The organism is Pseudomonas sp. HY13-MNA-CIBAN-0226 (assembly GCF_040310305.1).
Taxonomy (GTDB): Bacteria; Pseudomonadota; Gammaproteobacteria; order Pseudomonadales; family Pseudomonadaceae; genus Aquipseudomonas; species Aquipseudomonas gregormendelii.
Map to the genome: position 1 here is coordinate 286,207 of NZ_JBEOPS010000002.1, position 55,988 is coordinate 342,194.

Genomic DNA, 55,988 nt, shown 5'->3' on the forward strand with positions numbered 1-55,988 from the left:
ATTGAGTTCTCCAGTTTTTCCCATGGTCGCACGCCCAGGCTAAAGTGCTTGATCGGAGCTCCACGGTAAATGCTACTGGTGTTTGAATTGAAATCAATAAATTGTTTTAACTTGTTTATATCGCCGCTCACACCTAGACTTATCGAATCGATGTTCATGAAATTCACCCGCCCGAATGATAATTATGCAGACTTTCCGATTAATTCACCTTTTCTACCACCAACACCAAGAGTAAAGGTTTCTAAAGCGACTCGTTTCGGCGAATTATTGGCTTTTGTTCCGTTCGAGATTTTTTTTAAGATATAGGTGTATGTTAGGAACTCTTCCCCTCTAAATATCGTCCGCCGCTCGCCCGTCAGCTGGCAGAGCCCCCACAGAATTTTGAATGGCATATGTCTTAGGTAAATATTGAGCAAGGATAGATGTGCAATTTCTCCCCTCGAGGTGCTTTGTGATATTTTCTCTATATTTATAATAATGGCGTTCTCTAGGGAGTTGAGTAGAGGTTTTGCAAAATGATCTATATAAGCATCGTAGATTTCCTTCACCTCTTGATTTTCTATAAGTTGTCTACTGTTTGGTAAGGCGATCAAATTGAACTTAATACCCATTTTCCTTTCGATATTATCTCTGACAGGTGTGCCTGGATATATCATCATGATATTGAAGTAATGATCAAAGGATTCATGTTCAGTCAAACCGGCGTGAAGCAAAAAGCTCAGATTTTCTATGATTTCTCTTTTTTGTTGATCATGATAAAACATGATAAAATCGAGGCCGATGTCGATGCCATTGATCTGTAGGGCTATGATTGCGTCTGTATTATTTTTTACTGTAACTCTTTTGTTCATATAATCGAGTTGAGTTTGCGAGCCAGACTCGATACCCATTTCGACAAGTCTTAATCCTTGTGTTACTAATTTTGGTAATTCTGTGCGCAGCTTAAGTAGGTACCCTACTGTAGAGGAACTGCTCCATGTAACCTCGCCGCCGAATAGCTTGTATAGTTTTTCAGAGAAATCCAATACTCTTTCTTTTCGTACAAAAAAATTAGCATCCATCATGTAAATATGTTCAAAAGAGTATTTTTTGTGAGCCTCTACAATCCAGTCAATCAGGGTGGTTGCGTCGACGGCACGCCACTTAGGACCATCTTTATCTGCCGCAACGATGGCGCAGAATGAGCACGCTAAAGGGCAACCACGGCTACTAGTGAGTGCTATTGCTTTTCTTTTTTTTCCATCTCTTCTGTCCGTGAAATAGAGGTTTTGTAAACGCTCTGAACAATATTCCAACAATGGATTTTCCCATTCGGTTGCGGGTAGTTGTATCTTCTGTTTATAGGTTTCGTGCGTTTCCCCGATTTCGGAAATCCAAACTGCATTTGGTATTTCTTGTATGTAGTTGTCTATAAGTATTTTTTTGGGTATAGGGTTGTTGTTGGTATTCTTTGTGGGCGGAGAGTCTGATGCTTCTTCACGTGATTTGTTGAATAGTTTTAGCAGTGTTGCTGTTGAGTGTTCTCCTTCACCATAAAGCGCCAGTTCAAAAATACCATTTGATACGCGTAGAAAATCTTTCGCTGCAAGGCTTATATGCGGGCCGCCGCAGAATAAAACTGTCTCAGGTAGAGCGCTTTTAATTAATTCACCCCAAGCGATCGCTGCTTGAACATGGCTGCTGAAAATAGATATTCCTACCAGTGCAGGTTGCCAGTCTATCAGGTCTTTTAATTCGTGAGAGTCTGAGGTGTATAAGTCAGAATAATCAAATATTTTGCATTTTACATGTGTTACATGTTTTTTTACGTAAGCTGATATGTTCTGGAGCCCCAAAGGCATTACTTTTTGCGGACCTTCGCCGTATGGCAGCGAAACTAACGCTAGTCGAGTAGGGTCGTAATTATCACTGTCCTTATTTAGTAAATTGCAGCACGCTTCGTTCATACGCACTCCTTGCTTCTTTGTCCTCAGACATATTGAAGAAAGCTGGATACCGCTCTGTTAGCGCCAAGGATTTTTCATGGGAATCCAGTGCTTCAATAAATTTTTTTTTCGGAATTTTCAGGAGGTGTGTGCCATTGTGAAAAAAACAATACCCGAGTTCTGTCAAGCATAAAACACCTTCATTGATTGCAGCTCTCATCTGTTGGCAGCCTTTGAGTTTAGAAGTGGGCATCGTTACACGATGCCCTGGTTGCTTCATCAAAACTCTGGCGCCGTTTTTCCAGCAACCATGTCGTACGTTCCATCTGGAACAGGAGTCATAACCTCAATATCAGAGGCTAAATCATCTAAGTAATTTTCATCATAAGAAGTTTCTTCATTCATACCTTTCTCCTTTTGAAAGGTGACAGTTAAGTCACAAGATTTTTCCTGTTTGACAACGTCGGAGTTAGAAAGCTGCGTATATGTAGCTGTGCACAGCTTAAAGTTTAATCTCCTGCCATTGATGATAGCCACCCTTGACGGTTTCATATAAGTATTGAATCTGATTGGAGTCAAATAAAAAATCAAACTTCCGAAATTTCCTACGGGAATTTTGATGTTGTAGGTCGCATCCTACTTCAATAAGGCAGTTATCCTACAAATTGTGGTTAATATAGATTCTTGGATTTGCCGATTTGGTGCGATGCGTAAATTAACCTTTCGGTTTTATGTCTGTAAATCAGTGCGTTAATTTTAAACTGAGGTTAGATTTTTTCATTGCTGTGCAGTGATTAATAGTCAGGACGCAGCACGCTGGATGGGCCTGGATAACCCGCGCTCAGCCATGGTCTTCGGCGGGTAGGCCGGCACGGTCAGCGGCGTAACGGCAGGGTTGGCTGCGACTGATCGGCGGCTGGTGCCTTATGGGGCGCTGACGGCGACTTTCCACACCGGGCTTGGGTGCCTGCTTGGGCCTTCGTTGCTGTACTTCATTGTTCGGGGGATTGTCGGTTAACCCGCTCTGACGCCATCGCGGGCAAGCCTTGCTCCCACAGAAGCAAAGTGCAATTCATGTGGGAGCAAAGCTTGCTCGCGATTGATTCACCCCGGTGTCAAGCATGCCGATTGGCATACATCCGACACTCCGCCAACAACGCCAGCAAATTCGGGTCGCGCTCCTTGGCCTTCAGGAACACCACCCCGATATGCTGCTGCAACCGATACCGCGCCTGCAACGGAATCAACTTCACCCGGTTCTCATACACCGCCGCAATCCTCCCCGGCAGCAACGCATAACCCACCCCCGAGCTGACCATGCTCAGCAGGGTGAAAATGTCGTTGACCTGCATGGCCACTTTCGGCTCGAATCCCGCTTGCTTAAATACTCGATTGCCGTCCTGATGGGTGGCGAAGCCCTGGGTGAGGGTGATGAACGTTTCATCGCGCACTTCCGCCAGGTCGACTTCTGCGCGCTGGGCGAATGTCGACTCGGCGGGCGTGGCCAGGAAGATATCGTCCGAGAACAGTGGGATTTGCTCGCAGTCCGGATCGTTGACACTGTCATCCAGCGACACCAGGATCGCGTCGACTTCCATGTTCTTGAGCTTGTACAAGAGGTCGAAATTGGAGCCCAGGATCAGGTCGATATTGAGTTCGCTGCGGCGAATCTTCAGGCCCATGATCAGCTGCGGTACGGTCTTCACAGTCAGTGAATACAGCGAGCCCAACTTGAAGCGTTCGGCGGAAAAGCCTGCCGCTTCACGGGTCAGGCGCACGCTCTCGACGACGTCCTGAATCAGCTTCTGCGCGCGCTCTTCCAGCACATAGGCGCTTTCCAGCGGCGTCAGGTTGCGGCCCTCATGCTTGAACAGCGGGCAGCGCAAGGCGCTTTCGAGCGAGTGAATGGCGCGGTGCACGCTGACGTTGCTGGTCTGTAACTCGGCGGCGGCCCGAGCCAGGTTGCCCGTGCGCATGAAAGCCAGGAACACCTCGAGTTTTTTCAGGGTTAGCTCTTCATCGATCAGCATGGGGGAGACTCTCGTTGGAAGAGATCGATTGTGCCGAATTTTCGGCAGGCCTGGATCAATAAATCCGGGCCTCATCGCGGGCAAGCCTTGCTCCCCAAGCTTATTATCGAATGGCCAGCCCTACCTGCCGGCCACTCCAGGTACGTCCATGTTGATCTTGCGCCATGCAGCTTCGGCAAAGCTGTAGACCGAGAATGCGATCAACCCCAGGGCCATCACCATCAACAGCACAGCGCCGGCCGGTAAGTTCTGCAAGGCATCGAGGGCGTCCTTCATCCCCGGTGGGTCCATGGCCTTGTAGTTGGAACCGCTGATCGCCAACAGAACAGCAATTTCGAGAAACACCACCCCCCGGGCGATCAAACCGAAGCGCGAGACGGGGCGGACGTAACGCATGACGTCTTCATCTGCTTCAAAGTACTTCTCGAACGTGGCCTTCCAGCCCTTGATCAGGTGAGCAATGCCCACGCCGAAAGGGATGAGGGCGATCAGGTAGATCAGCAGGTTCGAATGTTCCCAGGACAGAATTTGCGCCAACAGGTCCCTGGTTTGCGAACCGCCATCACCGCCAGAACTCTTGAGGCCACTGACCAGCAGGCCCAGGGCAAAAAAGGCCAACGCCCCGTTGACCAGGCCTCCTGCCAGCAAGCCGGCACGAATCACCAGCCCCTTCAAGTTGCTGCCGTGATGATCAACGTCGCGCACGGCTTGCAGCACCCGCCAGGCTGCAAAGGCAAGCAGTCCGGCCACCACCAGGCCGACCAATACATAACCGAATGGCTGACTCAGCAATGCCTCGAGGCTGCGGTGACTGTCCTTGGGTTTTGTCGAGTCCTGGGCGGCGAGCAGGGCGAAGATGCCGATGATCAAATAGATGACGCCTCGAGCGGCGTAACCGCCCCGTGCAAGGACGACGAGGCTCTGGTGAGCGGACATGGGTGTGATTCCAAAGGAGTGATAGAAGAGCAGACCTGTGGAGCGGGAAGGGGTTCGATCCAGCCCGCTGAAGCTGCCAGGCGGCAGCCCTATCGGGTTGTAACGCGGCAGGTACCTGGGGCAGCGGCCAGGGTATGAAGGAATGCTTCAATTTGCCCGGCACCACGCAAGTGCACGACTGGAATCTGCGGTGCTATGGCCAGGCGTACCGCCTCAATGCCGGGGCGATAGCCAAGATCGAAAGTCCACACGAACTTGAGGAAGGTCAGGAACTCCCGGTCGAGCTTTTCTGAACAGCCGGCGGGGATGTCGGCACGAGGACGGTTCATGACACTGCGCCGGATCACCCGGTTGAAACAGGTGAGGCGCGGCGTGTCGAGCCAGATGATCAGATCCGCCCGGGGCAAGCGCAGGTCAAAGGTACGCCGCGCATAGTTGCCTTCGCACACCCAGGCATCCGTTGCGATGGCCTCCCGTACCCGTTCGCGAAACTGCCCGGCATCTGGCTCGACCCAGCCGGGTTCCCAGAACAGCTTGTCCAGGTGCACAACGGGCAAGCTCAACTGTTGGCCTAAAGCGCGGGCCAGAGTGGATTTGCCGCTACCGGCATTGCCCAGAATCACAATCCTTTGCATGGGAGTTTCCTATCGAGAAAAAAAGCCGGTGATTGTGCAGGGTTTGGGCATTTAATTCTCAACTTCGGTCGTAACCCCTGCTGAAATGGATACCCCCAGCAAGTAGAGCATTCCCCCGGCTATCACGAACATCGCAAGCATGTAGAAAATGTAGTGCGCAGGTTGCATGGCCAGAACTATTCCGCAAAGGACCGGCCCGAGTGCTGCGCCGACGTTGCTCAGGTTCTGAGCTGCGTAGTACATGCCCCGCAGGTGATTCGGTGCGATGTTGTCGATGAACATGTATTCCGCCGGGAATACGATGATTTCACCGACGGTGAAAATGGCCATGGAAAGGACCCAGAGCAGCAAAGTGGTCGACAGTGCAAAACCTGCCAGCCCCAGGATGAACATGCCGAGTCCCCCTGCGAGCCACAGGTTCAGGTGTCGGTGGCTGATCCGTTTGCCGATGCTGTATTGCAGGCTGATCACCATCAAGGCGTTAGTCGCCACTACCGTACTGATAATCCGGTACGTCTCTTGGGGTGTGGTGGTGACCACGAGGTACTGCGAGAGATACGCGGTGAATTGGCCGAAAACCACGGCACTGAGCAACCCGCCCAAGGTGAAGCACACCAGCCGGTAGTCACGCAGCAACAACCTGCCGACTGCCAGGAATGGCGTCGGCTGCAGGCCCGGGCCGGCACTCGTCAGGCGCCTGTCACCCCACACGAAGTAGACCAAGGAAAACCCGACGCCCAGTCCCGCCGACAGCAAAAAGGGCAGGCTCATGTCCAGGGCCGCCACCCCGGCTCCCAGAAATGGCCCGACGGCGTAGCCGATATTGGTCAGTGTGTACTTGATGGAAAACGCTTCGCTGCGGCGGTCCATGGGGAGCAGGCTGCCAAATCCGGATTTCACTGCGATGTCGATAACGGCATACGCCAGGTTGATCAGCACCAGGCATAGGTAGAACAGCCACAGGACGGGTGCCAGATACGCACCGAGAAATCCGCCGCTGAACACGCCGCAGCCTATGAGGATGAGCTGGTAACTGGACATCCTGTCCACCAGGAAGCCGCCATACAGGCTCAGCAGCGAGCCGATGATCAGCGTGCTGCCGATCGCCAGGCCGATATCGGCGACGCTCAAGCCAAAGTGGCCCGACAAGTAAATGACCAGATAGGGCAAGGTGATCGCGCGGGCAAGGGTCAACACCAGTGACGCGCCCAGCAGCAGGTTAATGGAGGAGGGATAGCGTTTAAGCGTGGCCAGCATTCGAGAACCATCATCAATGTGTTGATTCCCAGTTTACTGTTGCCCTGGGTTCTGATTTAGGATGCTTTTTATCGAAGCACATGAACTGAATTCATGAATACAGGGTGCATATGTTTTCCTCCGAACGCTTGAAAGGTATCGATGTATTTGTGTGCGTCGCACAGTTCGGCAGTTTCACGGCGGCTGCGGAGAAAATGAACCTGACGGCCTCGGCCATCAGCAAAGGCATCGCCCGGCTGGAAAAACGCCTGGGGGTGCAACTGTTCCACCGTACAACGAGGAGGCTTTCGCTAACCGACGCCGGGGTCGCATTCCTGCGTACGTGCAAGGGCGTGCTTGCCGATCTCGAAGAGGCTGAGCTGTCACTCCAGAGCGAAAACAGAGAGCCTCGCGGCTGTGTGCGCCTTGACCTGCCGGGTGCATTTGGGCGCACCCGGGTGCTGCCGATCCTCTTGCAGTTTGCGAAGGATCATCCCTTGCTGACGCCGCACATATCCTTCAGCGATGGTTTTATCGATCCGCTGCAGGAAGGCGCAGACATTGTGCTGCGCATCGGGGGCGCGAACACCTGGCCGGAATCGGTAGGGCATCGCCTGCTGGGGCGCGAGTGGCATATTTTTTGTGCATCCCCCGACTATCTGGCCCGTCATGGCACTCCGCAATCCGAACACGACCTTGAGCAGCATCATTGCATTGCCTATGGCTGGGTGGATGGAAGCATCCATCCCTGGAGCTTTGCGGGCGAACAGGGCGCAACGCACAGGAGCCAGGTAAACCCGCCTCTGGTGGTGGGCAATGGCGAGGGCTTGAGGATGGCTGCGTTGGCTGGCTGCGGCGTCGCGCAGTTGCCACGGTGGCTGGTGGAGCAGCAGCTCAAAGACGGGACCTTGGTCGAGGTGCTTGCGCAATTGGCCTGCGACGGGATGGAGATCCACCTGACCTGGAGCAAAAGTCGCGAGGCGCTGCCCAAGGTTCGGGTGTTGGTTGATGCGCTGGTTGTTGGGCTGAGGGTGCTGGGTGAGGGGCTCTGTGACTGATCCTTGTATCGCGTTTTCCTGTCGGTAAATGCTCAGAAGTTTAAAATTATGCCCTTCAGCATGATCCAGTAGAGCGGAGAATCGCAACGTCCTTGTTGCCAAGAGGCCAATGACAAGCACATCGTAATTTCTTGATCGATAGTCAGATTTACTCGGAGAGTGGCAGGTATTTTAAGGATTCTGAAATGGCCAGCGATGACCTCTGCTCAGTTCCGTCCGGTACAAATGGCTGTTTAGCGCCTGTTGCGACTAAGCACAAGCCAAGTGGAGTGCGCGCAGCCAAAGGTTGCGCGCCGACCGCTCGTCGTCGACGTTTAAAATAGGCTTTGACAGCAATGGGGCTTTGCGTGACTATAACTACATCGCATGCGATCAAGTCGGCAGCGATTGAAAATAACCCAATCGCTGGAGACCCGGGCATGAACACCAAAAGTACCTGCTACAGCCCCATCTGCACTGACCCTGCTGTTCGTGGCCACAACGGCAATAACTGGATCATCGGATCCGCCGTTTAAGTTCTGTTATATGCATCGCATGCGATTAGATCGTACAAATACATAAAGTCCTGAGGATTCAATCATGAGCAAGATCGAAAAAGTACTGGTCACCGGCAAAACCCACACCACCTATAACGGTAACAAGGGCAACCTCGACATCGAATTGTCGTCCCCCTCGAACGCCACCCCTGAGCACGTGTTCACCGGCGTCCAGCCGCACCCGAAGGCCGAGCAACTGTTCGCCGGCGCCTGGTCGGCCTGCTACATCGCAGCGGTAGGCCTGGCCGCCCAGCAAATGAAAGTGACCCTGCCAGCCGATACGGCCGTCGACCTCGAAGTGGACTTGGGCCAGACCGGCGCAGCCTACTTCCTGCAAGCCCGACTGACCCTGCGGGTACCCGGCTTGACGCACGAGGTGGCCACCGAACTGGCGCATAACGCGGATGCCATCTGCCCGTACTCCAAGGCCACCCGCGGCAACATTGAGGTCGCTATCAACGTGCGCACTGAGTAACCCAACGCAGCGCCGGCTTGCCAGGATCGATTCTGGTGGGCCGGTGTTGGCGCATTTCGCTGAGACCTGGGAGGAGGGGAGCACTACCGACACCATCGCATGCGATGTATAGTCCGGCCATGCGCCCATCCGTCGCTGACCACCGAGAATGCTGATGAAATCCGATGAAAAGACCGCCGCCCTTGATCTGAAGCTTTCCGACTTCCTGTGCTTTGCCGTGTATTCCTCCAACCTCGCCTTCGGTAAAGCCTACAAGCCAATGCTTGAACGGCTAGGGCTGACCTACACGCAATACATCACGCTTGTTGCGCTGTGGGAGGAGGATAACCAGACCGTTGGCAGCCTTGGCGAGAAACTGTTTCTGGAATCCAATACGCTGACCCCCATCCTGAAGAAGCTCGAAGCCATGGGTTATCTGCGCCGTCAACGCGACCCGGAAGATGAACGCCAGGTGCGCATCAATCTGACCAGTGAAGGCCGCAAGTTGCGTGAAGGGCTCTCGAAAGATGGCTTCCCGCAGACGGGGCTTGATCCGGAGGATTTCGTGAACATGCAGAAAGCGATAGTGAAGCTGCGAAATAACCTGATCCGCACAACGAAGGATCGGGATTGAGTTGCAAGGGTCAGTAGCAATCGCTGATTCGCCAACGAATCTAGGTGCGGGCAGCGTCGAGACCCGCTTCCTGCCCCAACCACTGCAGAAACTCCGAAAACCCACTCGAATGCTTGACCCGCCGCGGATACACCAGCGTGTACCGCCCCCCGGTCACGATGCGGCCCGAATGCACTCGCACCAGCTGCCCACTGCGCAATTCGTCATCGGTCAGCACCGCATCAACCAGCGCAATCCCCTGGCCGCATTTCACCGCGACGATGGCCGACTCCAGCGTATCAAAGGTCAAATGAGCGTTATCGATGCCGGTTGAGTCCGGGTAGTACTCAGCCCAGCGCCGCCAGTCCAGACGGTCCATGCTCGAGTCTACCAGCCGCGCACTCTTGAGCAGTTTTTGCGGTGTGGTCCCGGCGAGCAAGGTCGGGGAGCACACCGGGATCAGTTCTTCTTCCCACAATTGCAGTGCTTCGAAGTCCGGCCAGGTGGCGGTGCCGTAGGCGACCATGGCGTCTATGGATTCGAACGCGAAGTCAGGGAAGCGGTGATACACCGTATCCACGCTTACGGTGACTTGCGGGTGCATACCATAAAACGTCGTGAGCCGCGGGATCAGCCAACGCGCTGCCATGGTCGGGTGAGCACGCAGGCTGACACTACGGCCGACGGTGGCGAGCATGTGCGAGGCATCGCAGAGCAGGCCGATGACCTGTTCGGCCACCGGCACCAGCGAGCGGCCCTCGGCGGTGAGGACGATCCTGCGGGTGTGGCGTTCGAACAGGCGGCTGTCCAGGCGCGCCTCCAGTTGCGCAACCTGGCGGCTTACCGCGCTCTGACTGAGGTTGAGCTGCTCGCCAGCCTTGCCGAAATTGCCGGTCTTCGCCACCGTCAGGAAGGCCTGCAGAAGCTCGATGGATGGCAGTTGGCGGCTCATGTTCTATGCGCTCCTCACATGGGATTAATGCAGATACATCACTGTTATTTCGCCAGTACGGGGCACATTCTTGATTGAAACAACGACGCGGCGCTACGCGTCTTTTTTCCAGCGGACGGTGGCCCTCATGAACACTCCAGCAATGGCATTCGATAGCCGCTCGGCGCCCCAGGACCAACGCCTGCCGGAAGCAGTCGACGTGGCGATCATCGGCGGCGGCCTGATGGGGTGTGCCTGTGCGTACTACCTTAGCAAAGCGGGGGCCAGGGTTCTGCTGATTGATAAAAGCATCATTGCCGGGCAGCAATCTTCGCGGGCCTGGGGCTTCGTTCGCCAGCAGTCCCGTGACGAAGCCGAAGTGCCGTTGATGCAGGCCAGTATCGGGCTTTGGCGTTCGCTGGAGCACGACCTGCAGACCGACCTGGGCTGGCGCAATGACGGCTGCCTGTTCGTCGCCGGCAACGAGGTTGAGCGCGAGGGTTATGCCTCCTGGCTGTCAGTGGCACGCAGTTTCGCGGTCGATACGGTGATGCTTTCGCCTCGGGAGGTGCAAAAAAAACTGCCGGGTTACGCAATGCCGCAGCTTGGCGGCCTGTATACCGCCAGCGACGGTCAGGCCGAACCCACACGTGTGGCCCGCGCCTTCGCAATGCGCGCCCGGGATCTCGGCGCGCAGATCATTGAACAGTGCGGTGCCAAAGGCATCGACGTCGCTGCCGGCCAGGTGGTGGGAGTGGAAACCGAGCGTGGCTACGTCAAGGCGAAAACCGTGGTGTGCGCGGCAGGTGTCAGCACTTTTCGACTGCTGAAGATGCTGGGTATTTCCCTGCCGCAGCAATTGGTACGGGGCACGGTGGCGCGTACCAGCGTTGGGCCGACCCTGAGCGGTATTTCCACGATTGCCAACGGTGTGGGCTTCCGCCAGCGGCTGGACGGCAGCTTCAACGTGGCCGACGACGCTCATGTCGACGTCGACATGACGCTTGGCCATCTGCGGGCTTTGCATTGGTATGCGCCTTCGCTGTGGGCACACCGCAAATCGTTTCGCTTCAACCTCAACGGCGCCTGCCTGAGCGATCTGCACCAGCGCATGCCGTGGTCCGAGGCATCGCGGCTGGGCGCCGGGATTCACCAGCGCAATCCATTGCTGCAGCCCAATGAAAAGGGCCTGGGAAGCGCGATGCGTGCGCTCAAGGCGGCGTTTCCCGATCAGGTGAATACGCAGATCGTTGACCGCTGGGCCGGCGGCATCGATGTGTTGCCGGACGGTATTCCGGTGATCGACGCGCACACCTCGCCCCGCGGCCTGGCAGTGGCCACCGGCTTCTGCGGCCACGGGTTTGCCATGGGCCCCATCGTCGGCAAGATCCTGGCGGACTGGATCGACTCGGGCAATCCGGGCCTGGACATGCGCCAGCTGCGCCTGTCGCGATTTGCCGAGGGCGATGTCAAGCCGCCTTCTTCGCTGTTCTAGTCAATTACTGTGCACGTCCTTGCGAGGGTACAACGATGACAAAACCTCTCGATCCAGACACCTATTACGATCCCGCTTCGGTGGCTGGCAAGGCTCCGCCGGTCAGCGACGAGACCGATATCCTCATCGTGGGCGCCGGGCCCGCGGGGCTCGCTGCCGCCCTGGCTGCTGCCGGGCATGGCCTGCGCGTGACGCTGGTGGACGAAAATCCACTGCCTTTGGAGACCATGGGAGAAGAAGTGCCGTTGCATTTCGGAGGCCGTATGGGCGCCGCAGTCGCCAATCGCAATAGCGTGCTGCAGACCCTGCTTGATGCGCGTCCGCAGATCGCCGAGGCGCTCGACGCCGGGGTCGATGTGCGACTGGGCACAGCGGTGTGGGGGTTGTTCCCGCAACAGCGCACCACCGCCTGGATCGAGGGCTCGATTGCCGGCCTGGCCGACGAAGACAAGGCCAGTTTGCTGCGCTTCAGGCAAGTGATAGTCGCCGCCGGACGACGGGACATGGGCCTGGCGTTTGACGGCTGGCATCACCCCGGCGTAATGGGGGTCAGCGCTGCGCATCGTCTGGCCACTGTCTATGACGCGCTGGAGTGCAAACGTGCAGTGTTACTCGGCAGCGACACCCAGGCGCTGGTCTCGGCCCATGCGCTGATCGCCAAGGGTGTGCAGATCGTGGCCATCGTCGAGCAGGCTGACCGGGTCAGCGCTGACCCTGCGCTACTCGACCTGTTGGTGGCGCAAGGCGCCCAGGTGTTGAGCGGGCATGTGATTGGCGAGGCGCGCGCAGATGCGCGCGGCGTGCAGGGGATCACTGCTGTTGCGATCGATGGGGCGGGGCGTCCACTGCCCGGGGTTGCAACAGAGATTGAATGTGACACGGTACTGCTCGGCTTGGCCGCTATTGCGGCGATCGAACTGGTCGAAGCAGCCGGCTGCCGCACCTCCTTCCAGGCCGGACGCGGCGGGCATGTCCCCGACATTGATCGGGCGCAGCGCTCGTCGTTGCCGTTTATCCTGGTGGCCGGGGACTGCGCTGGAACCTGGACGGCGAAAAGCCTCGACGATGCCATCGCAAGGCACGAAGGCCGGGTGGCTGCGCACACCGCGCTGGCGGCCCTGGGCGTAGTCACGCCGCCGCCCGAACCCGCGCCATTGCCGGACGGCCCCGTCTTCGATGTCGCCGCAATTCGTGCGGCGTGGGTCCGCGCATCCACTGTGCATGCCCGCAATGAGCCCTACGTATGCCTGTGCGAAGAGGTCACAGCCAGTGAAATCATAGGCCAGCAACCGCCGCGCTATCTGCAATGGACACCGGCCGATGCTGCCGTGCAGAGTGCGATGACTTCGTCGCTGCCGAATCCGGACGTGACCAAGCGCCTGACCCGCGCCTGCATGGGCCCGTGCCAGGGGCGGCGCTGCCGCGAACAGGTGGCGACCTTGCTGGGGATCAGTGCCGGCTTGAGTGTCGACGGTATCGCACTGGCCTCGTTTCGCCCGCCCGTGCGGCCGCTGTCGATGCGACAGTTGGGTCAGGTCGAGGAAACGCCGCAGATGTTCGGTCATTGGGATGCCTGGTTCGACATGCCGTCCCAGTGGACGCCGTTCTGGCTGTGCACCGGGCAACAAACGGTGGCCCGGCGCCCGACGGGCACCACCCATACGCCACCTGTCGAGGGCTGACACCATGCGCGCAGTGAAGAAATCGTGCATCCGTGCATCCGTGATCGTCGTCGGCGCAGGAGTGACTGGCCTGAGTGCCGCCTGGTGGCTGGCCCGCGATGGCGTTGACGTGCTGGTACTTGAAGCGGGCCTGATCGGTTGGGGCGCCTCGGGCCGTAATGGCGGCGGCTGTTCCCACCACCACAGTCCGCTGTTCGTCGAAGAGCAACGGCTGTGGCCACTGATGGACGAACTGCTCGGTTATCCCACCGAATATCGTCCGGATCGCATCAGTATCGATCTGACCGAGCATCAGGTCTCGATCGATGAAAAGGTTGTCGACGAAGCCGCCTGGTACGGGTTGCGCGTCGACCGGCTCGACCCCCAACAGGTGCGTGACGTGGTGCCCATTGCCGGCGACAACGTATTGGCCGGCTACTACTACCATTTTGGCGGCCACGCCAACCCGCATCGCACCTTGCAGGCCTATGCCTGGGCACTGAAGAATCTTGGTGGCCGTTTGCTCGAGCACTCGCCGGTTCTTTCCATCGAGCGTCAGGGTGACCGTGTCACCGGCGTGCGCACTGCGCAGGGGCTGATTTCGTGCGACCAGTTGGTGATCGCCGCAGGCCCGCATACCGGTGAACTGGCCGCTCAGCTCGGCGTCGAGATTCCGTTGGTGACTGCACGCGCCGAGATGATCGTTACCGAGCCACTGCCGCTACTGGAGGTGGGCGGGGTGGATGGCAATGGCCTGTACGGTCGTCAGACCCTGCGCGGCAACCTGGCGTATGGCGGCGGGCCGCATGAGTGGGTCGACCTGCGCGACGTCAGCCGCAACCGTGCGCAGTCCACTCCGCTGCAATGCAATATTGCCCGACGGCTCGCCGAACTGTTTCCCAAGGTGGCGCACAAGCGGGTGATCCGCAGTTGGGCCGGGTTCATCGAAAATACCCCCGACGGGCGCCCGGTGATCGACCGGCCCGCCGCGCTGGATAATGTGACGGTGGCCACCCTGTCGGGGGTCGGGTTCGGCCTGTCGCCGGCGAGCGGTCATGCGATTCGCGATCTGGTGGTCGACGGCCGTTGCAGTTTTGCCGACATCTCCAGCTTCTCGCTGTCACGTTTTGCCGCCCTCGAAGCGGACTGGCAAAACATCCAGGGCTGGCTGCCATTGCCGTCACCCGGGGTGTAGCAAGCCGCGCTATCGAACCATTTTCCTGAGAAAAAAGGACTGACCATGAAATCAATGCTGCGCAATTTGACGTTGTTGGCTGCCGTCGGCATGACGTTATGTTCCTTCGCGGCTCCCGCCAGTGCAGCCGAGGACAAGCTGCGCTTTGGTGTGGCCGCCGAGCCTTACCCGCCATTCCTGGTGAAGACGCCCACCGGGCAATTCACCGGCTTTGAACCCGACCTGATCCGGGCACTGTGCGAGCAGATGAAAGCCGAGTGCGAGATCAAGGAGGTGGCGTGGGACGGCATTATTCCGGCGTTGCTCGCCAACAAGTTCGACGTGTTGTTCAACTCCATGGGCATCAGCCCGGAACGGCAGAAAGTGATTGCCTTTTCCCGTCCGTACTACGAAACCACAGGGATTTTCGTCGCGGCCAAGGACACCCGGCTGACGCTGACCCCACAAGGCCTGGCAGGCAAGTCCATCGGCGTGCAGGGTTCCACCACCAACGCCGAGTTCATCCGCAGCGCCTACGGCAAGGACTCCGAGATTCGCATCTATGCCACCCAGGATGATTGCAACGCGGACCTGCTGGCCGGGCGTATCGACGTCATGTTTCTCGACAAGCTCGGCGATATTGCTTTCCTGAGCTCCGCAGATGGCGCGGCATATGAAGAGAAAGGCACCGGCAGCGTGAAGATGGACCCCTTGCTGTACGGCCTGGGCGTCGGCGCCGGGCTGCGCAAAAGCGATACCGCGCTAAAGGAGCGCATCGACCAGGCACTCACGCAATTGCATGAGACGGGCAAGTACACGCAAATCTCGCAGAAATATTTTCCGGTCGATCTGTGGCCACAATGAGCTGCACTGGCAAAGAACAACATGAACGACCTTGAGCACAGCCCTTGAGCCGGGCGGTCGTGGAGGGTGCCCAGGTTAAACGCCCGGGAGACGCTGTTCAGCCACCATCAGCAACGACTGCGGCAACGGACTTTGCGGGTGCTGCGGCTCTTGCAGGCCCACCAGTTGAAAGCCCGCCATGTCCAGCGCGTTGAACCAGCTGGACAAGGTGCGCAGGTACCAGGGCATGGGTTGCCAGTGCCCGGTAAACCCGGCGAAGGTCTCTGATCGCCAGCCATCCTGATAGTCGCCTGCTGCCGCAGCCCAGGGATGCAGCGTCTGGATCACCAGCGCGCCGCCGGGGGCGAGCAGGGCGTTCATGGCGCTGAGCAGCGGGATGATGTCCTGGTGCAGCAGGGCAAAGTTGGCGCAGATCAGGTCGTAGTCGCGGCCGATGTCGACCTTCGCATCGACCAGGGTTTCATAGCTCGCCAGGTAGACCTGTGGGCTGCCCGCCGTCCGCGCGGCCTCGACCAGTGTCGTATCGCCGTCCACTCCAACTGCGGTGATCCCGCGTTCAGCCAGCACCCGCAATAACCAGCCTTCGCCACAGCCCAGGTCCAGCACTCGCTCAGGCTGGCGGCCCATGATTGCCAATAAAATGGCCTGGTCGGTGACCTGGCGGCGGCTTTCGATCGAGCCACTGCGGACAGCGTCGATCCAGGCGCGGGCGTTATGGTGCCAGCTTTGCAGCAGGGCGGACTCAGGGGTGGTCATGACGCTACTCGCAGTGATCAATTGAGTGGAAGGATAGGCCATGACCCCGCGCTGCTAGACTCAATCGGCTAATCCTTTGTTGGAGAACCTTCTTCCAAATTCTGCAACTCCCACAGTAATCCCTGCCAGCCACAATGGATTCCTGTTGCCAGTCTCCCTGCGCATGACACAGATCCGCCGCGTCAACCATCCACACCATCGCGCAGCAGCTGTAGACTATGCCCGCTCAAGGCGTACCCCAGCCGATCACTTTATGAAAGAGACCCCCATGGCCAACCAAGACATCACCTTCGTCCCTGATCCCGACGCCGATTCCATCTCCTCCGACGTGGCCGGCTTCGGCGGTCTGCTGGTTTCCACGCAGATCCCGACCCACGCCGATGGCAGCCTGGAGCTGGGCGATATCACCCTGCAAAGCGAATGCACCCTGCAGGCACTCAAGGTTGCGCTGGAGCGCGCCGGCAGTTCCATGGATCGTGTCCTGCACCTGACCATCTACCTCACCGACATGGCCGATCGCGCCGCCTTCAACGAAGTCTACAAGCGCTTTTTCGCCAAGCCATGGCCCGTACGCGCCGCTGTCGGCGTGGCCTCGCTGGCGGTGGAAGGGATGCGCGTGGAAGTCACGGCGATGGCGGCCAAGGGCTGAATCCGATCTGTCCGGCGGCCAGGTCAAATGAGCCAAGTCGCCGGTGCAAACCTGCGAATACGATAAGCAGCTGTTTTAAAACAAAATTATTTCCACTTTTTGCTTCCAACATGGCGCAGAAGTTGGTAAATTTGCGCCCATTCCTGCACAGGGCCTCAGCGGACTGGCAGCGAACGTAGCAACGCTCGCCGTTGCTCACCCGCTTCACCATCAAAAAAGACAGTGCCCAGCACTCGTCGCGATCGATACAGGGGCGTCGCCAAGCGGTAAGGCAGCAGGTTTTGATCCTGCCATGCGTTGGTTCGAATCCAGCCGCCCCTGCCATTTTTCTGATTCATATTCCACTGCACAGACGCACCCATCGACTGTAAGAGCTTGCTCGCGATGGGCGTTAACGCTGGCGCTGCGTACCTGAATTTCCACATCGCTCTTGCTCACATCGCGAGCAACCTCGCTTCTACATTGGGTTGTCGATCCTCTGCAACGCCTGAGCCAGATCCGCACGCAGATCCTCCACGTCCTCAACCCCCACCGACAAGCGCACCAGTCCATCGCCGATGCCCAGTTGTGCCCGGGTTTCGGGCGGGATGGTGGCGTGGGTCATGATGGCCGGGTGTTCGATCAGGCTTTCTACACCGCCCAGGCTCTCGGCCAGGGCGAAGATGTGAACGTTCTCCAGGAAGCGCCTGGCGCCGGCCAGGTCGGTGTTGAGGTCGATGGAGATCATGCCGCCGAAGCCGCGCATTTGGCGTTTGGCCAGCTCGTGCTGGGGATGTGAAGGCAGGCCGGGGTAGTAGACGCGGGCGACTTGCGGTTGGCGTTCCAGCCACTGCGCCAGGTCCAGTGCGTTGCTGCAGTGGCGCTCCATGCGCAGGGCCAGGGTTTTTATGCCGCGCAGGGTGAGGAACGCGTCGAATGGGCCGGCAATGGCGCCGACGGCGTTTTGCAGGAAACCCAGGCGCTCGGCAAGTTCAGGGTTCTGGCCGACCACGGCGATACCGCCGATGACGTCCGAGTGGCCGTTGAGGTATTTGGTGGTCGAGTGCAGCACGATGTCGAAGCCCAGCTCCAGCGGGCGCTGGATCCACGGACTGGCGAAAGTGTTGTCGGCCACGCAGATGATGCCTCGCGCGCGGCAGATGCGGGCAATCGCGGCGAGGTCGGTCAGGCTCAGCAGCGGGTTGGTCGGCGTCTCGACCATCACCATCCGCGTGTCGTCCTCCAGGGCTGCTTCGAAGGCGGCCAGGTCCGTCATGTCGACGAAGCTGAAACGGTGCCCGGCGCTGCGTTTGCGAACTTTGTCGAACAGGCGGAAGGTACCGCCGTACAGGTCATTGCCGGAGACGATGTGGGCGTTGGCGTCGAGCAGTTCGAGCACCGTGGAGATGGTCGCCAGCCCCGAGGCGAAGGCGAATGCCTGGGTGCCACCTTCGAGGTCTGCGACGCAACGCTCCAGGGCAAAGCGCGTCGGATTGTGGGAGCGGCCGTAATCCAGGCCCTTGTGCACGCCGGGGCTCTGTTGCAGGTAAGTGGAGTTGGCATAGATCGGCGGCATCAACGCCCCGGTGGATGGGTCCGGCGTCTGCCCCGCGTGAATCACGCGAGTGGCGAAGGCGTGGGCCGGGGCGTTTTCGTCATGCTGGCTCATGCAAGGGATCTCCGTAGGTGGTTGAGCAGGTCGAAGCGGGTGATCAGGCCGTGGAAGCCCGAGGCGTCAGCGATGATCGCCACCAGCCCGCGGTCGAGCTCGGCTTGCAGTTCCGCCAGGCTGGCAGCGGGTGCGAGGGTCTGGACTTTGTCGGTCATGGCGCTGGCGACGCTGAGGCGAAAGTGCGAGGGGTCCTCCTGCATGCCGAACAGGATGTCGGATTCGTCGATGACGCCCACCAGTTGCTTGCCGTTCACCAGCACCGGCAGTTGTGAGACATCGGCCAGGCGCATGCGCTGGAAGGCGGTGAGCAAGGTATCGTCCGGGCCCACGCTGATCACCCGGCCGTCTTCGAAACGCCGCGCGATCAGGTCGCGCAGGTCGCCGTAGCGTTTGTACTGAAGCAGGCCCTGATCATTCATCCACTGGTCGTTGTAGACCTTGGACAGGTAGCGGGTGCCGGTGTCGCAGACGAAACTGACCACGCGCTTGGGCTGGGTTTGTTCGCGGCAGTAACGCAGCGCGGCAGCGAGCAGGGTGCCGGTGGACGATCCACCGAGAATGCCTTCGACCCGCAGCAGTTGGCGCGCGTGATCGAAGCTTTCCTCGTCGCTGATCGAGTAGGCCTTGCGCACGCTGGACAGGTCGCAAATGGAGGGGATGAAGTCTTCGCCGATGCCTTCCACCGCCCACGACCCGGGCGTGCCGAGCGTGCCGCTGCGGCTGTATTCGGCCATGACCGAGCCGACTGGGTCGGCCAGGACCATTTCCAGGTCCGGTTGCACCCGTTTGAAGAAGCGGGTCAGGCCGGTCAGGGTGCCGGCAGAACCGACGCCGACGACGATGGCGTCCAGGTCGTGCTGGGTTTGCGCCCAGATTTCCGGCGCGGTGCTGCATTCATGGGCGAGGGGGTTGGCCGGATTGTTGAATTGATCGGCGAAGAACGCGTCGGGAATGTCCTGGGCCAGGCGTGCGGCCACGTCCTGGTAGTACTCCGGATGGCCCTTGCCGACATCGGAACGGGTGATGTGCACTTCGGCGCCCATGGCCTTGAGGTGCAGGACCTTCTCGGTGGACATCTTGTCCGGCACCACCAGTACCACCCGGTAACCCTTGGCGCGACCCACCAGTGCCAGGCCGAGCCCGGTGTTGCCGGCAGTCGCTTCGACGATGGTGCCGCCGGGTCTGAGGCGCCCGTCACGCTCGGCCGCGTCGATCATGGCCAGGCCGATGCGGTCCTTGATCGAGCCGCCGGGGTTCTGGGATTCGAGTTTGAGAAACAGGGTGCAGGGGCCGGTGTCGAATCGGCTGACACGCACCAGCGGCGTGTTACCGATCAGTTCGAGCACGGCAGGGCGGGAGTCGCTTGGCATGTCATCACCTCGCTTGTTTATCGGCAATGGAGGGTCAGTGATTGGATCGCGATAGGTATGGAAAGGACCATAGGTCGGGATGGCGTGGTTGGCAACCACGGGGCGCACGGACGGGTTGTGGCAATAGCCGCGCTGGCATGCAGGGATACCGGCGGTCAGGCCGGTTGAATCTTGCACGATGCCCGCACTCGATGTTTCACAGGGCTTGGCTCTGCAATGGCGGTGCTATCCGCCCGGGGTTCACTCAATGACATCGGTCGAAGACTTCAGAATACAATCGCACTCGCTCCTGATCGAACTGGACGCCGCAACAATGGGCATGATGCTGCTGGTATCTGCCCGATGCGTTTCCGGGCCTGCGTGGGATGAAGCGACCCAAAGGCACCACGATGCGTATGCGCTGTGGAATGCCTTTCTCAATGTTCCGGATTCGGGTCTCGACGCGGCGAATCAGTGAAAAAGCGGACCGCTGTCGGCGGTCCGCCGTGGCAGTGTCAGGCCTGGCAAAACCGGATGCGGTTGCCGAACGGGTCATGGACTTCAAGGATCTTGCCCCAGCCTTGCTCGACGATATCGGGCCGGCCATAGCCGTAGCGCTTGGCCTGGAGTTCGTCACGGAACATTTCAATATTGTCCATCTGGACAAAGGTCGTCGCGCCCGGGCTCGCATCGCCGTGATGCTCCGAGAGATGCAGTTGCAGGCTACCGCGCTGGATCCCCAGATACAGGGGCAGATCCGCTTCAAAACGATGCTCGAACTCCACGCTGAAGCCGAGGAAGTCGAGGTAGAACTCCCGCGCCTTGGTTTCGTCAAACATTCGCAGGATCGGAATGGCTTTAGTGAAGGTGACCGCCGTTTGCCGGACTTGCGCAGGTAGCAGCGCCGCAGCGGTGTTCCAGTCCTTGTAGCCCAACTGGTGGGCAACCAGTTCCAGCGCCATGGAATGGGACGCTTGCTGGTCGTGCGCTTGCAGTGAGGCGCGCAGGCGCTTGGCCATTTGCTTGGCTTGTTCGATAGAAATCATCACAGCTCCTTTGATCAAGGCATGTTGGTGCTCGCGTTGCCAAACCTCGACCGTCAAGAGTTGCGACTGGATTTGGGTAATGAATACATGCTTTCACCCTTCCTTGCGGAAGCGAGCGGCGGGCAGCATCGGCCCGCGCTGATAGTACACAGCCGCTGGCGTGTGGGGAAGAACCTGCCCACTTACGTAAGCTGGACCTCGCGTCGTGAGTCGTGGTTGCCCGCCTTTGCGCTGGACAGGCACTATGAACAGGATCGGGAGTCTTCTGGACGCTTTGAGCAATAGCAACTGCGGCGCCTCAGGGGAGCGGTAGTCTGGCGTAATCAGGAGGACGGTAATGCTGTTTGTGGTGATGCTGGGAGGCAAACATCCCAGGGCGCGGATTGAGGTTCATGATGTTGTGTTTGCCGTTGCGGATGACCTTCAGGGTACCTATGGGCAATTGCGAGAAGGCTGGTTTGGCCATCCAGCCGGCGTGCACATCGACTCGTGGATGCGCGTCGATGGTGTGGAAGGATGGAAAGTCGAGTTGAGTCCGATGGCACCGGCAGCGGATTCACCGCGCCTGTACTTCATCAACCTGGGTGGTTATGAAACATCGGTGTTTGGTGAAGCTCACCATTACCTGTTGGTGGTCGCCCGGAACAGGAAAGAAGCCGCTGCCAAGGGCAAGCGCCAAATGCCGGCACACTGGAGTCAGTCGCATACTGATGCGCTGATGGACGTGGATGATTGCCTGCCGATCGACCTGGTGGGGGGGCGGTATATCCATCTGGTCGAGGGTGAGCACAGCGGGATCATCCAGGGGAACGACTACATCGTTCTCCCACAGGGGCATGCGTAACCTAGTGTGGCGCATAACCCTGTGGGAGCAAGGCTTGCCCGCGATGAGGCCGCCTCGGTCACCTGATTCCAGCGTTGTGAATACTCAGGATTTGCCCTTTGCGCGCTCGGGATAGTTCAGCACGAACTGCACGTGCGCCTTCACCCCGGTCGCGAAGGTGGCTTCATCGACGGTGAAGTACGGGCTGTGGTTGTTGGGCGCTTTGGACATGTCCTGGCCTTCAGGGGTGGCGCCCAGGAATACGAACAGGCCGGGTACCTTCTGGGCGTAGTAGGAAAAGTCTTCGCTGGGCGACAACGATGACTCAAGCCGCTGGACCTTGCCCGACGCGGCCAGCTCCAGTGCCGGCACCATGTCTTCGGTCAGGGTCGGGTCGTTGATGGTCACCGGGGCATTGTTCACCAGCAGCAACTTGGCTTCGGTTCCATAAGCGCTGGCGATGCCACTGACCAGCGGCGGCATTTTCTGCAGGATGCTGTCGCGTATGTCGGCGTTGTTGGTGCGGATAGTCCCGGTCATTTCCAGGGTTTCGGGAATGATGTTCGCCGCCGAACCGGCATTGATCGTGCCGACACTGATGACCCCCATTCCCTTGGTCAGATCGATGCGTCGGCTGACCAGCGTCTGCATCGCGGCAATGATGCCCTGGCTGGTGACAATTGGATCGTTGCCGCTCCAGGGAGCTGAGCCATGGGTCTGCTGCCCCTTGAGCTGGATGCGGAATGAATCGCTGCTGTTGAGCACCGTACCGGCCTTGTAGAAGAGGTGCCCGCTCGGGTAGCCCGCCATTACGTGCAGGGCAAATATCGCCTCGACTTTGGGCGAGTCCATGGCGCCATCGCGAATCATTGCCTGGGCGCCGATCAAGGTATCGGTCTGGAACTCGTCCACATCGGCCGCGCCTTCTTCGGCTGGCTGGAACAGGAAAACGACAGTGCCGCGCAGTTGATCGCGATGCTCGGCCAATACCTTGGCTGCACCCAACAGCATGGCGGTGTGTGTGTCATGGCCACAAGCGTGCATCACCGGCACGGTCTTGCCCAGCCGCACACCGGTTGCCTGGCTGGCGAAGGGCAGGTTGGTCGCCTCCTTGACCGGCAGCGCATCCATGTCGGCGCGCAGGGCCACCACGGGCCCAGGCAGTGCGCCTTTGAGCACGCCGACCACGCCCGTCTTGCCGACCTGGGTGCGCACTTCGATGTTCGAGGCCTTGAGCTGAGCGGCGACCAGGGCAGCCGTCTTGACCTCCTGGTTGCCCAGCTCTGGATGCTGGTGAATGGTGCGGCGCAGATCAATGACTTGCTGGTTGACCGAGCTGACTGCGGAATCCACCCAGTCCAGGTCAGTCGCCTGGCTCGAAGGGGCGCCAAGTGCAGTCAACAATGCCAGGTACAGGGGAGCTAGGATCGGACGCTTCAAGGTGAGGTTCTCGCTGTGTTTTTATTATCCGGCAGACATTGCCGCACCCAAGGGTATGGGCTCGCACGCGCAGCGGCAAAGGCCAATGACCGGTAATCGCACGGCTTTTGCTGTTTTTTCCCGAGGTTCGCTTGGGGTGAGAAAAGTGTGCAGATTGTGGACAGTGCTCAGCATTTTCCGGATAGCGTCGACCGGCTTTTTAACGAGCGGGATGCAAGTATCGACCTGTCAGTGCTCAGGCCTCGTGTATCTGGTTGACCCCGGTGATCTGCCCGTTCCAGATCATCTCGTAATGGGCGCTCTGGATGATCGACAACACGGGCCTCGGGGTCATCAGTGCCCAGCAGTGGTTGCCCTGCAAGCGCACCGACCGGTAGCGCAAGCCGGGGCAACCTGCCAGCTTCAAGGCCTTGCCCAGGCGCTGGGATGACGCGTAATCGTCGGGCGCGTAAATCGCATCGTTCATCGCCACGGTGGTGGCATCTTTCATCGCCGCATCGACGAACGAACAGGACAACCCACGGAACACAAAACGTTCATAGTTCAAACCACGGACGTTCGACCAGTACAGGCTCTGGTGATGTTGCACTTCCGCCAGGGCAGTTTCCATCGAGGCTGCCAGGTACAACACGCCAAAGCTGCCATCGCTGAAGCGCGAGCCGCCCGGGTTGACGTGGGTGAAGGGCGCGGTGGCGTAGGAACAGCCGGGAATGCCGAAGGGGATTTCGCTACGCGCAATCATCTCCAGCTGACCGAGTTCGTTCCTGAGCCTGGGGTTGGTCAGTGCCTGGATCTGATAGAGCGCTTCGAACTCCCGGGCGTCGGCCACGTCATCGAACAAGTCGATGGGCGGGAACTTCGAATTGACCAGGCGATAAGCCTGTACCGGCTCCCCAGCGAGGGTCGGCAACTGCTCCAGGGTCACCATTGTGCACCCCGCAGGACGTCGATCCGGCGGAAGGTCTCATAGAGCGAGACCATGTCCCCCTGGGACATGATCTCCAGGGGCGAGCGGCCGTTGAAGAACTCGTTGTGATTGGCCATGGCGGGGAAGCCATAAACATTGTCCGGGTTATCAAACACCAGGCGTAGCGCGGCGTGGATGTTGAGGACAAAACTGATACGTTGCATCTGATCGGCATCCAGCGCCACCGACCAGTCAGGGTCACGTTGTTTGGCGCGGGTGTGGGTGCTGCGGGAAATACGCAGGATCCGGCAGGCCTGCTCGCTGGACGCTGCCCATTTCTCAATGATCCCGACCGCCGCCCGCAGGCCGGCCACGCATTGATCCTTGGAAAATGCCTGTGCAGGAAGGGCGTTGGCCATGAAATATACCTCACTTGATAATCTATGGATCAAGTTATAGGCTTTTTGCGTCTACAGATCAAGGCGCTACTCGACTGGGCAGTGATCATCGCCAATGGCTGCGGCGTCCCCCGCCAGCCTCGTGGTTAATTGACTCCCGACGCGTCCATAGGGTGTACCATCAAGGTCTGTTCACCAGATATCAGTTTGCCATGACCACGCAAAGCCAAGAGAGCCGCCGGATCGTAGCTTCTCTGGCGCACCGTGTTGGCCCCAACGCCGACTCCGCAAGGATTGCCCAGGCGCTGGCCACCACTTTGCAGGATATGGACGCAGCCCTCGCGCCGATCATCGGCAATCAGGGGGTTGTCGCGCTTTACCGCCGCAGCCTGCATCTTTGCACCGCCCGGCACCCGCAATTCGCCGCCACGTGTGCCAGTGTTCCGGCGTCGATGGATGTGCTTGCCCTCGGGTCGGTGCTCGTCGAGCAGAGCGATGCCGATGCGTTGCTCTTCAGCGAAGTCATGCTGACCATCTTCTACGAGCTGTTGACCACGCTGATCGGGCCCTCGCTCACCGCACGTTTGCTTCGTGACGTGTGGGGACCTTCCCTGAGCGACACCCCTTCGCAGGAAATTTCGCCATGAGCACCAAAGTAACTATCAACCGTCTGGCCACGGGCGTGCCAGGACTGGACGAGGTGCTGGGCGGAGGATTACCGGAATTTTCGTTCAACCTGATCGCCGGCCCTCCGGGCTGCGGCAAGACCACCCTGGCGCATCAGATGATGTTTGCCCTGGCAACCCCTGAACGCCCGGCGCTGTTCTTCACCGTGCTTGGCGAACCACCGCTGAAGATGCTGCGCTATCAACAGCAGTTCGACTTCTTCGACAGTGAAGCCATCAACCACTCGGTGCGCTATATCAACCTGGCCGACGATACCCTGGCCGGTGATCTGGACGAAGTGCTGCGGCGCATCGTCAGCGAGGTGCAAACCCACTCGCCGGCCCTGGTCTTTGTAGACTCGTTCCGCTCGGTGGTACTGGCCAGCCAGACCCAGGACAACCCGAACAACAATCTGCCGCAGTTCGTCCAGCAACTGGGCATGTTGATGACCACCTGGCAGGCGACGACCTTCCTGATTGGTGAGTATTTCACCGAAACCGACACCAACCCCATCTTTACCGTGGCCGACGGCCTGATCTGGCTGCGCCAGAGCGTGCAGCGCAACTCCATGGTGCGCAAGATGGAAATCATGAAGATGCGTGGCCAGCCGACGATGCCTGGACTGCACACCTTCCGCATCGCCACATCGGGAATAAAGGTCTTCGCACCGGTTGCAACCGAACACTTCGAAGTACCTCGGGCACCTGTCGGCGAGCGCCTGAAAATGGGTGTGCCGCAACTTGATGAGATGCTCGGCGGTGGCCTGCCGCGGGGCTATTCGCTGCTGGTGGCCGGGCCTTCGGGTTCGGGCAAGAGCATCCTCGCCGCGACCTTCCTGGCCGAAGGTGCGCGCAATGGCGAAACCGGCGTGATTGCCGTCTTTGAACAGCGTCCCAATCATTCGCAGAACGCCACCCTGGCGAGCCTGATCGAGGCCGGCAAGGTCGGCCTGGTGGATAGCCGCGCGCCCGACCTGTCCATCGATGAGATCGTGCATTTGCTGCTTAGCGAAATCCGTCGCCTGAAGGCGACCCGGGTGGTTATCGATTCATTGTCAGGTTTCGAGCTGGCGCTGGCGCCGACCTTTCGCGAGGATTTCCGCGAGTCGCTGTCGCGGATGGTCACTGCGTTGACCGGTGCCGGGGTGAGCGTGCTGATGACTTCCGAGCTGGAAGACCGCTACACCGACCTGCGATTCAGCCCTTACGGCACGGCATTTCTCACCGACGCGATCATCGTGCAACGCTACATCGAAGTGCAGAGCCGCCTGTTGCGCATCATGGCGGTGGTCAAGGTGCGCTCAAGCGCGCACTCTGACGAGCTGCGCCTGTACCGCATAGACAAAAACGGACTGCAGATTGGCGACCGCTTGCCGGATCAGGAAGGTTTGCTCGGCGGCCGCCCAACCCAGCGCCACACCGACCTCGACAATGGATGAGGAATATCATGGACGAGGCTGATGGCCGGAACGAAAAAGCGCTGGCGACTGCCGCTCGTGAATTGTTCCTGCTGGGGCAGAAAACCGTTGAAGCACGGGCAGTGCTGGTGGCCCTGCAAAAGGAACTGAGCGAGGCCAACGCCCAGCGCCTGGACAATCAGCAGGTCGAGCAATTGATCGAGGCCAATCAACAGCTGGTGCTGGCGATCCTGTCGGCGCAGTCCGATGCCGACAAAAACCGGCGTACCGATAGCGAGCAGCAGCTGTTCCTGGAAATGCGCGAAGCCAACGAGCAGTTGGTCATTGCAGCCCTCAGTGCGCAACAACTGCAAGCCTCGGCCGAACACACGCTTTTGTTGCAACGCAACACCCTGGCGGTGGTGGCCCACGAGTTGCGCAATCCGCTGACGCCGATCAGCATGATCGCCGGTCGCCTGGTACGCGTGCCCAGCGCAGAGCTGCCGCGCATGCAGCTACTGATTGAGGGGCAGGTCAGGCATATGTCGCGTCTGGTGGAGGACTTGCTCGATGTGTCCCGTGTCAGTACCGGCAAGTTGCGACTGGATTGCTGCCTGGTCGATATGGTCTCGATCATCGACGACGCCGTCGAAGTGTGCCGGCCGGTGATGCGCGCTCACCGGCTGCAGTTCACGGCCGATGTGCCGCAGCAACCCCTCAGCGTCAATGGCGATGCCGTGCGCCTGACGCAAATTCTCGGCAACCTGCTGGGCAACGCCGTCAAATACACCCCGGCGGGCGGCGTCGTCACGTTAAGGGTTACAGTCCAGGGCCGCGAGCTGCGGATGTGTGTTGGTGATAACGGCATCGGTATTTCCGCCCAGGCGCTGCCCCATATTTTCGAGCCGTTCGTGCAGGACATTACTGCCGTCGGCTTCAACGGCGCCGGGCTGGGCATCGGCCTGACCGTGGTGCGTGAGCTGGTCGAAGCGCACGGTGGCCGCGTGACCGGGCACAGCACAGGCGATGGCCAGGGCAGCGAGTTCGTGGTGACCTTGCCACTGGTTTAAGACCTCACTGATGAAAAACTCGCTTGTTTTGCGGTATCGTCCTGCTTCCAGGGATCTGATTGCTGACAAGGAGTTCGCCATGGTACTGACACCCGATCGTCTGATGGAAATCGCCCGGACCAACCCGGCCAACGTCGAGATCCTCGACCGTCTGCCGGCCCTTGGCCTGAAGCAGTGCATGCTCACTGCCGGCTGCCTGTTCCAGGCCGTATGGAACCATCACGACGCAAAACCCGCCGCGTGGGGCATCAAGGATTACGACGTTTTCTACTTTGACCAGGACTTGTCCTGGGAGGCGGAGAACGACGTCATCCTGGCGGCCAAGGCGCTGTTTCAAGACCTCGACCTCAACATTGAAATCAAGAACCAGGCCCGCGTCCACCTGTGGTACGGCGAGCGCTTCGGCGGGGCGTACCCACAGCTCAATTCGGCGAAGGAGGGCATTGATCGCTACCTGATCGAGGGCACCTGCATTGGCGTGGATGTGCTGAGCGGCGAGGTGTATGCGCCTTATGGCCTGGATGATATCGAGAAGGGACTGTTGCGGATCAATCCGGTGAACCACCAATTTGATCTGTTCGAAAAGAAAGCGCTCAGCTATCAGGCGCGCTGGCCTTGGCTGGAAATTGTCTATCCGGGTGTTTGAGGCCCTCATAGGCTGCGCCGGCGGCGTTTCTCCTTGGGCAATACCTTGACCTTGCGATCGTTGCTGGCTCAACCGGGGAGCCAAACGCTCGTTTGCAAATAGCCTTCAATTAGCGCTTCACGCAGTCGATAACCTGATCAGAACAGCCATCTGCAGCATGGCTGCACCCAACTGATCGGGGATGCACAGAGTGTCGATAAAAATACGTTTGATACTGCTGATTGGTACCGGTTTGCTGACGGCATTGATCATGAGCCTGGTCAGTTATGTGGGAAACACGCAGATGGCGGAGGCGGTGAGCGATAGCGAAGTCAGCATGGCCGCGCTGCGCAATCACCTCGAAGCCGACATGATGCATGACGCCCTGCGCGCCGACGTGTTGTCGGCGATGCTGGTTGGCCTGGGAAAGAGCAACAGCAGCCAGGCCGAGGTGCGCAACTCCATCGATGAGCACGCGGGCCATTTCCGTGAAGTGCTGGGCAACAACCTCAAGCTGCCGGTCAACCCCACCATCCAGGCTGGCCTCAATCAGATCAAGCCGAGCCTCGATACCTACATCAGCGCCGCGGAGCGGATTGTCGGGCTGGCGCTGGAAAATCCTTTGGCTGCGCAACAGGAACTCGGCACTTTTAATGCCGCGTTCAGCCAGCTCGAAGACCAGATGGCTGCGCTCAGCGAACTGATCGAAACCGATACCCAGCAAACCAGCGTCGGTACGCAACAGGCCATCAGCAACGCCAATATTGCCCTCGGTGGTGTGCTGATCGCCAGCCTGTTGTTGCTGCTGGTGCAGGGGCGCTGGGTGCTGCGCAGTATCATGGGCCCGCTGCAAACCGCCAGTCGCATCGCCGACAGCATCGCCCACGGCCACCTGAGCGAGGCAATTGCCGAACCTGCCGGCAAAGATGAAGCCAGCGCCCTGATTCGCAGCCTGGCGACCATGCAGCGCGACTTGCGCGGTATGATCGAGGTCGTGCGCAGCAACGCCCACGGCGTGAGCGGCATGAGCGAACGGTTAAGCAATGGCTGCCATGAGGTAGCTGACAGCAGTCAACAGCAAAGCAGTGCCGCCAGCACCATGGCCGCAGCCGCGAGCGAAATGACCGCCAGCATCGAAGAGATCACCCGGCATGCCGAGCGTGCGCTGAACATGGCGAACCAGGCGGAAAACCTGGCCAAGGAAGGCGGCCGGGTGATCCATCAAGTGGTCAGCGACATGGATGGCATCGCTCGCTCGGCGCAGCAGTCGGCGCAGGTCATCCGCACCCTGGACAAAGAGTCCGAAGGGATTTTCAGCATCATCCAGGTCATCAAGGGCATTGCCGACCAGACCAACCTGCTGGCACTGAACGCCGCGATTGAAGCCGCCCGCGCCGGAGAGCAGGGCCGTGGTTTTGCGGTGGTAGCTGACGAAGTGCGCAGCCTGGCGGGGCGTACCAGTGCGTCGACCCAGGAAATCGCCGGCATGGTTGCGCGCATCCAGCAAAGCACCCGCGAAGCGGTCAGCAGCATGGAAGCGGGGGTGGCTCAGGTCGACAAGGGGATGGCGGTGACCGCCGAGGTCGAGCGGGCGATCCGGGAAATTCTCGATGCCACGCTCAATACCACCCAACTGGTCAACGACATCACTCGCACCATTGGCGAACAAAGCCTGGCCAGCAACGAAATCGCCCATCAGGTGGAAATGATTGCCGGGATGTCAGAGGGCAACAGCCGTGTGATTGGCGAGACGGCCAACACTACTGATGAGCTGGCGAGCCTGGCAGGGCAGTTGTCGCAGTCGGTGAACAGGTTCCGGCTTTGAAGCCGTGACCGGCCCTGGCACAGCCTGCGATCCTTTGATACTGCTGTGTCCTCTGCCCAAAAATGCATCGGAGGTTTTTTCACGCCTGCAACGAACTCGCTGGAGGCGCAAAACCCTTGTCCGCTGCGACTCCCTGTGGGAGCGAGCCTGCTCGCGATTGCGATCATGCAACCAGTCCGGAATCGGCTCAGAGATATTTATCCGTCACAGCGCCTTCCGAGGCGCTGGACACGGTCTTCGCATATTTGGCCAGCACCCCGCGTTTGTACTTGGCCTCCGGGCGCACCCAAGTCGTCTTGCGCCTGGCCAATTCAGCCGCCGCAACTTCCACGGTGATCTGCCGGGTTTCGGCATCGATAACGATTCGGTCGCCATCCTCGATCAACGCAATCGGCCCGCCCTCGAATGCCTCCGGGGTGATATGGCCCACCACGAATCCATGGGAGCCGCCAGAGAAGCGGCCATCGGTGATCAGCGCTACTTCCTTGCCCAGCCCCTTGCCCATGACCGCCGAAGTCGGCGAGAGCATTTCGCGCATGCCGGGTCCGCCCTTGGGTCCTTCGTAGCGAATCACGATCACATCGCCTGCCTGCACCTCGCCGTTGAGAATGCCCGCCAGCGCGCCTTCTTCACCGTGATAGACCCGGGCAGTGCCTTCAAATCGCAGGCCCTCCTTGCCGGTGATTTTGGCCACCGCGCCATCGGGGGCCAGGTTGCCGCGCAGCACGACCAGGTGGGAGTCCTTCTTGATCGGCTGGTCGAAGGGCAGGATCACGTCCTGGCCGGCCACGTAATCGGCAACATCGCGCAGGTTCTCGGCCAGTGTCTTGCCGGTCACGGTCATGACATCGCCATGCAGCATGCCGGCGTCCAGCATACGTTTCATCAGCGGCTGGATGCCGCCGATGGCTACCAGTTCGCTCATCATGTACTGGCCGCTGGGCCGCAGGTCGGCCACCACCGGCGACACTTTGCCCAGCTCGACGAAATCATCCAGCGTCAGCTCGACGTCCACGGCGTGGGCCATGGCCAGCAGGTGCAACACGGCGTTGGTCGAGCCGGCAAGGGCGATCACCACGCGAATCGCGTTTTCAAAGGCCTTGCGGGTCATGATGTCCCGCGGCTTGAGGTCGAGCTTGAGCAACTCCATGACCTGTTGCCCGGCGCGGAAGCTGTCTGACGTCTTGTCGGTACCCACCGCATCCTGGGAGCTGGAACCGGGAAGGCTCATGCCCAGGGCCTCAATGGCCGCAGCCATGGTGTTGGCCGTGTACATCCCGCCGCAGGAGCCAGGGCCGGGAATGGCCACTGCCTCGATCTGCTTGACCTGGATCTCGTTGATATCGCCACGCGCATGCTGGCCCACGGCTTCGAACACGGAAATGATGTCGGTATGGCCCGCACCCGGGCGAATGGTGCCGCCATACACAAAGATCGAGGGGCGGTTCAGGCGTGCCATGCCGATCAGGCAGCCGGGCATGTTTTTGTCACAGCCACCCACCGTGACCAGTCCGTCGAAGCCTTCGCAACCGGCCACCGTTTCGATCGAGTCAGCGATGACCTCCCGCGACACCAGTGAGTACTTCATGCCTTCGGTGCCGTTGGCGATGCCGTCGGAGATGGTGATGGTGTTGAAGATCACCCCTTTGGCACCCGCCGCATTCGCTCCGCGTTCGGCCTCCCGCGCGAGCTTGTCGATGTGCATGTTGCAAGGGGTGACCATGGCCCAGGTCGAGGCAATGCCGATCTGCGGCTTGGCGAAATCCTCGTCGGTAAAACCCACGGCCCGCAGCATGGCGCGCCCCGGCGAGCGCTCCACGCCGTCGACTACCTGAGAGGAGTATTTGCGCAAATCGGGTTTGTCGCTCATTTAGATGCCTCGCCGGCTTGGGTGAAAAAACACCTTGAGTATAGTGGCCCGGACGTCTGCAGCCGGACCAGCGAGTCGGGAACAGACGCGCGGGTTTGTCCTGACGTGATATTCTTTGCAGTAACTTGGTTCGATCCATTCAGTTTGCGTGTCCATGCGACGCGCCAACGGAATCACTGTCGCTCAAGCAGCTGAAGCCAATAAAGATAAAAAGTCAGTTCAGTAGGGACATATAAACTGAGGTCGATGCACTCAATCGGCCTTGTGTGCCCACCCTCCAATCCAGCGGCGCGAGCACCCACGACATCCTGCCTGAATGTCGTGAAATACGGGGCCCGAGACTGCGGATGGCAGGGCGGATGGCGTTTTATCATAGGTGCTACAGATGTTTAAGAAAATGAACACGGCCCTGCTTGGGCTGGCTTTGTCGATGGGGATCACGTCCGCTCAAGCGGAAGAGGCAAAGAAAGTCGATGTGCTGCTGATCGGCGGCGGCATCATGAGCGCGACCCTGGGTGTCTGGCTCAACGAGCTGGAACCCGGCACCTCGATGGAAATGATCGAGCGTCTGGACGGCGTGGCCCTGGAAAGCTCCAACGGCTGGAACAACGCCGGTACCGGTCACTCTGCCCTGGCCGAGTTGAACTACACCCCGGAAGACGACAAGGGCAATGTGTCGATTCCCAAGGCCGTTGAAATCAACGAGGCGTTTCAGATCTCCCGTCAGTTCTGGGCCTGGCAGGTTCAGCAAGGCGTGCTGAAGAACCCGCGTTCGTTCATCAATTCCACGCCACACATGAGCTTTGTGTGGGGCGACGACAACATCAGTTTCCTCAAAAAGCGTTACGAAGCCCTGCAGGCGAGCCCGCTGTTTGCCGGCATGCAGTATTCCGAAGACCCGGCTGTGATCAGCAAGTGGGTGCCGCTGATGATGGAAGGGCGTGACCCGAAACAGAAAGTTGCCGCCACCTGGTCGCCAATCGGTACCGACGTCAACTTCGGCGAAATCACTCGCCAGTTCGTCGCGCACCTGCAGACCACCCCGAAGTTCGACTTGAAGCTGTCCAGCGAAGTGCAGGACATCACCAGGAACGAAGACGGTACCTGGCGCGTCAGCTACAAAAACCTGAAAGACGGCAGCAAGTTCGAAACCGACGCCAAGTTCGTCTTCATCGGCGCTGGCGGCGGTGCCCTGCACCTGCTGCAGAAGTCCGGTATTCCTGAAGCCAAGGAGTATGCAGGCTTCCCGGTTGGCGGCTCGTTCCTAGTGACCGAGAACCCGACCATCGCCGAGCAACACCTGGCCAAGGCCTACGGCAAAGCCTCCGTTGGCGCACCACCGATGTCGGTTCCGCACCTGGACACCCGTGTCCTGGACGGCAAGCGCGTCATCCTGTTTGGCCCATTCGCGACCTTCAGCACCAAGTTCCTGAAAGAAGGTTCGTACCTGGACCTGCTGACCACCACGACCACGCATAACGTGTGGCCAATGACCAAGGTCGGCATCAAGGAATACCCGCTGGTCGAGTACCTCGCCGGCCAGCTGATGCTGTCGGACGAAGACCGCCTCAACGCCCTGAAGGAATACTTCCCGAACGCCAAGGCTGAAGACTGGCGCCTGTGGCAAGCCGGCCAGCGCGTGCAAATCATCAAGCGTGACGAAGCCGCCGGTGGCGTGCTGAAGCTGGGCACCGAGATCGTGGCTTCGCAAGACGGCTCCATCGCCGGCCTGCTGGGCGCCTCCCCAGGTGCATCGACCGCCGCGCCGATCATGCTGACTGTGCTGCAGAAGGTGTTCAAGGACAAGGTCGCTTCCCCGGCCTGGCAGGAAAAACTGCACCAGATCGTGCCGAGCTACGGCACCCAGTTGAACGGCAACCCTGAGAAAGTGGCTGAAGAGTGGGCCTATACCGCCAAGGTACTGCAACTGACTCCGCCGCCGGCGATGGGTCAGGTAGCGGCTCCGGTGGCTGCTCCGGCTGATGCCGAGAAGGCTGCTCCGAAGGCTAACGCTGCAAGTGACATGGCTTTGTAAGTAGAAGCGCTGTTGAAGAGCCCGCTGAACCGGTGACGGTCAGCGGGCTTTTTTGTGGGTGTTGTTATGGAGGATCGCCAGCATGGAGGGTTCCAACCACGGCGCTTGCACTTAGCAAGCCTCATCGCTAACCTTGCCTTGCCGCTGCAAATTCAGCGGACGGGTGTGGTAGCCCGGTTATTTCATAGACCCAGAACGCCTCAGGGCGTTTTTTTTGCTGGCTGCTTTGTGGCGGCTGTGCATGGGAGGCTTCGGCCTGCCGGGTTCCTATGACCGGTCTACCACCCTGTGTACAGTCGCCTCCTCACTTTGCGTGGTAGCGGGTGAAGAGGAACTCATGTCATAGGAGTTCCACATGATCAAAGAAACCCCGAATCCTCCGAAAACGGATGGTCACACAGAAATCGATTCAGCGTTTGAATCCCGTAAACCAGCCATGGCAAAACGCTGTGCTCCTCCAATGTTTATCATCGCCCCTGATGTAAACGCTGAAACGTTACTAACCCACGCTTGCGAAACCCTTGCCTCGGCCGGCGTCATGGCCAGTGAGTTGGCTTTTCTCCTCAGCGGTCCGAAATGCAATTTGGCATTGGGTATTCTACAGATGATTTCGTTGGCAGAATTGTCGGTGGATCGGTTGTTGGATGAACTTGAACTTGAGAAATAGCCGAAGGTCTTGGAAGGCCTAGCGAAAATAAGCCTGCCAGTAGAAGCACTGTTGAAGAACCCGCTGAACTGGTGACGGTCAGCGGGCTTTTTTGCGGGTGTTTATTATAAGAAGTAGGAAGGTTCTGACGGGTAGTCGGAAGTTGGGATATGAAACTTCATTGATTGATGAGCGGGGCCGGGAGTTGTCTGGCATCAAGTTGGTTGAATAAATCTGCCTGATTTAGGGTGAGCTATTAGAAGTCGCGATGAACTTCTTGAGTACTGTTTTCCCTGGTCAGGAAGACCCACAATGGCGTTATGGAACATCGTGCCCTCGTGGTTCGAAATCGAAGACCGGACAACTCACAATATGGGCTATCAGGCGGACGTGCACGAATACAGCTCAATGACTTCGCAAGCTGCTACAGTAAGGCGTATTGCCACTATTTGATGCAGTCGCCGACTGAAAAGGATTTTCTCGATGTATAAGCTGATTTTGCTGGTCATGCTGGCCGTAACAATCACTGGCTGCTCCACCCGCAAGGATTTTTACGCCACAGGAGGCAGTCGGGCAGATGGCTCGATTGATATGGCTTACGATTTCAAACCCTTTGAAACGCCTATTGTCGACATCAACCAGGCTGAATCGATCGCGACCAACAAATGCGCTGTCTGGGGTTATCAGCGGGCGGAGCCATTTGGAGGGAAAACCCAGATTTGCCAGACTCGTGATGGATGGGGAAATTGCACCGCTGGCCAGATAGTCGTCAAATATCAGTGCATCGGCAACATCACGCCGTCAACTCAGGCAGCAGCGCCCGCAGTCACACCCGTTCCGGCAGGAATCATGTCGGCTGCCCAGTACAAGGAAACTAGGTTGAAGGCATTGATGGAAAAGAACCTCCCTTATAGCGAGTACCAGAAGCAGTATCACGCGATCATGGCGGAGTAGTTTTTGTGGATCTAGCAGCGGATAATCTGTCTCCGCGCCCCGGCTGGGAGTCTTTAGTGCAGCTGCCGAAGGCAGAGACAGCGACTACCTGCAGGAGCGGCAGAAGGTCGTAGGGGACGAGGGACGATTCAACTATGATGCGACGCGGTCGGCATCTGATCCGTATTTTTCATCGCCATCTGCATCTGTAATGCAAACAGACTGCGGCTCACAATAACTGCATATTGAACAGGCAGGAGCACCCTCATGGGCAAGATGGCGATTTTCCTCGGTGGTTTTCTCGTACTGACGGTGCTGATCGGCGCTCTGGCCACGATCTCGCCGGTGTAGCCTTCGCGCCTCAAAGCAAAACGCCTCCAGCGGGAGGCGTTTGCGTTTCAGGGCTCAGGCTTACTTCACATCGAACCGATCCAGATTCATCACCTTGGTCCACGCCGCAACGAAGTCCTTGACGAATTTTTCCTGGCTGTCGCTGCTCGCATAGACTTCGGCAAGCGCCCGCAACTGCGCATTCGATCCAAACACCAGGTCCACACGTGTCCCGGTCCATTTTACCTGGCCCGTCTTGCGGTCACGTCCCTCAAACTCCTGCGCGTCGTCCGAGGTGGGTTTCCATTCCACGCCCATGTCCAGCAGGTTGGTGAAGAAGTCGTTGGTCAAGGCTTCCGGCCGTTGGGTGAACACGCCGTGCCGGGTCTGGCCGGCGTTGGTGTTCAGCACCCGCAGGCCGCCAATCAGCGCGGTCATTTCCGGGGCCGTGAGGGTCAGCAGTTGGGCCTTGTCGATCAGCAGTGCTTCGGCCGGTACGGTGTAGCGGGTCTTGAGGAAGTTGCGAAAGCCATCGGCGACAGGTTCGAGGAAGGCAAAGGACTCGACGTCTGTCTGTTCCTGGGTTGCATCGGTCCTGCCCGGAGTGAAGGGCACGGTGAGGGTGACCCCGGCATTTTTGGCCGCCTGTTCGACGCCGGCGTTGCCCGCCAACACGATCAGGTCCGCCAGCGAGACTTTCTTGCCCCCATTGCTGAACTCGTTCCGGATGCTTTCAAGTTTGGCCAGCACGCTGCCCAGTTGCTCCGGCTGGTTGGCCTGCCAGGATTTCTGCGGCTCCAGGCGCAGGCGTGCGCCGTTGGCACCGCCGCGTTTATCGGAGCCGCGGAAAGTCGAAGCCGCCGCCCACGCGGTTGAAACCAGTTGCGAGACGGACAGGCCGCTGGCCAGGAGCTTGCCCTTGAGTGCGGTGACATCGCTGTCATTGATCAGCTCGTGGTCGACTTCGGGGATCGGGTCCTGCCACAGCAGTTCTTCGCTGGGCATCTCCGGCCCGAGGTAGCGCGATAGCGGGCCCATGTCGCGATGGATCAACTTGAACCAGGCGCGAGCGAAGGCGTCGGCGAGTTGGTCGGGGTTCTCCAGGAACCGCCGGGAGATGGGTTCGTAGATCGGATCGAAACGCAGCGCCAGGTCCGAGGTGAGCATGGTTGGGTTACGGCGTTTGTTCGGGTCGTGGGCATCAGGAATGATGCCGGCGCCGGCGCCGTTTTTTGGCGTCCATTGGTGCGCGCCGGCCGGGCTTTTGGTCAGTTCCCAGTCGAAGCCGAAGAGGTTTTCCAGGTAGTTGTTGCTCCATTGGGTGGGCGTGGTGGTCCAGGTCACTTCCAGGCCGCTGGTGATGGTGTCCGGGCCTTTGCCGGTACCGAAGCTGTTTTTCCAGCCGAAACCTTGTTCCTCAAGGCCCGCCGCTTCCGGCTCCGCGCCAACATTGTCCGCAGGGCCGGCGCCGTGGGTTTTGCCGAAGGCGTGGCCACCGGCGATCAGCGCGACGGTCTCTTCGTCGTTCATGGCCATGCGGCCGAAGGTTTCGCGAATATCCAGGGCCGACTTGACCGGGTCTGGCTCGCCTTCCGGGCCTTCGGGGTTGACGTAGATGAGGCCCATTTGTACGGCGGCCAGGGGTGTTTCCAGGTGCCGACCGGGTTCGACCCGGCTGTCTTCATTTTCTCCGGGCTCGGCAACCAGTGGGCCTTCGCCGGGCTTTTGCATGGGTTCCTTGTGACCTTGATCGTAGCGACTGTCACCCGCCAGCCACTTGTTCTCCGAGCCCCAGTAGACGTCTTCATCCGGCTCCCAGACATCCGGACGGCCGCCGGAGAAACCAAAGGTCTTGAAGCCCATGGATTCCAGCGCAACGTTGCCGGTGAGGACGATCAGGTCAGCCCAGGAAATGTTGCGCCCGTACTTTTGCTTGATCGGCCACAGCAGGCGGCGGGCCTTGTCCAGGCTGACGTTGTCCGGCCAGCTGTTGAGCGGGGCAAAACGTTGCTGCCCGGAGCCCGCTCCGCCACGACCATCAGCGGTGCGATAGGTGCCGGCGCTGTGCCAGGCCATGCGGATGAACAGCGGCCCGTAGTGCCCGAAGTCCGCCGGCCACCAGTCTTGCGAGTCGGTCATTAACGCGCGCAGGTCTTGCTTGAGCGCCTGGAAGTCCAGGCTCTTGAATGCCTGGGCATAGTCAAAGCCTTCGTCCAGCGGATCGGACAGGGACGAATGCTGGTGCAGGATCTTCAGGTTCAGTTGGTTAGGCCACCAGTCGCGGTTCGTCGTGCCACCGCCAGCGGCGTGATTGAACGGGCATTTCGATTCATTTGCCATGTGTGAGCTACCTTTGGGTGATCATCCGGGCTATTCGCGCCTTGTGGGAACGGCCAGCTTGTGGCGCCAGAGCAGCCCTAAGGGTAGACCCGAGTTGGGCACTCAGCTAATAGGTGGAGTGTTAGGGGACGATAGGGAAAGTCTCTTACACAGGGTGTCGGGCGGTTGCGAGGATGCGCGCGCCGCAGAGGGGCATGCCCGGCGTGGTGCGCCGGGCGCGGGCAGAGGTCAGTTAACGACGAAACCTGCACCGACCGGATCGTTACGCTCGATGACCCAGCGCGAGGTCCCCAGGATACTCGCGGTGCCCTTGACGGTCGGGCGCACCGCACGGGTACCGTTGAGGTCGACTTCACCCAACAGGCAGCCTTCAAACGTGCCGCTGCCCAGCAAGCCTTCAGACAGGATCGGCTGGTTCAGCCCGAGTTTGCCCCGGGCTTCGAACATCGCCATCATCGCGCTGGTGCCCGTGCCGCCTGGGGAGCGGTCGAGCTGGCCAGCGCTGAACACGTGGACGTTCTTGTAGAACGCTCCGTCGATGGTTGCCGGATGCCAGAACGTGATGAAGTTGAGGTCGTTGATGTGCGCCTCGGTGGGGTGCTGGATCTTCAATTGTTTCTGGATCTGATCCCGCGCCAGCAGACCGAGGCGCGACAGTTCGCTGCCGTTCTCCGGGCTGATGCGCAGGTCACAATTGGTCAGGTCGACGATGCCGAAGTAATTGCCGCCCCAGACCAGGTCTGCCTTGAGGTCGCCATAGCCTGGCAGGTGCACCGGAATGTCCTGGGCCGCCACGTAGGCCGGGACGTTTTCGAAACGGGTCCAGAGGACTTTGTCGCCTTCAGATGCGACTTCCGCGACCACCAGCCCTGCGGTGGTTTCAAAGCGAATTTTGGTGATGCCATCAGCACCACGCGGGACCAGGCCCAGGGCAACCATGGCCATGCTGACGGCGATCGTGCCGTGGCCGCACATGTGCGAATACACACTGCCATCCATGTAGATCAGGCCTGCGTCGAATTCACTGCTCGAAGGCGGGGTGAGGAAGACGCCAAACATGTCTTTGTGGCCGCGAGGTTCCTGCATCAGCGCCTTGCGCAGCCAGTCGTAGTTCTGCTCAAGAAACGCACGCTTGGCCAGAATGGTCGAACCTGCGGGGTAGGGGATGCCGCTGTGCACGATGCACAGTGGTTCACCTTCGGTATGGGTATAGATGACATCGAACGTGTCTTGCATACGCATGACTGAACTCCTGGCTTGCGGGATGTAGGGGTGGGGTTTATTTGCGTTCTGACAAAAGATCGAGACCGATACACAGGTCCAGAATGATGACGGCGATGACGACCACGACGATGGTTGCCCCTGAGGCAGCAGCAATGGTTGGGTCGACGGTGTACTGCACATAGTTGAAGAGCTTCACCGGTATGGTGTTCAGGTCCGGGGTGGTGTTGAAGATCGACAGCTCAACGTTGATCCACGACGAGATGAAGGCAAAGATAGAACCGGTGACGATCCCGGGCCGGATCTGTGGCAGCACCACCAGAAAGAAGGTTGCCCAGGGGGTACCGCCCAGGTCACTGGACGCTTCCTCCAGCGCACGTTGCTCTGGCGTCAGCATCGACAGCACCGAGCGCAACACGAAGGGCGAGATGATGATGGTGTGGCCGATCAGCAGCGCGAGGAAGCTGCGGGTCAAGCCGAAGTAGCCACCAAACTGCAGCAGCGCTGCGCCGAGCACGATATGCGGGAACACCAGCGGGGACGTCAGGGCAGCCAGGATCGCCTGTTTTCCGGCGAACTCGTAACGCGCAATCGCCAGGGCCGCCGGCACGCTGAGCAGCACTGCAACACATGTCGCGACCAACGCCAGGACCGTGCTGGTGGCAAACGAGGCCACATAGCTTGGGTCGCTGAGCATCTTGGCGTACCAGTCCAGCGTCCAGCCTTGAGGCGGGAATGCGAGGAAAGACGAGGCGGTGAAGGAGACGCCCATGATCACCACCAGGGGCAACAGCATGTAGCCGAGCACTGCCCAGGCCACCAGGCGAACCAGCATTCGAGTGATCATTGATTGCTCCCTCTGACACTGCCAACCCGACCGGCAAGGCCGACCATGACCAGGGTGAAGATCAGCAGCACCACGCTCAGGGCGCCGCCGTAGTTGAAGTCGAATACCGAGCTGTATTGCTGGAAAATCAACATCGACAGCACCGAGATCCTGCCGCCCGACAGCAGTGCCGGGGTGACATAGGCACTGGCTGCCAGGGTGAACACCATGATCGAGCCGGAGATGATGCCAGGCATAGTCAGTGGTAGCACCACGTGGAAAAACGTGGCCCGGGGACTGGCGCCGAGATCTTCGGAGGCTTGCTCGTAGGCCGGGTCGACCTGCGCCAGGGCATTGCCTGCCGCGAGCACGATGAATGGCAGGAGGATGTAGACCATGCCGATCAGGATGCCCAGCTCGGTGCCGAGAAACCGCACTGGAGTGTCGATCAGGCCAGTGTCCATCAGGCTCTGATTCACCAGGCCCTTGCGCCCCAGCAGCACCATCCAGCCGAACGAGCGGACGATGTTGCTGGTGAACATCGGCACCACCAGCAGGATCACACAGGCGCGCCGCCAGGCCCGCCACTTCACGACACGCACCAGGTACCAGGCCAGCGGGTAGCCCAGCAGCAAAGACACCAGGGTGGTCAGCGCGGCGATGCGGAAGGTCACCAGGATGACGTCCCAATGGTACTGATCGCCCAACACCCGAATATAGTGATCGACGGTAAAGGCCTGGTCCGCGCCCTGGGTGAAGCTGGCGAAGATCACCACGGCAAACGGCGCAAGAAAGAACGCCGCGAAAAATGCCAGGGCTGCAAAGAGCATCAGCAGCGGGGCGAGCGTCTTGCGTTTCATACCGACTCCCCGATCAGGTGCAGATGAGCGGGGTTGAAGCCCAGGCGCACCGTGCTGCCGGCAACCATGTCCGGCCCTGGAAAGCCCATGGTGCGCGCGATGATCATTTGCCCGTCAATCAGGGCATGGATCAGCGTATGGCTGCCGACGGTAACGACGTCGCTGACGGTACCGTGGATTTCGTGGCAGCCGGGCGTCTCGGCAGCAGCGGGTTCCAGCACCTGCAAATGTTCGGGGCGCAGCACGGCCACGCCTTGTGACGGGATGGCACTTGTGTTGCGCACCAGCGGTTGGTTGCGGATACCCAGGCGTATTTCATCGTTGCCGGTGACCTGGTAGTCGATGAGATTGGCTTCGCCGATAAAGTCAGCGACGAAACGCGAAGCCGGTGCGCTGTAGATGGCGCTGCTGGTACCGGTTTGTTCGATGCGGCCGGCATTCATCACCACGATACGATCGGCGATGGTCATCGCCTCTTCCTGGTCATGGGTGACGAAAATAAACGCAATCCCCAGCTTCGCTTGCAGATGCTTGAGCTCCAGCTGCATGCGTTTGCGCAGTTTCATGTCGAGCGCCGAGAGCGGTTCGTCGAGCAACAGCAATTTCGGTTTATTGACGATGGCCCGGGCCAATGCAACCCGCTGCTGCTGGCCGCCGGACATGCCGCTTGGGTAACGCTCGCCCAGCGCTTCGAGGCCCACCAGCGCCAGCGCTTCACGAGCCCGTTCGCGGGCTTCGCCACGGTTGACGCCCTGGCGTCGTGGGCCGTAGGCGACGTTTTCCAGCACCGTCATGTGCGGAAACAGCGCGTAGTTCTGAAAGACCGTGTTCAGTGGCCGACGGTAGGGTGGCAGGCGACTGACGTCCTGGCCGTCGATCGCAATGCTCCCGGAATCAGGCTGCATGAAACCGGCGATCGAGCGCAGCAGGGTGGTCTTGCCACAGCCGCTGGGACCCAGCAGGACGATGAACTCGCCCTGCTCGATGTCCAGGTTGATATTGTCCAATGCCTGGTAAGGCCCAAAGTTCTTGCAGACGCTGTCGATGCTCAATAAAACTGACATTGCAGACCTCTTGAGCTATTTGGCGGTGACTTTGCGGTTCCAGTCGTTGGTGACACTGGCGCGCTGGGCGTTGATCTGCGCCCAGTCGAACAGGCGCAGGTCCTTGATCGATCCGCCTGCGCCCCATGGCAACTTGCGGGCGACCTCCTGCGAGACTTCCACGCCTTTCACCGCCGGGCCCAGGTACAGCTTGCCGGCCAGGCAGGACGCCGCTTCCTGGGTCAGTGCGGTATTGATGAATTGCTCAGCGGCCTTGGTGTTGCGCGCGCCCTTGATCAGGTGCAGGCGCGCGTCGGTCGCCCATGCTCCTTCCTTGGGAATGGTGAAGCCGATGGGGGCTCCCTTGTCGATCAAGTCCCAGGCACCGACGTTGAAGTGCGCGCCGATGATCGCTTCGCCACTCTGGAAAGCGTTGGTAGCGGCGCCCGAACTGTCGAAGAACAGCGCGGTGTCCAGTGCTCCCAGCTTGCTGTAAAGAGGTGCCAGATCGGCGCGATCGATACCCCAGACATCGGCCATGAAGAACACGAAGGGCACCCCGGAAGAATTGGCGGGCGAGGGCAACGCTATCGCAGCAGCGTACTCGGGCTTCCACAGGTCCTTCCAGCTGGTCGGTGCCTCTTTGATTTCCCGGGTGTTGTAGGTCAGGCCCAAAGAGTAGAAGCCGCTGCTGACAGCGAAGGTATGGCCCGCTTCGGCGTACAGCCCTTTTTCCTCGACGTTTTTCAGGTTGGGAATGGCTGCCGGGTCGAGGTCGGCGATCACGCCTGCCGCGTAAGCGAGTTCGCTGATGCCGCCATCCATCCACGCGACGTCGATGGCGGGGCTGGATTTTTGCTGTTGAAGCTTGGCGAGTGTCGTGGTCGAGGTGCCGACTTCCGCTGCCACGGCAATGCCGGTGGCTTTGGTGAAAGGTTCTGCAACACAATTGAGGAACGCGTCTCCCCAGTTGCCGCCGTACAACGCGACGGTCAGTTTTGGCTGATCCGCCATGGCGCCTTGCGAGGAGATGCAGCCCGCCAGCGATAGCGCGACTGTGATTTTAGTGCGGGTTGTTGTTCTCATCTCATGTCCTCTGGGGCGTAGTCGAGCTGTTCCCCTTGTCTGCATCTTGCTCGTAACGTCGATACGAGCGCTTGCACACCGGGGTCTTAAAGTTGAATAGTTGGGTCATGCCCAAAATGACTCAGAATCTCCACGATTGCCATGTATCGAGCGGCACCGACGCGCAGGCGAACACTCGCCCGCAGTTGTCGGTGGGACTGGTGTTGCTCGACCAGTTCACCCTGGCGGCGTTTTCCGGATTTGTGGATGTGCTGCGGTTGTCTGCAGATATCGGCGGCGCCAGTCGGCAGATCCATACTGCCTGGCGTGTGATGAGCGTTGACGGGTTGCCCCGAACCTCCAGCGCCGGGATCACGCTGGAGGTTACAGGCGCATTGGAGCAGGACCTGGAGCAGTTCGACTACATCGCCATCTGCGGTGGCAACGATTACCCCAATACCCATTTGCCGGGGTATTTGCGGGACTGGTTGCAGCGCGCAGCAAACAGCCGCACCCGATTACTGGGCATCTGCACCGGCACCTTCGCACTCGCCCAGGCAGGTGTGGTAGGAAACCGCTCGGTCTGTGTGCACTGGAACGTGCTGGACGCGTTTCGCGCGCGGTTTCCGAAAACGCCAGCAGCGGTGGACCATCTATTCATCGACGAGGGAGATTTGATTACCTGTGCCGGTTCAACGGCGGCAATCGACCTGGGCTTGTACCTGGTGGCGCGCCACTGCGGGCGCGAAAAAGCCCAGCAGGCCGTGCGGCATATGATGTTGCAGGGGATTCGCCAGGGGCGTCAGCCCCAGGCGCATTTCTATGCGAACCTGGCGGACATCAAGGATGAGCGGGTGCGCCAGGCCGCGCACTACATCGAGCAGCGCATGGACAGCCTGCCCACGCTGGACGCCATTGCGCGCTATGTCGGCCTTGGGCGTCGGCAACTGACTCGCGCGTTCCAACAGTCGCTGGGCATTTCGCCCATGGAATTCCAGCGCTCGTTGCGGGTGGAATACGGCAGCTGGTTACTGCTCAACAGTCACAGCAGCATCACGCAAATTGCCATGGACTGCGGGTTCGCCGATGGCGCGCATTTTTCACGGGAGTTTCGCACGCGCTTTGGTTTGTCACCGCGTCAGTTCCAGCGTCAGGGACAAGCCGGTTGATGCACTACAATATTGAACGTTGAACCTGTAGGAGCGAGCTAGCTGCCGAAGAACTCCAGCGCGCCGTGGGGTATCAAGTTCTCCGCGTTTTCGTTGACGATCCCCGCGAGCAAGCTAGCTCCCGTAACGAATTTTCGTCGCAAATGAGTGTTATTCAATAGCGGGCACTAGTGGCGGGGTGCCACAATCGCGTTTTTACCGGCAGCATGATCAGGCGGATCACATGGATCGAATTGGGCCTCGGTACGACCAGCAAACGCAGATCGCCGATCAGGTGCGCTCGGACCGGTTGCACCAGTTGTTTCACCAATCGGTTTCTGCGGTATTTGGCAGTTACCTGGCCGCTCTCATGCTGTGCTGGCTATGCTGGGACAACCTGGATCACAACGTGGTGTTTTCCTGGATCGCCTTGTTGTCGGTGTCGTCGTTATTGCGTCTGGGAATGTTTATTGCCTATTTCCGCAGCCCCGACCTGGAGCGTACCCCGCAACGCTGGGAGCTCATATACTGGCTGACGCTGGTCCTGTCGGCAGGCATCTGGGGGGGCGGGGCACTGGCGGTGATGCCCACGAACGACCTGTTATCCCAGGCGCTGGTCATGTTGTTCGCGGTGGGGATGTCGGTCAGCGCCGTGTCCTGCTATTCGTCCTATAGCCACATGACCCTGGCGTCGATAGCCCTGGTGTTGCTGCCCTGTACTGTCTGGCTGTTGTTCCAGTCGTCAACGATTCAGGTGGGCATGGCCCTGGCGGTGCTGGTGTTCGCTTCTTTTGTGGCCGGCGCGACCCGCAAGTTGTCCCAGGCGCTGGAAACTGCCTTTCGCCTGACCCGGGAAATGGAACAGGCGCACAGCATTTCCACCCGCGCCGCGCAGACCGACGAGCTCACCGGATTGAACAATCGGCGTGCGTTCTTCGAGCAAGCGCAGCAGTTGTACAGCCACTGCATGAATCACCGATTGCCACTGTGCGTGGTAATGCTGGACATGGATCATTTCAAGCACATCAATGACACCTACGGCCATCAGGTCGGGGACCAGGTGTTGCGGCAGATGGGGGTGGTGATCAGCAAGTCGTTCCGGCCTACGGATGTGTATGGACGCTTAGGTGGCGAGGAGTTCGCGGTGTTGTTGCCCGACACTTGCATCGAGGTGGCGCTGGATATTGCAGAGCAGGTCACGCGCTCCATCGCAGGGTCGATGACCGGGCCGGTGCACTGCATCACGGCCAGCCTGGGGGTCGCGTCGATGGGGAGCGAGGATCATGATTTGCACAGCCTGATGAACAACGCGGACAAGGCGTTGTACCGTGCCAAGGCGCGAGGGCGTAACCAGGTGGCGGTGTCGGAATAACGCAAGGCTGCTCAGACCGCGCACCCGTTACTCAGCTCGACTCCGCCGTATCATCATCAAGGGTTTCGCCAACCGGTTCTTCCTGCCCCGGCAATTCGGTAATCACGCTGAAGTCACTGACCTCGACGGCGCCTGTGCCGTATCCCAGCAAGTGGAAAGAAAAAGCCTTGCGCGACTCGGGATTGTCGAAGCTGAAGTCCATCTCCAGCGGCTGGTCGGCGGTGACCAGCATTTCAGCCGGCAACCCTACTTGAACGTCCCGTTCGAATTCCTTGGTCTTGAGCAGGATGTAGGCATTGTCCTGGCTGTCGACCGAGCGCACGGTCAGGCGCACCCGGGTGTGCGAGCCCTTGGGCATTTCCAGGTATTGCGCGCCGATGAGGTTGTCGGCCCAGTCATCCTTGATTTGCGCCTGCAGCGGAATGCTTGCCGGGCTGCCGAACTGATAACGCTGGTTCAGGGGCGTCTGCATCAGGGTTTGATCCAGGGCCGTGGCGCGCGCCGCAATCTGCCGGGCACGCTGGCCGCCGTATTGGCCGAGCAGCTTCGCCCGCTCTGCGATGAAGCCTTCACTGGCGTAGTACCGGCAGCGTTGCTGGAAATCGCACTCGGTGAAGGTGCCCTGGCCATCGTGATAGCGCAGATTGCCGTTGGTGTAGGACATGATCTCGCGCCCGGTGGCGTAGTCGCGAAACAGTGAGCGGCCGCTCAGGGTGGCCGGCACGGGCAGGGCGAAGTAGTCGAGGATCGACGTACTCAAGTCCACGTGGCCGTACACCCCGGGCTTGATGTGTGGCAACTGCGCCTGATCCGGTGCGAGGGTCAGGTTGAACCCCCATGATGAAGCGAGGCGCACGCCATCGATGCCATGGGACTCGTCGGAGGTGATCACCACCAGGGTGTCCTTGAGCACGCCCTGGCGCTCCAGGTCGCTGAGGAACTGGTCGAGGGCATCATCCAGGTAACCGACCGCTGCCTGCTTGGGGGTGTCGTAGCGTTGCAGGTAGTCTTCGGGGGCGGAATAGGGCTGGTGGGTGCCGACGGTGAGCAGGGTCAGCATCCACGGTTGTTTTTGTTTCTTGAGCTGGCCGACATAGTCCAGCGCACCTTCGAAGAAGGCCTTGTCGTCCTTGCCCCACGGGAAGTCCAGATACGATGCGTTGGTGAACCATTCAAGGCCCAGGGTCGTGTCGAAGCCGATGTGCGGCATGATCTTGTCTTTGGCCATGAAGCGCAGGCCGGCACCCTGGAGGTAATGCGTGGCAAAGCCGTTCTTGCGCAGCTGTGCCGGCAGGCAGTCCTGGTTGCGCGCGCTTTGGGTGAGCATCTCCACGCCTTTGGGAGTGCCGTTGTCGAGTTTGTCGTAGTCACCGCAGAGCATGGCGTACAGGCCGCGGATGGTCTGGTGGCTGTGCAGCACGTAGTCAGGGGTGTTCATGCCGCGTTGCGCCCAGCGACTGAGTCGCGGCATCAGGTCCTCCTGATAGCTGCTGTGCAACGCTTCGCGGTTGGCCCCGAGGTAGGCACCGGGAATGCCTTCCAGGGCGATGACCAGCACATTACGCGCCTGTCCGCGACCGGCCAGCAGCCGCTGGCCGTCCAGGTCGAGTTGGACCAGGCCAGCCATCTGCGGCGGCACGTCGACGACGTCGCCCTCCAGCCATTCCTCCACCGCCATCTGCACGTTGCCCGTGCCAGCGGCCATCAATTGATGGGGCAGGTTGTAGACCCGCCACTGATCGGCATCAGTAGGCTGCAAGTGCTGCGCTCCCCAGTGGGCAATGAGCAGCAGCAGCGGAGCGCTCCAGGCATGACGGGGCAGGGACGGCGAGGGGGTCGAGGGCGCCAGCCAATGGCTGAGCAACCATACGCCCAGTGCGACCAGCAACGAGGCTGCCAGCCAGGGCTGGGCGAAGCCGCCACCGGTGGAGTTTTCCAGGAACTGCGGGTCGATCAGGTAATGCACATCCGACACGTTGGGCAACCGGCCAACGGCACTGACCAGCTCGGCGCTGGCCACCGTCAGGAAGCCCCATGCCAGCAACACCGGCAGTGCCAGCCACCAGGGGCGACGATGCAACAGCACCAGCAGCAGGCTGCCGATGGCCAGGTCCGACAAATATCCGTGAGGATTTGACCAGCCCAGTGCTGCGCGCAGGCACAGGGGCACGACCAGTACCAGGCCGAGCAGGGCAATAAGACGCGCGTAGGGTTGCTGCAACCCGAGACGGAGTTTGTTCACAAAATACATTCCAGCCACTAAATCGTCACACAAGTGTGCTGGATGGTATCAAGTGCCGGCAAAACTGGCCCGGATATATAAGGTCACATTTGTCCGCCAGCACTTGTCAGGCCGTTACTTGCGCACGTTCTGGTAGAGCATCAGCCTCGAAGTTTCGTGCATGCCACGGGTCAATTGCACGAGGCGCTTGAACTCCTCGGGGTTCTGCCGGGCCACGTCATCCGTCGGGGTCATCGACGCCAGGTCGTGCAAGGTCGGCGAGCTGCCGTCGTGTTCCATCTGCACCATGAAATGCTGGGTCACGCCGGCAATCAGCGGGAAGGTGCCCTCACGCAAGACCAGCGGCACCACGCGTTCGCCTTCGGGGGCGGGTTGCTGGATATCCCGGCCCATGCCGCTGTTGCGAAACTCCAGGCCCGCCATGCCGGCCACGGTGGGCAGCAAATCCACCAGGCCCACTGCTTCCTCGACGGTGCGCGAGCCCAGCAGCGCAGGGGCATGGATGATCATCGGGACGGCATTGCTTTCCAGGCCCAGCTGTTCGTAGGCCGGGGCCAGAAACGGGATCTGCGCGATGCGGGTGTTGTGATCGCCAAACAGCACGAAAATGGTGTTCTCGTACCAGCCGCCTGCCTTGGCGATTTCCATCAGGCGACCGATGTTGAAGTCCAGCAGGCGCACGGCGTTGTACTGCTCGACACTGCGCGAGCCGGCAGCCTGAACTTCGGCCAGGGTCGGGTGCTTGACCTCGAAGCCGTCATTGAGCGCGGGGATGGTAAAAGGGCGATGATTGCCGGCGGTTTGCACATAGGCAAAGAACGGTTTGTCCTTGGGCAGCGCCTGCAGGATCGTGTCGGTTTCCTTGAACAGGTCCAGGTCGGAAATCCCCCAGACATCGACGACCGGCGCTTTCCAGTCGCGCTCCTCGTACAACCGCACGCCATCGATGCTCTGGCGAATCAGCGCGTTCATGTTGGCCCAGCCGGAGTTGCCGCCGATGGTGTAGATCTTCTCGTAGCCGGTGAAGGCGTTGATCAGGGTGTTCTGCTGGGTGATCAGCGGGTTGCGCGTCGCGGTTTCCTGGCGGGTGACATCGGGCACCCCGGAAATGCTCGCCCACACGGTTTTTGCGGTGCCGGTGACTGGCACGTAGAAATGCTCGAAGAACCAGCTCTGCTTGGCGAGCCGGTCAATGTTCGGCGTCGGATCGATCGGGTTGCCGTAGGCCCCGACAGCGCTGGTACCCAGGGATTCGAGCATCACGAACATCACGTTCGGTGGGCGCGAGCCGGGAATCTTGTAGGGTTGCGGCGCCTGGTGCCTAACAAAATTGAGGGTTTGCGCGTCCGGCTGGTCGACGCCCAGGTAGCGGGACATGACTGCGTAGTGCTCGCGCACCTGCTGTTCGTCGTACCGGGACTGGCCAACCTTGACCGTGTCGTAGAGGAAAATCACCGGGTTCAGGCCCAATGCCGCGATCTGGTTGTTGCTGGAGAAAAACGCATCGCTCCAGCGCAGGGGAACCGGATTTTCCAGGTTCATGTTTTCTACTCGGCCGAGGATGCCCAGCAGCACCAGCACCACCATCAACGCACTGCCCCAGGTGGCGGAGAGTGGGTGAATGACCTTGCGCGGGCGATCCAGCGTGACCCGTTCCAGGCGCACCAAGGCAAGGGTCACCAGCGCTACCGTGGCCAGCCAGCCGAGGCTGATCCAGATCACCGGGTACGTCTGCCAGACCATGTCGCAGGAGATCTGCGCGTCCTCGATGAAGCGCAGCACGGTGGCATTGATGCGCACACCAAGGTAGGCGTAGTGACCAAAATCGATGATGTAGATCAGCAGCAGAACACTCAGGGCCGCCACCAGATAGACCCTGGCGACAAGGCGCAGCACGCGGCTGGTGGTCAGGTTCCAGCGCGGAATCCACGCCAGCAACGCCAGGGGCAACACGGTGAGGATGGCCAGGCGCAAGTCGAAACGAAAGCCGATGCCCAGGGTTTCCACAATGGCGGGTTGGGCGCTCAGGGCGCTAGAGTCAAACCCTGAAAAGCCGAAGAAGAACACCACTCGCAATACCGCGAACAGCGCAAACACGATCGCGGTCGCGCCCACCCAGTAATGCAAGCGTCTCGATTGCAACCAACCCATCCCTGTTCCCCTGTTTAAAGTCGTTAAATCTAAATGGACCTGTGGCTAGCCGATCCACGCCGGCTGAGGAACCAGCGATAGGCCTGGCGGGTGCCGAGCACCAGCAGCGCAACGCAGCAATACAGCCCCAGCAGTGGATCCACCAGGTAATCCCAATAGTTGTGCGAAGGTTTGAGCCCCACCATAAAGGCCAGGGTCGCGCCCGCCAGCATGGCCACTGCCAGGCCGTTGCGCAGGTAGTACAGGCCGAGCGTGAGCAAGGCAATCAAGGTCAGCAGCACGCGCGGGCTGAAACCCAGCCGGTATGGATCGACGTACGTCCAGCCCAGCGTCGCCGGATACAACAGCACGGCCATGGCGGCGAAGATCACCAGCACGCCGACATATCCACGTGGCGCAGGCGCGAGGATTTCCAGGCGGCGCAGGCACGCCCACGCCATCAGGATCATCGTGGTAATCGCCAGGTCATCGATGTGACTGCGCAGATAAGCCGCCACCGTCAAACCGTCCAGAGGAATGAAACTGGCGGCGAGCAAGGCCAGCAGCAGCCCCCCGCGCCAGAGCCGGCCGAGGCCAAAGCCGGGCAGCAGGAGGAATATGATCATTGCGAAACTGAGATGGGCTTGCCACAGGTTGATCATTTCAGGCGCTCGGACAGCCAGGCTTCGTTGAAGGTGACGTGCTTGATGAAGGTGTTGTTCCAGGAATAAACCAGGTGATACATGCCGTCTGGGCTGCGGATGAAGTAGGGGTACTCGTACTCGAACTCACACCCGCGACTGGTGCAGACCCTGGTGTCCAGGTTGCTCAGGAACTGCGCTTCCAGTGGCTGGCGCAGCGCTCCGCTGGAGTCGCGAAATTTCTGGCCGATGATGTCCTTGTAGGCTTGCGGGGAAAACGGCTCGCCTTCCGGGTCAGGTGATTTATCCAGGTCGCGCAGGGCGCGCCAGTCGTCCATTTTAGCATCGGTGCCGTACAGGCTCAGCTTGAAACGGCCTTCGCGCAGGTCATTGAGTGCCACCAGCAAGCCATGTTTCGGCGTGGCGACCGCTGCCAGCGAAGAGTTTGGGTTGGACGGGTCCAGCGGATAGGGTTCGCTCCAGGTTTGCCCGGCGTCTTCGGTGCGCGTTGCCAGCACTCGGTGGTGGGTCTCGCCGGCATAGCGCAGCAGGGCCACGCCGCGCTGGCCATCCAGCGGCACCACCGTCGGCTGCAAAGAATTGGTGCCACGACTGATACGGAATTTGTCGATGACATCGCCGTCCGGGCTCAGGTACAGGTACTCGGCAAACTTGCCGAGAAACTCGTGATACACCGGAAGGCCGATCGAACCATCGGCATGAAACACGGGTGCCGAACGCACCAGGGTACTGATATTCAGAAAGGGCGAGGTGATCAACTGGCGCGGCGCAGACCAGTTATCGCCTAAGTCATCGGAGACCATCACATTGACTGCACTGCCGGCCCAACCACCCATCGACACCGAGACATAGAAGAGCCACAGGCGATTGTCCGGCGCCAGCGCCACGACCGGGTTGCCAAGCTTGCGAATGTATTTTCGAGTGCCTTGCTGGGTCGACTGCCGAGTCGCCAACACCTGCTCCGCGCCCCATTCACCGGTTTTCGCGTTGAACCGGGCGGAACGCACCTGCACGTCTGCAGCGCCTTCGCGGGTGCCGGCGAACCAGACCGACATCAGGCTGCCGTCAGGCAGTGCGGTAACCGCCGAGGAATGCACAAAGTCCACCAGGCCAGAGGACGCGAAGCGACTGGTGTAGACGGGCTTGGCCACTTTGTCGGCCACCGCCATCACCGGGCTCATCAGGGCGAAGGAGGAATGGACAGCGGCAGGGTGGGTAAACCAGGCGCCCGCGAACAGGCACACCAACACAACGTAAACGGCAAGGCGGGGAGGATTGATGCGCATCATACGGCTCGGCATCTCAAGGGGCCTGATCGAGCGGCGTAACCTATCACTAGTAGTTCTATATTCGGAGTTAAGCCAGGAGTGTATTTGTAAGGGGATGTTTGTATCTGCTGGGACTTTCGGCGAGCGCATGTACTCAGTAGGGCTGAAAGTCCCGTCTCAGAGACGTCGATGCGTGAATGGAAAAACTCCTGAACTGGAAGTTCGCGCTATTAGCTTTAGATGTTTGGTACGAAACCCATCAACCGAAAGGATGAATAACGTCGGCCTTGGTAGATGTGTGTCGCCGGCCCTGCTCGTGATGCGGCCCGCACATTCACAGCAAAAGCGTACCTTGAAACGGCAGCACTGTCGTAAAAACGACCTCTTGACACTGAACACGAATCTGCAGGAATTATCTGTTGAACGACTGTTCAGCTTCGATTATGTTGAGACCCACTTCCCCGGCTGGTAGCGCGGGCTTGCGTTTCTTCTTATCGAACGAGGCACTTGCATGCGGTTTTCACCCTTTGTTCAGCGGATAACTGGTGACGGCGTTGCCGCCTGGGATATTCACTACGCAGCGTATGAAGCCCAGCGCCGGGGCGAGGATGTGATTATCCTCAGCGTCGGCGATCCGGACTTCCCCACCCCTGACTTCATCACTGACGCCGCCATTCATGCCCTGCGTGAGGGCGATACCCACTACACCGAAATCGCCGGTCGCCTGAAATTGCGCGAAGCGATTGCCGCCCGCCATAGCCCCCTGTTCCACCGTGAGCTGCACGCGTCCAACGTGATTTTGACGGCAGGGGCGCAGAATGCCCTGTTCGCCGCATCAATGTGCCTGCTGACAGCTGGCGACGAAGTGATCGCCCTGGACCCGATGTACGTCACCTACGAGGCTACCCTGAAGGCGTCCGGCGCGACGCTGGTGCGCGTACCGTGCGCTGCCGATGGCGGTTTTCGCCTGGATGCCGCAGTGCTGGCCAAGGCCATTACCCCGCGCACCAAAGCCCTGTTCCTGTCCAACCCGAACAACCCTACCGGCGTCGTGCTCAATCGCGAAGAATTGCAGGCGATCGCCGAGCTGGCCGTTGTCCATGACTTGTGGGTGGTAGTGGATGAAGTCTATGAAAGCCTGACGTTCGAGCGTGAGCACCTGAGCCTGGCAGCGATGCCGGGCATGGCCGAACGTTGCGTGGTGATCGGCAGCCTGTCGAAATCCCACGCCATGACCGGCTGGCGCATCGGCTGGATCATCGCCAACGAAACCCTGGTGGCCCACGTCGAAAACCTGGTGCTGAGCATGCTCTATGGCCTGCCGGGTTTTGTCATGGAGGCGGCACTCAAGGCCGTGCAGTCCCATGCGGACGTCACCCACGGCATGCGTGACATTTACCGCCGTCGCCGCGACCTGGTGGTGAAGAGCCTGGCGGATTGTCGCGGGATATCGGTACTCAACCCGGACGCGGGGATGTTTGTGCTGCTGGACGTGCGCAGCACCGGCCTGACGTCGCTGGAATTTGCCTGGCGGCTGCTGCGCGAGGCGCATGTTTCGGTATTGGATGCGGCTGCATTCGGTGAGCCGGCCCAGGGTTTTGTGCGGCTCTCGTTTACCCAAGGCGAAGAGCGATTGGCCCAGGCCTGCCAGCGCATTCGCAAATTTGTCCTGGTTTTGAGCGGTGAAGCGCCGCGCCCGGTGATCAATCGGGTGAGCAGCGAGGCGACGATCGAGGCGGTGGCCCGCAAGACCATGATCGAAGTCGATCGCCTGCACAAACGCTTTGGCAATATCGAGGTGCTCAAGGGTGTTTCGCTGACCGCCCGTGAAGGTGAAGTGATCTCCCTGATTGGCGCCAGCGGCTCGGGTAAAAGTACCTTGCTGCGTTGCATCAATATGCTCGAAATACCCGACCAGGGCCGCATCCTGGTGGATGGCGAAAGCATCCATCTGAACCAGAATCGGCCGGGGGCGCCATTGGTGTCCGACGCCAGACAACTGGTGCGGATCCGTTCGAGCCTGGGCATGGTGTTCCAGAACTTCAACCTCTGGCCCCATCGCACCGTGCTGGAAAACCTTATCGAAGCACCGACCCAGGTCCTGCGAGAAAGCCGCGCGGAGGCCACCGAACGGGCCGAAGCCTTGCTCGAACGCGTGGGACTGGCGGCCAAGCGCAACGAGTACCCGGCGTTTCTCTCCGGTGGCCAGCAGCAACGGGTCGCCATCGCCCGGGCCTTGGCCATGCGGCCCAAGGTCATGCTGTTCGATGAACCCACCTCCGCACTCGACCCGGAACTGGTCGGCGAAGTGCTGCGGGTGATCCGCTCTCTCGCCGAAGAAGGCCGGACCATGATCCTGGTGACCCATGAAATGGCCTTCGCACGCGATGTCTCCTCCAAGGTCGCCTTCCTGCACCAGGGGCTGATCGAAGAAACCGGTTCGCCGGACGATGTGTTCGTACACCCACGCAGCGAGCGTTGCCGACAATTCGTCAACGCTCATCAGACTCGCTGATCAATAAAAAGACGGGGAACAATCATGGGAAATCGACGTTTGGCAAACTGGATGACGGGCGTGGCATGCGTGCTGCTGGCCGGGATGAGCGCAGCCCAGGCGGCACCGATCAGGTTTGCAGTGGCGGCAGAACCTTATCCGCCGTACACCGAGAAGCAGGCGAACGGTGAGTGGAAAGGTTTCGAGGTTGACCTCATCCATAAGCTGTGCAGCGAGATGAAGGCCGAGTGCGAGATCAAGGAAGTGGCATGGGACGGCATCATTCCCTCCTTGCTGGCGAAGAAGATCGACGTGATTTTTTCCTCGATGTCGGTGACTGCCGAGCGCGAGAAACAGATCGCCTTCAGCAAGGCTTACTACGATTCGGCAATCGCGGTGGTCGGGCCCAAGGGCACCACCGTGAGCAAGTTCCCGGATGATCTCAAAGGCAAGATCATCGGCGTGCAGAACTCGACCGTCAGCGCCAGCTACCTGAAGGCCAACTACGAAAAGATCGCCGAGGTGAAGTACTACGACACCCAGGACTCGGCCAACGCCGACCTGATTTCCGGCCGTATCGACCTGATGATGGCGGACGGCACGGCCATGGCCTCTTTCGTCAAGACGGCCGATGCCAGCAACCTGGCCTACCTCGCCACCGTGCCTTACGACCCGATTTTCGGTAAAGGCGTCGGCGCTGGTTTGCGCAAGGATGACACTGAGCTCAAGGCCAAACTGGACCAGGCAATCTCTAGCCTGCTGGCAAGCAAAGACTATGACGAACTGTCCCAGAGCTACTTCGGTACGAGCGTGAAACCTGCGTTCTGACGCCGGGCTGCAAGATGACCTGTGGGAGCGGAGCTTTTGGTCCCGCAGGGGCTCCTCCCACACGAGGGAGTGGTGATGTCTGGTTCGCCGACTGGAGACCGAAATGCCAGCAATGTTCGATTTGATCAATTTCAGCGAAACAGGCTGGGGCAGCGCGTTGCTCAAGGGCCTGTTGATGACCCTGCAGATTTCTGCGGGCGCTTTCGTGGTCGGTTTGTTTATCGGCCTGGTGGTGGCCTGTCTCAAGTTGGGCGCGCCTAAACCCATCGCGGCGCTGATGCGCGGCTACACCACGTTGTTTCGGGCCATTCCGGAGTTGTTGCTGATCCTGCTGCTGTACTACGTCGGCTCCATGCTGCTCAATTCGCTGATGGCCAGGATGGGTTACGACGCGGTCAACGTCAGCGGCCCGCTGGCGGCAATCCTGGTGCTGGGACTGGTCCAGGGCGCCTATGCCTCGGAGATTTTTCGCGCGGCGATCCAGGCGATCCCCTATGGCCAGATCGAGGCGGCGAGGGCGTTCGGG

Annotated in this window: 51 protein-coding genes, 1 tRNA gene and 2 pseudogenes (2 of these 54 only partly in view); 27 read left to right on the forward strand and 27 right to left on the reverse strand. The window is 59.7% G+C overall.

What is annotated here, in order from left to right:
• The 4 genes in view from AAEZ05_RS03460 to AAEZ05_RS03475 are tightly spaced (at most 24 nt apart) and all read right to left on the reverse strand, a layout consistent with a single transcriptional unit that may run on beyond the window.
• Positions 1–158 carry the 5' end (the start) of a multinuclear nonheme iron-dependent oxidase gene (locus tag AAEZ05_RS03460; RefSeq protein ID WP_350600465.1) on the reverse strand. 706 nt of this gene lie to the left of the window's left edge, so 158 of the gene's 864 nt are visible here — the first part of the coding sequence; it begins with the start codon at positions 156–158; its stop codon lies beyond the left edge, outside the window.
• Positions 159–182: 24 nt separating this feature from the next.
• A complete protein-coding gene (locus tag AAEZ05_RS03465; protein WP_350646633.1) occupies positions 183–1,946 on the reverse strand; it encodes a B12-binding domain-containing radical SAM protein in 1,764 nt (587 codons plus the stop codon).
• Entirely contained in the window at positions 1,915–2,205 is a 291-nt protein-coding gene (locus AAEZ05_RS03470) for a hypothetical protein (protein WP_350600463.1), read from the reverse strand. The genes AAEZ05_RS03465 and AAEZ05_RS03470 overlap by 32 nt, the downstream gene beginning before the upstream one ends.
• Positions 2,205–2,330, reverse strand: a complete 126-nt coding sequence (locus AAEZ05_RS03475; RefSeq protein WP_350600461.1) for a hypothetical protein — start codon at positions 2,328–2,330, stop codon at positions 2,205–2,207. The genes AAEZ05_RS03470 and AAEZ05_RS03475 overlap by 1 nt, the downstream gene beginning before the upstream one ends.
• A gap of 400 nt (positions 2,331–2,730) precedes the next feature.
• On the opposite strand from AAEZ05_RS03475, the pseudogene AAEZ05_RS03480 reads away from it, so the two are divergent.
• Positions 2,731–2,943, forward strand: a pseudogene (locus AAEZ05_RS03480) (malonate transporter subunit MadM); the annotation flags it as partial.
• A 97-nt stretch (positions 2,944–3,040) separates the two neighbouring features.
• Here the strand turns inward: AAEZ05_RS03480 and AAEZ05_RS03485 are convergent.
• The 4 genes from AAEZ05_RS03485 to AAEZ05_RS03500 form a co-directional block, all read right to left on the reverse strand.
• Positions 3,041–3,955: a LysR family transcriptional regulator gene (locus tag AAEZ05_RS03485; RefSeq protein WP_205892218.1), complete on the reverse strand. Its 915-nt coding sequence runs from the start codon at positions 3,953–3,955 to the stop codon at positions 3,041–3,043.
• Between the two features lie 120 nt (positions 3,956–4,075).
• A complete protein-coding gene (locus tag AAEZ05_RS03490; RefSeq protein WP_045057399.1) occupies positions 4,076–4,891 on the reverse strand; it encodes a DUF1206 domain-containing protein in 816 nt (271 codons plus the stop codon).
• 89 nt (positions 4,892–4,980) lie between these two features.
• Positions 4,981–5,526 (reverse strand): P-loop NTPase family protein, encoded by a 546-nt coding sequence (locus tag AAEZ05_RS03495; protein ID WP_350646634.1) that lies wholly within the window; start codon positions 5,524–5,526, stop codon positions 4,981–4,983.
• A gap of 51 nt (positions 5,527–5,577) precedes the next feature.
• The gene (locus AAEZ05_RS03500; RefSeq protein ID WP_350646635.1) at positions 5,578–6,783 is read right to left on the reverse strand and encodes an MFS transporter; all 1,206 of its coding nucleotides are present in this window, start codon (positions 6,781–6,783) and stop codon (positions 5,578–5,580) included.
• 110 nt (positions 6,784–6,893) lie between these two features.
• Between AAEZ05_RS03500 and AAEZ05_RS03505 the strand changes: the two genes are divergently transcribed.
• From AAEZ05_RS03505 to AAEZ05_RS03515, 3 genes are all read left to right on the forward strand, one after another.
• On the forward strand, positions 6,894–7,820 hold the full coding sequence (locus tag AAEZ05_RS03505) for a LysR family transcriptional regulator (protein ID WP_350646655.1): 927 nt from the start codon (positions 6,894–6,896) through the stop codon (positions 7,818–7,820).
• Between the two features lie 579 nt (positions 7,821–8,399).
• Complete coding sequence (locus AAEZ05_RS03510; RefSeq protein WP_045057394.1) at positions 8,400–8,831, forward strand: Ohr family peroxiredoxin; 432 nt, start codon at positions 8,400–8,402, stop codon at positions 8,829–8,831.
• Positions 8,832–8,985: 154 nt separating this feature from the next.
• Positions 8,986–9,444 carry a MarR family winged helix-turn-helix transcriptional regulator gene (locus tag AAEZ05_RS03515; RefSeq protein ID WP_122840372.1) on the forward strand — a complete coding sequence of 153 codons (459 nt, stop codon included), beginning with the start codon at positions 8,986–8,988 and terminating at the stop codon, positions 9,442–9,444.
• A 40-nt stretch (positions 9,445–9,484) separates the two neighbouring features.
• Here the strand turns inward: AAEZ05_RS03515 and AAEZ05_RS03520 are convergent, their stop codons facing one another.
• The gene (locus tag AAEZ05_RS03520) at positions 9,485–10,375 is read right to left on the reverse strand and encodes a LysR substrate-binding domain-containing protein (protein ID WP_350646636.1); all 891 of its coding nucleotides are present in this window, start codon (positions 10,373–10,375) and stop codon (positions 9,485–9,487) included.
• Positions 10,376–10,502: 127 nt separating this feature from the next.
• Between AAEZ05_RS03520 and AAEZ05_RS03525 the strand changes: the two genes are divergently transcribed.
• Genes AAEZ05_RS03525 through AAEZ05_RS03540 form a run of 4 tightly spaced genes read left to right on the forward strand, consistent with a single transcriptional unit; the run spans position 10,503 to position 15,548 of the window.
• Complete coding sequence (locus AAEZ05_RS03525; protein ID WP_082069092.1) at positions 10,503–11,849, forward strand: NAD(P)/FAD-dependent oxidoreductase; 1,347 nt, start codon at positions 10,503–10,505, stop codon at positions 11,847–11,849.
• Positions 11,850–11,884: 35 nt separating this feature from the next.
• Positions 11,885–13,531: an FAD-dependent oxidoreductase gene (locus AAEZ05_RS03530; RefSeq protein WP_045057391.1), complete on the forward strand. Its 1,647-nt coding sequence runs from the start codon at positions 11,885–11,887 to the stop codon at positions 13,529–13,531.
• Positions 13,532–13,535: 4 nt separating this feature from the next.
• Positions 13,536–14,705 carry an NAD(P)/FAD-dependent oxidoreductase gene (locus AAEZ05_RS03535; protein WP_045057390.1) on the forward strand — a complete coding sequence of 390 codons (1,170 nt, stop codon included), beginning with the start codon at positions 13,536–13,538 and terminating at the stop codon, positions 14,703–14,705.
• Positions 14,706–14,750: 45 nt separating this feature from the next.
• Positions 14,751–15,548 carry a transporter substrate-binding domain-containing protein gene (locus AAEZ05_RS03540; RefSeq protein WP_082069091.1) on the forward strand — a complete coding sequence of 266 codons (798 nt, stop codon included), beginning with the start codon at positions 14,751–14,753 and terminating at the stop codon, positions 15,546–15,548.
• A gap of 75 nt (positions 15,549–15,623) precedes the next feature.
• On the opposite strand, the gene AAEZ05_RS03545 is transcribed toward AAEZ05_RS03540, so the two are convergent.
• A complete protein-coding gene (locus AAEZ05_RS03545; protein ID WP_045057408.1) occupies positions 15,624–16,304 on the reverse strand; it encodes a class I SAM-dependent methyltransferase in 681 nt (226 codons plus the stop codon).
• Between the two features lie 268 nt (positions 16,305–16,572).
• Here AAEZ05_RS03545 and AAEZ05_RS03550 point away from each other — a divergent pair, with 268 nt between their 5' ends.
• Positions 16,573–16,953, forward strand: coding sequence for a RidA family protein (locus AAEZ05_RS03550; RefSeq protein WP_045057389.1), 381 nt, complete (start codon positions 16,573–16,575; stop codon positions 16,951–16,953).
• Between the two features lie 249 nt (positions 16,954–17,202).
• Positions 17,203–17,277, forward strand: a tRNA-Gln gene (locus AAEZ05_RS03555).
• A gap of 133 nt (positions 17,278–17,410) precedes the next feature.
• Here the strand turns inward: AAEZ05_RS03555 and AAEZ05_RS03560 are convergent.
• Together AAEZ05_RS03560 and AAEZ05_RS03565 are read right to left on the reverse strand one after the other, a co-directional pair.
• Positions 17,411–18,601, reverse strand: a complete 1,191-nt coding sequence (locus AAEZ05_RS03560; protein ID WP_045057388.1) for a trans-sulfuration enzyme family protein — start codon at positions 18,599–18,601, stop codon at positions 17,411–17,413.
• Positions 18,598–19,974 (reverse strand): pyridoxal-phosphate dependent enzyme, encoded by a 1,377-nt coding sequence (locus tag AAEZ05_RS03565; protein ID WP_045057407.1) that lies wholly within the window; start codon positions 19,972–19,974, stop codon positions 18,598–18,600. The genes AAEZ05_RS03560 and AAEZ05_RS03565 overlap by 4 nt, the downstream gene beginning before the upstream one ends.
• A 247-nt stretch (positions 19,975–20,221) precedes the next feature.
• On the opposite strand from AAEZ05_RS03565, the gene AAEZ05_RS03570 reads away from it, so the two are divergent.
• Positions 20,222–20,431: a hypothetical protein gene (locus tag AAEZ05_RS03570; RefSeq protein ID WP_045057406.1), complete on the forward strand. Its 210-nt coding sequence runs from the start codon at positions 20,222–20,224 to the stop codon at positions 20,429–20,431.
• Between the two features lie 37 nt (positions 20,432–20,468).
• Here AAEZ05_RS03570 and AAEZ05_RS03575 read toward each other — a convergent pair whose 3' ends face one another.
• The gene (locus tag AAEZ05_RS03575) at positions 20,469–20,999 is read right to left on the reverse strand and encodes a glyoxalase superfamily protein (protein WP_045057387.1); all 531 of its coding nucleotides are present in this window, start codon (positions 20,997–20,999) and stop codon (positions 20,469–20,471) included.
• A 21-nt stretch (positions 21,000–21,020) separates the two neighbouring features.
• On the opposite strand from AAEZ05_RS03575, the gene AAEZ05_RS30640 reads away from it, so the two are divergent.
• Together AAEZ05_RS30640 and AAEZ05_RS03585 are read left to right on the forward strand one after the other, a co-directional pair.
• Positions 21,021–21,284, forward strand: coding sequence for a hypothetical protein (locus AAEZ05_RS30640; protein WP_045057386.1), 264 nt, complete (start codon positions 21,021–21,023; stop codon positions 21,282–21,284).
• A gap of 52 nt (positions 21,285–21,336) precedes the next feature.
• Positions 21,337–21,843 carry a DUF1543 domain-containing protein gene (locus tag AAEZ05_RS03585; protein ID WP_045057385.1) on the forward strand — a complete coding sequence of 169 codons (507 nt, stop codon included), beginning with the start codon at positions 21,337–21,339 and terminating at the stop codon, positions 21,841–21,843.
• A gap of 84 nt (positions 21,844–21,927) precedes the next feature.
• Here the strand turns inward: AAEZ05_RS03585 and AAEZ05_RS03590 are convergent, their stop codons facing one another.
• The 3 genes from AAEZ05_RS03590 to AAEZ05_RS03600 form a co-directional block, all read right to left on the reverse strand.
• Positions 21,928–23,262 (reverse strand): amidohydrolase, encoded by a 1,335-nt coding sequence (locus AAEZ05_RS03590; RefSeq protein WP_045057384.1) that lies wholly within the window; start codon positions 23,260–23,262, stop codon positions 21,928–21,930.
• Positions 23,263–23,497: 235 nt separating this feature from the next.
• Positions 23,498–24,190: an RES family NAD+ phosphorylase gene (locus AAEZ05_RS03595; RefSeq protein WP_205892200.1), complete on the reverse strand. Its 693-nt coding sequence runs from the start codon at positions 24,188–24,190 to the stop codon at positions 23,498–23,500.
• Positions 24,184–24,588, reverse strand: coding sequence for a hypothetical protein (locus AAEZ05_RS03600; RefSeq protein ID WP_045057382.1), 405 nt, complete (start codon positions 24,586–24,588; stop codon positions 24,184–24,186). The genes AAEZ05_RS03595 and AAEZ05_RS03600 overlap by 7 nt, the downstream gene beginning before the upstream one ends.
• A 191-nt stretch (positions 24,589–24,779) precedes the next feature.
• Between AAEZ05_RS03600 and AAEZ05_RS03605 the strand changes: the two genes are divergently transcribed.
• The 6 genes and pseudogenes from AAEZ05_RS03605 (at position 24,780) to AAEZ05_RS30650 (ending at position 30,149) form a co-directional block, all read left to right on the forward strand.
• Positions 24,780–25,214 (forward strand): hypothetical protein, encoded by a 435-nt coding sequence (locus AAEZ05_RS03605; RefSeq protein ID WP_045057381.1) that lies wholly within the window; start codon positions 24,780–24,782, stop codon positions 25,212–25,214.
• On the forward strand, positions 25,211–26,671 hold the full coding sequence (locus tag AAEZ05_RS03610; protein ID WP_045057380.1) for an ATPase domain-containing protein: 1,461 nt from the start codon (positions 25,211–25,213) through the stop codon (positions 26,669–26,671). Before AAEZ05_RS03605 ends, AAEZ05_RS03610 begins: the two co-directional genes overlap by 4 nt.
• Positions 26,672–26,679: 8 nt before the next feature.
• Positions 26,680–27,699, forward strand: coding sequence for a sensor histidine kinase (locus AAEZ05_RS03615; RefSeq protein WP_045057379.1), 1,020 nt, complete (start codon positions 26,680–26,682; stop codon positions 27,697–27,699).
• Between the two features lie 79 nt (positions 27,700–27,778).
• Positions 27,779–28,345, forward strand: coding sequence for a nucleotidyltransferase family protein (locus AAEZ05_RS03620; RefSeq protein ID WP_045057378.1), 567 nt, complete (start codon positions 27,779–27,781; stop codon positions 28,343–28,345).
• 181 nt (positions 28,346–28,526) lie between these two features.
• Positions 28,527–29,291 (forward strand): annotated as a pseudogene (locus AAEZ05_RS30645) (MCP four helix bundle domain-containing protein); the annotation flags it as partial.
• Positions 29,292–29,423: 132 nt separating this feature from the next.
• A complete protein-coding gene (locus tag AAEZ05_RS30650; protein WP_412548516.1) occupies positions 29,424–30,149 on the forward strand; it encodes a methyl-accepting chemotaxis protein in 726 nt (241 codons plus the stop codon).
• 187 nt (positions 30,150–30,336) lie between these two features.
• Here the strand turns inward: AAEZ05_RS30650 and ilvD are convergent, their stop codons facing one another.
• Positions 30,337–32,019, reverse strand: a complete 1,683-nt coding sequence (gene ilvD / locus AAEZ05_RS03630; RefSeq protein WP_350646637.1) for a dihydroxy-acid dehydratase — start codon at positions 32,017–32,019, stop codon at positions 30,337–30,339.
• A gap of 385 nt (positions 32,020–32,404) precedes the next feature.
• On the opposite strand from ilvD, the gene mqo reads away from it, so the two are divergent.
• From mqo to yecR, 3 genes are all read left to right on the forward strand, one after another.
• On the forward strand, positions 32,405–34,054 hold the full coding sequence (gene mqo, locus AAEZ05_RS03635) for a malate dehydrogenase (quinone) (RefSeq protein ID WP_205892196.1): 1,650 nt from the start codon (positions 32,405–32,407) through the stop codon (positions 34,052–34,054).
• Positions 34,055–34,409: 355 nt separating this feature from the next.
• Positions 34,410–34,721, forward strand: coding sequence for a DUF6124 family protein (locus AAEZ05_RS03640; protein WP_247291264.1), 312 nt, complete (start codon positions 34,410–34,412; stop codon positions 34,719–34,721).
• Positions 34,722–35,183: 462 nt separating this feature from the next.
• Positions 35,184–35,654 carry a YecR family lipoprotein gene (gene yecR, locus AAEZ05_RS03645; protein ID WP_350646638.1) on the forward strand — a complete coding sequence of 157 codons (471 nt, stop codon included), beginning with the start codon at positions 35,184–35,186 and terminating at the stop codon, positions 35,652–35,654.
• Positions 35,655–36,044: 390 nt separating this feature from the next.
• Here yecR and katG read toward each other — a convergent pair whose 3' ends face one another.
• The 6 genes from katG to AAEZ05_RS03675 all read right to left on the reverse strand — a co-directional run bounded on the left by katG (position 36,045) and on the right by AAEZ05_RS03675 (position 43,339).
• Positions 36,045–38,303, reverse strand: coding sequence for a catalase/peroxidase HPI (gene katG, locus AAEZ05_RS03650; RefSeq protein WP_350646639.1), 2,259 nt, complete (start codon positions 38,301–38,303; stop codon positions 36,045–36,047).
• Between the two features lie 228 nt (positions 38,304–38,531).
• Complete coding sequence (locus AAEZ05_RS03655; protein WP_205892194.1) at positions 38,532–39,545, reverse strand: proline racemase family protein; 1,014 nt, start codon at positions 39,543–39,545, stop codon at positions 38,532–38,534.
• 37 nt (positions 39,546–39,582) lie between these two features.
• On the reverse strand, positions 39,583–40,371 hold the full coding sequence (locus tag AAEZ05_RS03660; protein WP_122840343.1) for an ABC transporter permease: 789 nt from the start codon (positions 40,369–40,371) through the stop codon (positions 39,583–39,585).
• Positions 40,368–41,210, reverse strand: coding sequence for an ABC transporter permease (locus tag AAEZ05_RS03665; RefSeq protein ID WP_045057370.1), 843 nt, complete (start codon positions 41,208–41,210; stop codon positions 40,368–40,370). The genes AAEZ05_RS03660 and AAEZ05_RS03665 overlap by 4 nt, the downstream gene beginning before the upstream one ends.
• Positions 41,207–42,274: an ABC transporter ATP-binding protein gene (locus tag AAEZ05_RS03670; protein ID WP_205892192.1), complete on the reverse strand. Its 1,068-nt coding sequence runs from the start codon at positions 42,272–42,274 to the stop codon at positions 41,207–41,209. Before AAEZ05_RS03670 ends, AAEZ05_RS03665 begins: the two co-directional genes overlap by 4 nt.
• A 15-nt stretch (positions 42,275–42,289) precedes the next feature.
• Positions 42,290–43,339, reverse strand: coding sequence for an ABC transporter substrate-binding protein (locus tag AAEZ05_RS03675; RefSeq protein WP_045057368.1), 1,050 nt, complete (start codon positions 43,337–43,339; stop codon positions 42,290–42,292).
• A 116-nt stretch (positions 43,340–43,455) separates the two neighbouring features.
• Between AAEZ05_RS03675 and AAEZ05_RS03680 the strand changes: the two genes are divergently transcribed.
• Positions 43,456–44,487: a GlxA family transcriptional regulator gene (locus AAEZ05_RS03680; RefSeq protein WP_045057404.1), complete on the forward strand. Its 1,032-nt coding sequence runs from the start codon at positions 43,456–43,458 to the stop codon at positions 44,485–44,487.
• Positions 44,488–44,710: 223 nt separating this feature from the next.
• Entirely contained in the window at positions 44,711–45,838 is a 1,128-nt protein-coding gene (locus AAEZ05_RS03685) for a GGDEF domain-containing protein (protein ID WP_045057367.1), read from the forward strand.
• Between the two features lie 31 nt (positions 45,839–45,869).
• On the opposite strand, the gene AAEZ05_RS03690 is transcribed toward AAEZ05_RS03685, so the two are convergent.
• The 4 genes from AAEZ05_RS03690 to AAEZ05_RS03705 all read right to left on the reverse strand — a co-directional run bounded on the left by AAEZ05_RS03690 (position 45,870) and on the right by AAEZ05_RS03705 (position 52,161).
• Positions 45,870–48,089, reverse strand: coding sequence for an LTA synthase family protein (locus AAEZ05_RS03690; protein WP_350646640.1), 2,220 nt, complete (start codon positions 48,087–48,089; stop codon positions 45,870–45,872).
• Between the two features lie 105 nt (positions 48,090–48,194).
• Positions 48,195–50,231 (reverse strand): LTA synthase family protein, encoded by a 2,037-nt coding sequence (locus AAEZ05_RS03695; protein ID WP_350646641.1) that lies wholly within the window; start codon positions 50,229–50,231, stop codon positions 48,195–48,197.
• Between the two features lie 29 nt (positions 50,232–50,260).
• Positions 50,261–50,872 carry a hypothetical protein gene (locus AAEZ05_RS03700; RefSeq protein ID WP_045057365.1) on the reverse strand — a complete coding sequence of 204 codons (612 nt, stop codon included), beginning with the start codon at positions 50,870–50,872 and terminating at the stop codon, positions 50,261–50,263.
• Positions 50,869–52,161 (reverse strand): sialidase family protein, encoded by a 1,293-nt coding sequence (locus AAEZ05_RS03705; RefSeq protein WP_442963616.1) that lies wholly within the window; start codon positions 52,159–52,161, stop codon positions 50,869–50,871. Before AAEZ05_RS03705 ends, AAEZ05_RS03700 begins: the two co-directional genes overlap by 4 nt.
• 490 nt (positions 52,162–52,651) lie before the next feature.
• Between AAEZ05_RS03705 and AAEZ05_RS03710 the strand changes: the two genes are divergently transcribed.
• The 3 genes from AAEZ05_RS03710 to AAEZ05_RS03720 form a co-directional block, all read left to right on the forward strand.
• On the forward strand, positions 52,652–54,655 hold the full coding sequence (locus AAEZ05_RS03710; RefSeq protein ID WP_045057364.1) for an aminotransferase class I/II-fold pyridoxal phosphate-dependent enzyme: 2,004 nt from the start codon (positions 52,652–52,654) through the stop codon (positions 54,653–54,655).
• Between the two features lie 24 nt (positions 54,656–54,679).
• Complete coding sequence (locus AAEZ05_RS03715; protein ID WP_045057363.1) at positions 54,680–55,462, forward strand: transporter substrate-binding domain-containing protein; 783 nt, start codon at positions 54,680–54,682, stop codon at positions 55,460–55,462.
• Between the two features lie 103 nt (positions 55,463–55,565).
• Positions 55,566–55,988: the 5' portion of an ABC transporter permease gene (locus tag AAEZ05_RS03720; RefSeq protein WP_045057362.1), read on the forward strand. Its footprint extends 291 nt past the window's final position; the window shows 423 of its 714 coding nt (coding positions 1–423); it begins with the start codon at positions 55,566–55,568; its stop codon lies beyond the right edge, outside the window.

Bases quoted from the DNA above. Each gene is read 5' to 3' on its own strand.
- AAEZ05_RS03540 (WP_082069091.1), top strand. From the start codon at position 14,751: ATGAAATCAATGCTGCGCAATTTGACGTTGTTGGCTGCCGTCGGCATG.
- AAEZ05_RS03710 (WP_045057364.1), top strand. From the start codon at position 52,652: ATGCGGTTTTCACCCTTTGTTCAGCGGATAACTGGTGACGGCGTTGCC.
- AAEZ05_RS03560 (WP_045057388.1), bottom strand. From the start codon at position 18,601: ATGAGCCAGCATGACGAAAACGCCCCGGCCCACGCCTTCGCCACTCGC.
- AAEZ05_RS03690 (WP_350646640.1), bottom strand. From the start codon at position 48,089: ATGTATTTTGTGAACAAACTCCGTCTCGGGTTGCAGCAACCCTACGCG.
- AAEZ05_RS03470 (WP_350600463.1), bottom strand. From the start codon at position 2,205: ATGAAGCAACCAGGGCATCGTGTAACGATGCCCACTTCTAAACTCAAA.
- AAEZ05_RS03535 (WP_045057390.1), top strand. From the start codon at position 13,536: ATGCGCGCAGTGAAGAAATCGTGCATCCGTGCATCCGTGATCGTCGTC.
- AAEZ05_RS03575 (WP_045057387.1), bottom strand. From the start codon at position 20,999: ATGATTTCTATCGAACAAGCCAAGCAAATGGCCAAGCGCCTGCGCGCC.
- AAEZ05_RS03660 (WP_122840343.1), bottom strand. From the start codon at position 40,371: ATGATCACTCGAATGCTGGTTCGCCTGGTGGCCTGGGCAGTGCTCGGC.
- AAEZ05_RS03685 (WP_045057367.1), top strand. From the start codon at position 44,711: ATGGATCGAATTGGGCCTCGGTACGACCAGCAAACGCAGATCGCCGAT.
- AAEZ05_RS03640 (WP_247291264.1), top strand. From the start codon at position 34,410: ATGATCAAAGAAACCCCGAATCCTCCGAAAACGGATGGTCACACAGAA.
- AAEZ05_RS03520 (WP_350646636.1), bottom strand. From the start codon at position 10,375: ATGAGCCGCCAACTGCCATCCATCGAGCTTCTGCAGGCCTTCCTGACG.
- AAEZ05_RS03485 (WP_205892218.1), bottom strand. From the start codon at position 3,955: ATGCTGATCGATGAAGAGCTAACCCTGAAAAAACTCGAGGTGTTCCTG.
- AAEZ05_RS03465 (WP_350646633.1), bottom strand. From the start codon at position 1,946: ATGAACGAAGCGTGCTGCAATTTACTAAATAAGGACAGTGATAATTAC.
- AAEZ05_RS03605 (WP_045057381.1), top strand. From the start codon at position 24,780: ATGACCACGCAAAGCCAAGAGAGCCGCCGGATCGTAGCTTCTCTGGCG.
- AAEZ05_RS03550 (WP_045057389.1), top strand. From the start codon at position 16,573: ATGGCCAACCAAGACATCACCTTCGTCCCTGATCCCGACGCCGATTCC.
- AAEZ05_RS03705 (WP_442963616.1), bottom strand. From the start codon at position 52,161: ATGATGCGCATCAATCCTCCCCGCCTTGCCGTTTACGTTGTGTTGGTG.
- AAEZ05_RS03585 (WP_045057385.1), top strand. From the start codon at position 21,337: ATGCTGTTTGTGGTGATGCTGGGAGGCAAACATCCCAGGGCGCGGATT.
- AAEZ05_RS03620 (WP_045057378.1), top strand. From the start codon at position 27,779: ATGGTACTGACACCCGATCGTCTGATGGAAATCGCCCGGACCAACCCG.
- AAEZ05_RS03695 (WP_350646641.1), bottom strand. From the start codon at position 50,231: ATGGGTTGGTTGCAATCGAGACGCTTGCATTACTGGGTGGGCGCGACC.
- AAEZ05_RS03570 (WP_045057406.1), top strand. From the start codon at position 20,222: ATGACATCGGTCGAAGACTTCAGAATACAATCGCACTCGCTCCTGATC.
- AAEZ05_RS03515 (WP_122840372.1), top strand. From the start codon at position 8,986: ATGAAATCCGATGAAAAGACCGCCGCCCTTGATCTGAAGCTTTCCGAC.
- AAEZ05_RS03490 (WP_045057399.1), bottom strand. From the start codon at position 4,891: ATGTCCGCTCACCAGAGCCTCGTCGTCCTTGCACGGGGCGGTTACGCC.
- AAEZ05_RS03530 (WP_045057391.1), top strand. From the start codon at position 11,885: ATGACAAAACCTCTCGATCCAGACACCTATTACGATCCCGCTTCGGTG.
- AAEZ05_RS03600 (WP_045057382.1), bottom strand. From the start codon at position 24,588: ATGGCCAACGCCCTTCCTGCACAGGCATTTTCCAAGGATCAATGCGTG.
- AAEZ05_RS03675 (WP_045057368.1), bottom strand. From the start codon at position 43,339: ATGAGAACAACAACCCGCACTAAAATCACAGTCGCGCTATCGCTGGCG.
- AAEZ05_RS03715 (WP_045057363.1), top strand. From the start codon at position 54,680: ATGGGAAATCGACGTTTGGCAAACTGGATGACGGGCGTGGCATGCGTG.
- AAEZ05_RS30650 (WP_412548516.1), top strand. From the start codon at position 29,424: ATGGCCGCAGCCGCGAGCGAAATGACCGCCAGCATCGAAGAGATCACC.
- AAEZ05_RS03495 (WP_350646634.1), bottom strand. From the start codon at position 5,526: ATGCAAAGGATTGTGATTCTGGGCAATGCCGGTAGCGGCAAATCCACT.
- AAEZ05_RS03525 (WP_082069092.1), top strand. From the start codon at position 10,503: ATGAACACTCCAGCAATGGCATTCGATAGCCGCTCGGCGCCCCAGGAC.
- AAEZ05_RS03505 (WP_350646655.1), top strand. From the start codon at position 6,894: ATGTTTTCCTCCGAACGCTTGAAAGGTATCGATGTATTTGTGTGCGTC.
- AAEZ05_RS03475 (WP_350600461.1), bottom strand. From the start codon at position 2,330: ATGAATGAAGAAACTTCTTATGATGAAAATTACTTAGATGATTTAGCC.
- AAEZ05_RS30640 (WP_045057386.1), top strand. From the start codon at position 21,021: ATGTTGGTGCTCGCGTTGCCAAACCTCGACCGTCAAGAGTTGCGACTG.
- AAEZ05_RS03680 (WP_045057404.1), top strand. From the start codon at position 43,456: ATGACTCAGAATCTCCACGATTGCCATGTATCGAGCGGCACCGACGCG.
- AAEZ05_RS03665 (WP_045057370.1), bottom strand. From the start codon at position 41,210: ATGAAACGCAAGACGCTCGCCCCGCTGCTGATGCTCTTTGCAGCCCTG.
- AAEZ05_RS03655 (WP_205892194.1), bottom strand. From the start codon at position 39,545: ATGCGTATGCAAGACACGTTCGATGTCATCTATACCCATACCGAAGGT.
- AAEZ05_RS03545 (WP_045057408.1), bottom strand. From the start codon at position 16,304: ATGACCACCCCTGAGTCCGCCCTGCTGCAAAGCTGGCACCATAACGCC.
- katG (WP_350646639.1), bottom strand. From the start codon at position 38,303: ATGGCAAATGAATCGAAATGCCCGTTCAATCACGCCGCTGGCGGTGGC.
- AAEZ05_RS03595 (WP_205892200.1), bottom strand. From the start codon at position 24,190: ATGGTGACCCTGGAGCAGTTGCCGACCCTCGCTGGGGAGCCGGTACAG.
- AAEZ05_RS03500 (WP_350646635.1), bottom strand. From the start codon at position 6,783: ATGCTGGCCACGCTTAAACGCTATCCCTCCTCCATTAACCTGCTGCTG.
- AAEZ05_RS03510 (WP_045057394.1), top strand. From the start codon at position 8,400: ATGAGCAAGATCGAAAAAGTACTGGTCACCGGCAAAACCCACACCACC.
- AAEZ05_RS03610 (WP_045057380.1), top strand. From the start codon at position 25,211: ATGAGCACCAAAGTAACTATCAACCGTCTGGCCACGGGCGTGCCAGGA.
- AAEZ05_RS03670 (WP_205892192.1), bottom strand. From the start codon at position 42,274: ATGTCAGTTTTATTGAGCATCGACAGCGTCTGCAAGAACTTTGGGCCT.
- AAEZ05_RS03565 (WP_045057407.1), bottom strand. From the start codon at position 19,974: ATGCCAAGCGACTCCCGCCCTGCCGTGCTCGAACTGATCGGTAACACG.
- mqo (WP_205892196.1), top strand. From the start codon at position 32,405: ATGTTTAAGAAAATGAACACGGCCCTGCTTGGGCTGGCTTTGTCGATG.
- AAEZ05_RS03615 (WP_045057379.1), top strand. From the start codon at position 26,680: ATGGACGAGGCTGATGGCCGGAACGAAAAAGCGCTGGCGACTGCCGCT.
- ilvD (WP_350646637.1), bottom strand. From the start codon at position 32,019: ATGAGCGACAAACCCGATTTGCGCAAATACTCCTCTCAGGTAGTCGAC.
- yecR (WP_350646638.1), top strand. From the start codon at position 35,184: ATGTATAAGCTGATTTTGCTGGTCATGCTGGCCGTAACAATCACTGGC.
- AAEZ05_RS03700 (WP_045057365.1), bottom strand. From the start codon at position 50,872: ATGATCAACCTGTGGCAAGCCCATCTCAGTTTCGCAATGATCATATTC.